Annotated in this window: 46 protein-coding genes, 1 pseudogene and 1 riboswitch (1 of these 48 running past the window's edge); of the genes and pseudogenes, 14 read left to right on the forward strand and 33 right to left on the reverse strand. The window is 62.1% G+C overall.

What is annotated here, in order from left to right:
• From KTJ78_RS10280 to KTJ78_RS10310, 7 genes are all read right to left on the reverse strand, one after another.
• Window positions 1-2891: immunoglobulin domain-containing protein (locus KTJ78_RS10280; protein WP_217135407.1), on the reverse strand; the 2891-nt coding region annotated here is incomplete at its 3' end.
• A 43-nt stretch (window positions 2892-2934) separates the two neighbouring features.
• Window positions 2935-4674, reverse strand: coding sequence for an ICP22 family protein (locus KTJ78_RS10285; RefSeq protein ID WP_217135409.1), 1740 nt, complete (start codon window positions 4672-4674; stop codon window positions 2935-2937).
• 4 nt (window positions 4675-4678) lie between these two features.
• Window positions 4679-6268: an HtaA domain-containing protein gene (locus KTJ78_RS10290; RefSeq protein WP_217135411.1), complete on the reverse strand. Its 1590-nt coding sequence runs from the start codon at window positions 6266-6268 to the stop codon at window positions 4679-4681.
• Complete coding sequence (locus tag KTJ78_RS10295) at window positions 6265-7236, reverse strand: hypothetical protein (protein WP_217135413.1); 972 nt, start codon at window positions 7234-7236, stop codon at window positions 6265-6267. Before KTJ78_RS10295 ends, KTJ78_RS10290 begins: the two co-directional genes overlap by 4 nt.
• Entirely contained in the window at window positions 7233-8090 is an 858-nt protein-coding gene (locus tag KTJ78_RS10300; RefSeq protein ID WP_217135414.1) for a heme ABC transporter ATP-binding protein, read from the reverse strand. The genes KTJ78_RS10295 and KTJ78_RS10300 overlap by 4 nt, the downstream gene beginning before the upstream one ends.
• A gap of 17 nt (window positions 8091-8107) precedes the next feature.
• The gene (locus tag KTJ78_RS10305; protein ID WP_254259605.1) at window positions 8108-9235 is read right to left on the reverse strand and encodes a FecCD family ABC transporter permease; all 1128 of its coding nucleotides are present in this window, start codon (window positions 9233-9235) and stop codon (window positions 8108-8110) included.
• Window positions 9232-10380, reverse strand: coding sequence for a heme/hemin ABC transporter substrate-binding protein (locus tag KTJ78_RS10310; protein WP_217135417.1), 1149 nt, complete (start codon window positions 10378-10380; stop codon window positions 9232-9234). The genes KTJ78_RS10305 and KTJ78_RS10310 overlap by 4 nt, the downstream gene beginning before the upstream one ends.
• Before the next feature lie 790 nt (window positions 10381-11170).
• Here KTJ78_RS10310 and KTJ78_RS13635 point away from each other — a divergent pair.
• The 4 genes and pseudogenes from KTJ78_RS13635 to KTJ78_RS10330 form a co-directional block, all read left to right on the forward strand.
• Window positions 11171-12611, forward strand: a pseudogene (locus KTJ78_RS13635) (S8 family peptidase); the annotation flags it as partial.
• A gap of 39 nt (window positions 12612-12650) precedes the next feature.
• Window positions 12651-14345, forward strand: a complete 1695-nt coding sequence (locus KTJ78_RS10320) for a carboxypeptidase regulatory-like domain-containing protein (RefSeq protein ID WP_369808069.1) — start codon at window positions 12651-12653, stop codon at window positions 14343-14345.
• Between the two features lie 4 nt (window positions 14346-14349).
• Window positions 14350-15054, forward strand: a complete 705-nt coding sequence (locus KTJ78_RS10325; protein ID WP_217135422.1) for a class F sortase — start codon at window positions 14350-14352, stop codon at window positions 15052-15054.
• 32 nt (window positions 15055-15086) lie between these two features.
• Complete coding sequence (locus KTJ78_RS10330) at window positions 15087-15818, forward strand: metal-dependent transcriptional regulator (protein ID WP_217135424.1); 732 nt, start codon at window positions 15087-15089, stop codon at window positions 15816-15818.
• Window positions 15819-15856: 38 nt separating this feature from the next.
• Here the strand turns inward: KTJ78_RS10330 and KTJ78_RS10335 are convergent, their stop codons facing one another.
• The 3 genes from KTJ78_RS10335 to KTJ78_RS10345 all read right to left on the reverse strand — a co-directional run bounded on the left by KTJ78_RS10335 (window position 15857) and on the right by KTJ78_RS10345 (window position 18243).
• Window positions 15857-16600 carry a phosphoglyceromutase gene (locus KTJ78_RS10335; RefSeq protein WP_217135427.1) on the reverse strand — a complete coding sequence of 248 codons (744 nt, stop codon included), beginning with the start codon at window positions 16598-16600 and terminating at the stop codon, window positions 15857-15859.
• A gap of 98 nt (window positions 16601-16698) precedes the next feature.
• Window positions 16699-17805, reverse strand: a complete 1107-nt coding sequence (ygfZ, locus tag KTJ78_RS10340) for a CAF17-like 4Fe-4S cluster assembly/insertion protein YgfZ (RefSeq protein WP_217135498.1) — start codon at window positions 17803-17805, stop codon at window positions 16699-16701.
• A gap of 141 nt (window positions 17806-17946) precedes the next feature.
• Complete coding sequence (locus KTJ78_RS10345; RefSeq protein WP_217135428.1) at window positions 17947-18243, reverse strand: hypothetical protein; 297 nt, start codon at window positions 18241-18243, stop codon at window positions 17947-17949.
• A gap of 46 nt (window positions 18244-18289) precedes the next feature.
• Between KTJ78_RS10345 and mshD the strand changes: the two genes are divergently transcribed.
• The 4 genes from mshD to KTJ78_RS10365 all read left to right on the forward strand — a co-directional run bounded on the left by mshD (window position 18290) and on the right by KTJ78_RS10365 (window position 23270).
• Entirely contained in the window at window positions 18290-19141 is an 852-nt protein-coding gene (gene mshD, locus KTJ78_RS10350) for a mycothiol synthase (RefSeq protein WP_217135430.1), read from the forward strand.
• A gap of 9 nt (window positions 19142-19150) precedes the next feature.
• Window positions 19151-21328 carry an RNA degradosome polyphosphate kinase gene (locus tag KTJ78_RS10355; protein ID WP_217135431.1) on the forward strand — a complete coding sequence of 726 codons (2178 nt, stop codon included), beginning with the start codon at window positions 19151-19153 and terminating at the stop codon, window positions 21326-21328.
• On the forward strand, window positions 21325-22290 hold the full coding sequence (locus KTJ78_RS10360; protein WP_217135433.1) for an NUDIX hydrolase: 966 nt from the start codon (window positions 21325-21327) through the stop codon (window positions 22288-22290). The genes KTJ78_RS10355 and KTJ78_RS10360 overlap by 4 nt, the downstream gene beginning before the upstream one ends.
• 65 nt (window positions 22291-22355) lie before the next feature.
• Window positions 22356-23270 carry a diacylglycerol/lipid kinase family protein gene (locus tag KTJ78_RS10365; RefSeq protein WP_217135435.1) on the forward strand — a complete coding sequence of 305 codons (915 nt, stop codon included), beginning with the start codon at window positions 22356-22358 and terminating at the stop codon, window positions 23268-23270.
• Here KTJ78_RS10365 and KTJ78_RS10370 read toward each other — a convergent pair.
• The 3 genes from KTJ78_RS10370 to KTJ78_RS10380 all read right to left on the reverse strand — a co-directional run bounded on the left by KTJ78_RS10370 (window position 23257) and on the right by KTJ78_RS10380 (window position 26361).
• A complete protein-coding gene (locus tag KTJ78_RS10370) occupies window positions 23257-24462 on the reverse strand; it encodes a CapA family protein (RefSeq protein WP_254259606.1) in 1206 nt (401 codons plus the stop codon). The genes KTJ78_RS10365 and KTJ78_RS10370 overlap by 14 nt on opposite strands.
• A gap of 110 nt (window positions 24463-24572) precedes the next feature.
• Window positions 24573-25202: a hypothetical protein gene (locus KTJ78_RS10375; RefSeq protein WP_369808066.1), complete on the reverse strand. Its 630-nt coding sequence runs from the start codon at window positions 25200-25202 to the stop codon at window positions 24573-24575.
• Window positions 25192-26361, reverse strand: a complete 1170-nt coding sequence (locus KTJ78_RS10380; protein WP_369808067.1) for a benzoate/H(+) symporter BenE family transporter — start codon at window positions 26359-26361, stop codon at window positions 25192-25194. The genes KTJ78_RS10375 and KTJ78_RS10380 overlap by 11 nt, the downstream gene beginning before the upstream one ends.
• Before the next feature lie 167 nt (window positions 26362-26528).
• Here KTJ78_RS10380 and pdxY point away from each other — a divergent pair, with 167 nt between their 5' ends.
• Window positions 26529-27380 carry a pyridoxal kinase PdxY gene (pdxY, locus tag KTJ78_RS10385; RefSeq protein ID WP_217135439.1) on the forward strand — a complete coding sequence of 284 codons (852 nt, stop codon included), beginning with the start codon at window positions 26529-26531 and terminating at the stop codon, window positions 27378-27380.
• Here the strand turns inward: pdxY and KTJ78_RS10390 are convergent.
• The 5 genes from KTJ78_RS10390 to KTJ78_RS10410 are packed head-to-tail and all read right to left on the reverse strand — an operon-like array spanning window position 27377 to window position 32959.
• Window positions 27377-28279 (reverse strand): hypothetical protein, encoded by a 903-nt coding sequence (locus KTJ78_RS10390; protein ID WP_217135441.1) that lies wholly within the window; start codon window positions 28277-28279, stop codon window positions 27377-27379. The two genes, pdxY and KTJ78_RS10390, sit on opposite strands and share 4 nt — an antisense overlap.
• 41 nt (window positions 28280-28320) lie before the next feature.
• The gene (locus KTJ78_RS13990; RefSeq protein ID WP_217135443.1) at window positions 28321-29622 is read right to left on the reverse strand and encodes an ABC transporter permease; all 1302 of its coding nucleotides are present in this window, start codon (window positions 29620-29622) and stop codon (window positions 28321-28323) included.
• Window positions 29619-30311, reverse strand: coding sequence for an ABC transporter ATP-binding protein (locus KTJ78_RS10400; RefSeq protein WP_217135445.1), 693 nt, complete (start codon window positions 30309-30311; stop codon window positions 29619-29621). The genes KTJ78_RS13990 and KTJ78_RS10400 overlap by 4 nt, the downstream gene beginning before the upstream one ends.
• Entirely contained in the window at window positions 30311-31924 is a 1614-nt protein-coding gene (locus KTJ78_RS10405; protein ID WP_369808068.1) for a hypothetical protein, read from the reverse strand. Before KTJ78_RS10405 ends, KTJ78_RS10400 begins: the two co-directional genes overlap by 1 nt.
• A 6-nt stretch (window positions 31925-31930) precedes the next feature.
• Entirely contained in the window at window positions 31931-32959 is a 1029-nt protein-coding gene (locus tag KTJ78_RS10410; protein ID WP_217135447.1) for a hypothetical protein, read from the reverse strand.
• A gap of 524 nt (window positions 32960-33483) precedes the next feature.
• Between KTJ78_RS10410 and KTJ78_RS10415 the strand changes: the two genes are divergently transcribed.
• The gene (locus tag KTJ78_RS10415; RefSeq protein ID WP_217135449.1) at window positions 33484-34929 is read left to right on the forward strand and encodes an MFS transporter; all 1446 of its coding nucleotides are present in this window, start codon (window positions 33484-33486) and stop codon (window positions 34927-34929) included.
• On the opposite strand, the gene KTJ78_RS10420 is transcribed toward KTJ78_RS10415, so the two are convergent.
• Genes KTJ78_RS10420 through KTJ78_RS10435 form a run of 4 tightly spaced genes read right to left on the reverse strand, consistent with a single transcriptional unit; the run spans window position 34914 to window position 41137 of the window.
• Window positions 34914-35717: a GNAT family N-acetyltransferase gene (locus KTJ78_RS10420; RefSeq protein WP_217135451.1), complete on the reverse strand. Its 804-nt coding sequence runs from the start codon at window positions 35715-35717 to the stop codon at window positions 34914-34916. The genes KTJ78_RS10415 and KTJ78_RS10420 overlap by 16 nt on opposite strands.
• Before the next feature lie 18 nt (window positions 35718-35735).
• Window positions 35736-37508, reverse strand: a complete 1773-nt coding sequence (locus tag KTJ78_RS10425) for an ABC transporter ATP-binding protein (protein ID WP_217135452.1) — start codon at window positions 37506-37508, stop codon at window positions 35736-35738.
• Window positions 37501-39282, reverse strand: coding sequence for an ABC transporter transmembrane domain-containing protein (locus KTJ78_RS10430; protein WP_217135454.1), 1782 nt, complete (start codon window positions 39280-39282; stop codon window positions 37501-37503). Before KTJ78_RS10430 ends, KTJ78_RS10425 begins: the two co-directional genes overlap by 8 nt.
• A gap of 4 nt (window positions 39283-39286) precedes the next feature.
• On the reverse strand, window positions 39287-41137 hold the full coding sequence (locus tag KTJ78_RS10435) for a siderophore-interacting protein (protein WP_217135456.1): 1851 nt from the start codon (window positions 41135-41137) through the stop codon (window positions 39287-39289).
• A 128-nt stretch (window positions 41138-41265) separates the two neighbouring features.
• On the opposite strand from KTJ78_RS10435, the gene KTJ78_RS13995 reads away from it, so the two are divergent.
• On the forward strand, window positions 41266-42075 hold the full coding sequence (locus KTJ78_RS13995) for a helix-turn-helix transcriptional regulator (protein WP_217135458.1): 810 nt from the start codon (window positions 41266-41268) through the stop codon (window positions 42073-42075).
• On the opposite strand, the gene KTJ78_RS10445 is transcribed toward KTJ78_RS13995, so the two are convergent.
• The 5 genes from KTJ78_RS10445 to KTJ78_RS10465 form a co-directional block, all read right to left on the reverse strand.
• A complete protein-coding gene (locus KTJ78_RS10445; RefSeq protein WP_217135460.1) occupies window positions 41979-42845 on the reverse strand; it encodes an ABC transporter ATP-binding protein in 867 nt (288 codons plus the stop codon). The genes KTJ78_RS13995 and KTJ78_RS10445 overlap by 97 nt on opposite strands.
• Before the next feature lie 26 nt (window positions 42846-42871).
• Window positions 42872-43978 carry a FecCD family ABC transporter permease gene (locus tag KTJ78_RS10450; RefSeq protein ID WP_217135462.1) on the reverse strand — a complete coding sequence of 369 codons (1107 nt, stop codon included), beginning with the start codon at window positions 43976-43978 and terminating at the stop codon, window positions 42872-42874.
• On the reverse strand, window positions 43975-45048 hold the full coding sequence (locus KTJ78_RS10455) for a FecCD family ABC transporter permease (RefSeq protein WP_217135464.1): 1074 nt from the start codon (window positions 45046-45048) through the stop codon (window positions 43975-43977). The genes KTJ78_RS10450 and KTJ78_RS10455 overlap by 4 nt, the downstream gene beginning before the upstream one ends.
• A gap of 92 nt (window positions 45049-45140) precedes the next feature.
• Complete coding sequence (locus KTJ78_RS10460) at window positions 45141-46190, reverse strand: ABC transporter substrate-binding protein (protein ID WP_217135466.1); 1050 nt, start codon at window positions 46188-46190, stop codon at window positions 45141-45143.
• Window positions 46191-46356: 166 nt separating this feature from the next.
• On the reverse strand, window positions 46357-47562 hold the full coding sequence (locus tag KTJ78_RS10465) for an MFS transporter (RefSeq protein ID WP_217135468.1): 1206 nt from the start codon (window positions 47560-47562) through the stop codon (window positions 46357-46359).
• A gap of 56 nt (window positions 47563-47618) precedes the next feature.
• On the opposite strand from KTJ78_RS10465, the gene KTJ78_RS10470 reads away from it, so the two are divergent.
• Window positions 47619-48305, forward strand: coding sequence for a FadR/GntR family transcriptional regulator (locus tag KTJ78_RS10470; RefSeq protein ID WP_217135470.1), 687 nt, complete (start codon window positions 47619-47621; stop codon window positions 48303-48305).
• A 57-nt stretch (window positions 48306-48362) separates the two neighbouring features.
• Window positions 48363-48530: riboswitch (M-box (ykoK) riboswitch) on the forward strand.
• 98 nt (window positions 48531-48628) lie between these two features.
• Window positions 48629-49870 carry a magnesium transporter gene (gene mgtE, locus KTJ78_RS10475; protein WP_217135472.1) on the forward strand — a complete coding sequence of 414 codons (1242 nt, stop codon included), beginning with the start codon at window positions 48629-48631 and terminating at the stop codon, window positions 49868-49870.
• A 234-nt stretch (window positions 49871-50104) separates the two neighbouring features.
• Here the strand turns inward: mgtE and KTJ78_RS10480 are convergent, their stop codons facing one another.
• The 6 genes from KTJ78_RS10480 to KTJ78_RS10505 all read right to left on the reverse strand — a co-directional run bounded on the left by KTJ78_RS10480 (window position 50105) and on the right by KTJ78_RS10505 (window position 56909).
• Complete coding sequence (locus KTJ78_RS10480) at window positions 50105-51505, reverse strand: purine-cytosine permease family protein (RefSeq protein ID WP_217135474.1); 1401 nt, start codon at window positions 51503-51505, stop codon at window positions 50105-50107.
• 170 nt (window positions 51506-51675) lie between these two features.
• Window positions 51676-53115, reverse strand: a complete 1440-nt coding sequence (locus tag KTJ78_RS10485) for an aspartate aminotransferase family protein (RefSeq protein WP_217135476.1) — start codon at window positions 53113-53115, stop codon at window positions 51676-51678.
• A 34-nt stretch (window positions 53116-53149) separates the two neighbouring features.
• Window positions 53150-54640: an aldehyde dehydrogenase family protein gene (locus tag KTJ78_RS10490; RefSeq protein WP_217135478.1), complete on the reverse strand. Its 1491-nt coding sequence runs from the start codon at window positions 54638-54640 to the stop codon at window positions 53150-53152.
• Between the two features lie 2 nt (window positions 54641-54642).
• A complete protein-coding gene (locus KTJ78_RS10495) occupies window positions 54643-55815 on the reverse strand; it encodes a M20 family metallopeptidase (protein ID WP_217135480.1) in 1173 nt (390 codons plus the stop codon).
• Complete coding sequence (locus KTJ78_RS10500) at window positions 55808-56488, reverse strand: DUF1028 domain-containing protein (RefSeq protein WP_217135481.1); 681 nt, start codon at window positions 56486-56488, stop codon at window positions 55808-55810. Before KTJ78_RS10500 ends, KTJ78_RS10495 begins: the two co-directional genes overlap by 8 nt.
• A gap of 4 nt (window positions 56489-56492) precedes the next feature.
• On the reverse strand, window positions 56493-56909 hold the full coding sequence (locus KTJ78_RS10505; RefSeq protein WP_217135490.1) for a RidA family protein: 417 nt from the start codon (window positions 56907-56909) through the stop codon (window positions 56493-56495).
• Between the two features lie 113 nt (window positions 56910-57022).
• Between KTJ78_RS10505 and KTJ78_RS10510 the strand changes: the two genes are divergently transcribed.
• Window positions 57023-57671, forward strand: the 5' portion of a protein-coding gene (locus KTJ78_RS10510) for a LysR substrate-binding domain-containing protein (RefSeq protein ID WP_254259608.1). It continues 287 nt past the right edge of the window; the window shows 649 of its 936 coding nt (coding positions 1-649); it begins with the start codon at window positions 57023-57025; its stop codon lies beyond the right edge, outside the window.

The following is a 57671-nucleotide window of genomic DNA, read 5'->3' on the forward strand; positions in this document are numbered from 1 at the left end:
GTACCAGGCTCCTCAGTACCAGGCTCCTCAGTACCAGGCTCCTCAGTACCAGGCTCCTCAGTACCAGGCTCCTCAGTACCAGGCTCCTCAGTACCAGGCTCCTCAGTACCAGGCTCCTCAGTACCAGGCTCCTCAGTACCAGGCTCCTCAGTACCAGGCTCCTCAGTCGAGCGCTTGGTCACGAGCAACTCAACAGCCTCTGAGGCAACGGCCTCACCGAATCCGTTCGAAGCGATTGCACGAACCTTCGTACCGTTCATCTCTTCGGTGACGGCTTCAAGAGTGAAGGTCTTAGCGGTTGCGCCTTCAACATCAACCCAGTTCTCCTCAGCATCTGCAGCACGAGCTTCGTCACCGGTTGCCGGTGCGAGTGTCTGCCACTGCAGTTCAGGTTCTGGGTCGCCAGCAATCGTTGCGTTGAACACCGCATCATCGCCCACGGTCACCTTAGCGGGGCCCGCAACCGAAACGGTCGGTGCTACGCCAGAGGTGTAGGTAACGGTCAACGGCTTCGCAACCTTGGTAGGGTCAGCTGATCCGCCAGACTGGTAGAAGTACGACCGCACACCGATGTTCACAAAACGAAGGAACTGGTTCGTGAGGGTCGCGCCAGAGAAGTCGCCTGACCAAGTTCCTGGAGCAACCTGGCCTTCGAAGAGCGGAGCAACCGTAAATGAGGTTTCGGTCGCTTCGGTGACTGGCTCGGCACCCTTGAATGTCTGTACAACAATGCGCTCAGGGCCGTACTCAAGGTCTTCGCCGCCCATCATGCTCCCCAGGAAGTGGCCGTCGGCGACGACCGAGAGGTAGCCGTCTCCCGCTGCGTTCATGAACAGCTGAGGCTGGCGGAAGTTCCACTCGGGCATCGTTCCCGAAGTGAGGCGGATCTCGCCATCATATTCGATGAAAACGTTGCCCTCGGCATCAACGTGACCGGTTCCCTTCGAGAAGATGAACTCACGATCGGCCAAAGCCTGGGTGCTGTCGTCTTCAGCTGTTGCAAGCTCGACGTTACCGCCGAGAACGGCTTTACCCGGGCCTGAGTGGAAGCTTACGAAGTTTGCAACGCCCCACCGAAGCTCGGCGTCAGTAATCTCGCGTGCAGCTGCACCAACCTCGATCGTGCCAACCGCGGGGGTCAGGTCTACGATACGGAACGTCGTTTCGTTTGATTCTGATGCTTCAAACTGCTCGGCGTTTTCAGGGGTGAATACGGCACGAACCTTGTGTGCGCCCCCTTCGAAGAGAGTCGTCTCAATCGTTGCAGAGCCTTCAGCTACTGCTGCCTCGCCAAGCTTCGTTTCTCCTGTAAAGAATGCAACGCTGCCGGCCGCGTCTGCCGGCTGAACCGAAGCCGAAACCTTAACCGTTTCACCGGCGAAGTCTGTCGGGTATTCAACGTACGGCTGGCTATTGACGGTGACCGAGGTCTCGACAGCTGCAGGCGCCGCTGGCTCAGCAAACTGAACAGGGGTAAAGACTTCAACGCCCTTGCTCAGCTGCCCGTGAGCGCCGATGGTGATAAAGCCACACTGCACGCCCTCAGCGAGACAGTTGATCTCAGCGCCTCCCTGGCTCGTGAAGGTTGCGCCTGGAACGGGGTGCTCTTCGATGACCCAGTTGCCCTGGTCATCCATGTAAGCCATGTCTGGCTCAGTCGTGTTATCGGGGTAGTTCACCATGAGCTGGTAGAGCCCAGCTTCACCGACATAGTCGTAGTTCACACCGCTCACCCCTCGTTTGGTGGGTGCCCAGCTGCCCTCATCAGCTTCATCCTTGAGCTTGATGACGCCGAAGAGTGTGTAGGCCCCACCGAAGTTCGTACCGAAGTCAGAGAGGAGCGCGTAGTTCTGGCCCTCAAGCCGCGCAACGCTTGGCTCATCAGCGGGGAATCCGCCCTCAGGCCAGGTGACTTTCAGGCTCGGCTGGCCCTGCTTATTGGGGTCATGGTTATGGCCAAGTCCTGTCGCAGAGTTCTTGTCGTCTTCTGGCTCAGTCGCCTTCGGAGCCACCGCGAGGCTTACCGCCTCAGAAGTAACGGCGCCGGCCTCGTTGGTTACGACGACACGTAGCTTCGCGCCGTCGTCAGCGAGTGACGCTGCAGCAAGAGTGAATTCTGCGCTTGTTGCTCCCGTAATCGGGGCAAAGGTATCGCTGCCCTTCTCGGCGCGTTGCCAAGCATAGGTTGGTTCTGGGTCACCGGTCGCAGTGACAGAAAACACCGCGTCTTCGCCCTCGTTCACCGAAACAGATTGAGGTTGCTGTGAGATTTCAGGGGCTACCGTAACGACGGGCTCTGCGAACGAGATGCCCACGTAAGCCTCATTATGAGCTGAAACTTTACCGTGTGCGCCGAACGAGAAGAACCCGCAACCGGCCACAGCCTCGAGACAATCAATCTCTCCGCCGAAGAAGCTCGTAAGGGTTGCTCCTGCCACCTGAATATCAAACTTCCAGTTGCCGTTCGCGTCCATCGCAGCATCAGCTACTCCAGTGTCTTCACTGTTTCCATACGCGATGACAAGCCGGGGCGAACCGTAGTCGTAGTCACCGTCGGGGCCGCTGAGACCACCATCGCTGCGTCGCCACAGCTCGGGATCTTCTGGAGCAAGATTCGTTCCCAGCCCGACGTAGACCGGGACTTTCTCGTCGTAGTTGAACCCGCGAACGGTAACCGTCGTCGTACCATCAGGGTTGAGGTTCGTTCCTGGCGTCACGGTCATATACGCGTCAGTATTGCTGTACGGGGTTCCCGTCGAGGTTTCATCCTCAGCAGCGAACGAGGGGGTGGCAACGGCGCCCGACAGCAAAAGAGCTGCCGCGACCCCGAAGGCCCCCGGGGCTGCCAGGGAACGCCGAGAACGGCTCCCCTGCTGTGCAGTGATTTTCATGATTTCTTTTCCTTTTGTTGTGTGTATCTGAGAACGAGTTGGGCTATCGGCGCGCCCTTGAGCGGCCGTGAACGAGAGCGATCCCGAAAACGCCTGCGCTCATGAGAAGAACGCCCGCGAAGAGTGCAGTGCGCGCTGCCTCTGCGTCACCGCCGGTCGCGGCTAGACCGCCGTTAATACCAAGCCCGCCATTGTTTACTGGCGCCTGAGGCAGCGGCGATCCGTTTGCCTTAGGCTTCTGCGATGCCTGAGGGGTCTGCGGTTTGGGCACATCGGTGTCAGGAACCGATGGGGTCTTGCCATCTGTTCCTGATCCGGGAGGTGTTGTTCCACCAGTGCCGGGTTCAGTGGGCTTTGGCTTGGGTTTATCACCCTCGTCCTGCGAGCCGAAGAACACGGGTGTATATGCCTCGTTTTCGGCTGCAATATTGCCGTGTGCACCGAAAGCAAAGAATCCGCAGAAATCGGTTTCGCAATCGATATTGCCCTGGAAGAAGCTGTCAAATTTCGAACCTGGAATCTGAACGTCGAGGCTCCAATCGCCCGTCTCGCTCATCTCGGCCGAGGCAACATCAGCATCGTCAGAATTATGAGCCACAACAAGCTGTGGCAGACCGTAATCGAAATCTTCACCCGGACCGCTGAAGCCACCAAGGCTACGACGCCACGAGGTCTTGTCTTCGTGATCGATGAGCGAGCCGAGCCCCACATAGATAGGTTTCTCGGAGTTGAATCCGCTACCAGTCAGTGTGACCGTCGTCACGTCGTCACACGAGAGGTAGCGACCCGGCTTCACCGACATCGTTGCCTTCGTATCGCTCCCGAGCGGTGTTCCGGTAACCGTAAGGTCGGCGTCTTCAGGAATGACTACGTCAGTACAGAAGTCTTTACCAGCATCTGGCTTCGTGCCACCGGGCTCCTCACCGGTTCCAGGCTCCTCGCCAGTCCCGGGCTCCTCACCAGTTCCAGGCTCCTCACCAGTTCCGGGCTCCTCACCGGTTCCAGGCTCCTCACCAGTCCCGGGCTCCTCACCAGTTCCAGGCTCCTCACCAGTCCCGGGCTCCTCACCAGTTCCAGGCTCCTCGCCGGTTCCAGGCTCCTCGCCAGTCCCGGGCTCCTCGCCGGTTCCAGGCTCCTCAGCCTCTTCTGCAAACCTCACGGGCGTGAACACCTCAACGCCACCACTGCGCTGCCCGTGGGCACCAATGGTCAGGAATCCACACTGCACGCCCTCGGCAAGACAGTTAATCTCGGCACCACTTTGCGCGGTGAAGGTTGCACCAGGAACGGGGTGCTCATCGATCGTCCAGTTGCCGTTCCGATCCATGTACTCCATGCCGGGTTCGGTTTGGTTGCCCGGGTAATTAACCATGAGCTGGTACACCCCAGCCTCACTCATGTAGTCGTAGTTGACGCCGCTCACGCCGCGTTTCGTCGGCGCCCAGCTCCCTAGATCATTATTGTTTTTCAGCGAGACCACGCCGAAGAGTGTGTATGCCCCGCCAAAGCCTTTACCTCTATCGTTCGCCGTTGCGTAGTTCGTGCCACTGAGCTTCACGGTGCTCGGCTTGCTGGCTGGAATACCGTCGCCCTTCCAGGTGACGGTGAGCGTTGGCTGCTTCTGCAGGTCGGCGTTGTAATTCACCCCGACCGCGGTTGATGAAGTCGTTTCTTCTTCAGCCGCCATGGCTGTCGAGGTGCCTCCGGCAAACGTGAGCGCTGCGAGGCCGACGAGCAGCGCTGCGGCGGCGGCACCGCGTTTCTGATGCGAGGTTCTCTGCATCTCGTTACTCCTTGCTTTCGATGGTCGTTGGAATACTCAGAGAGGTCTTTCGGGTCAAGCTGTTTCGTCTCCGATGCATGAGCACGGCTGCACTGAGGGCAGCGCCGCTCAAGAGCAAGATGCCCGCAAAGAACGCGGTGCGTGGTGAGGTGCCGTCGTCTCCGAACACAAGGCCACCGTTAACCCCAAGGCCCGTATTCTGGCCCGCAGCTCCTCCCACCACTGCCCCGCCTGAAACCATGTTGGGGTTGGCGGTAACCGGAGCGCTCACCGGAACATCTGGTACCTCGCTACCGGTAGCGTCTTGCGTATCGGTGAAGTACACCGGAACGAAAATCTCGCCCTTTGCCTGTTTTTGGCCGTGAGCACCGATGAGCATGACGCCGCACTGCATGCGGTAGCAGTCAATATCGATGCCATGCTGGCTCTCAAAACGAGAAGCGATGAGCGGTAGGTCCATCTCGAAGTTGCCGGCCGAATCCATCATCGGAAACCCTGGCACGGTCGTATTGCCGGGGTAACTCACCATGCTCTGGAACGTTCCAGCTGGTTCGATATCTTTCGAGTAGGTAAACGTCTTTCCCGACACCCCTCGATGACCGGGACCCCAGGTGTCGCCCGATGCAGGGTCGATCCACCCAAAGAGCACGTAGAGGCCACCGAAATTGCTGCCATTTTCAGCGGTGGTCGGGAAACCGGTTCCTTTGAGGTGCACGGTCTGCTCAGTATCTGCCAGAGAATACGCGGGACTCACAGTCAGCGATGCACCGTACTGGTTTTGAGCAGTGCTTTCACCGTAAGCGTCAGGTTTAGCAACAGCCGTAGGCTCGGGAGTGGCTATTTCAGGCTTCGGAGTCTCTGGAACCTTGCCCTGATTCTCTTCGGAATTGTCTTCTTCGTCTTCGTCACTGTCACCGTCGTGAGGAGCAGTGACGCCCTCCGGCCACAGTGTGAACGAGAAACCATCGGTGTAGTTATTGTCGCCACCGTAGGTCGCATCGCCGTCCTGGCGGGGAAGATGCTCGTTGCCGATCGCTGGAGGGAACTCACCCTCGTCAGACTCGATGACAATAGAACCGTTCTTCTGCTCCCGCATGGGGGTCTCGGCGAGGTCAAATACCGCGAGCTCAAGATCTGGGGTTTGAGTTTTCGTACCAAAACTCTCGATCATGTCGACCGTGATCGTTGCTTTCCCGCCGTCGATACTCAATCGAACCCCGTCGAAGTGCAGCCAGGGGGTGCCAAAACCGTACAGTTTCATGCGGCCACCAAATTCGAGTTCTGCCTGCCCTCGCTCGACGTTGACCCAGCCGCCTTGCACCGGGAACAGTGCCCCCTCGTTCCCTTTACGGTAGGTCGCGCCGTCGAACGCAGCCACGTACCCCTCGGTGTGGCCGAAGTTTTCGAGGTAGTTGCGAATCGAGTATCTAACACCCCAGTCGAGGCTGCCTTCGACGATCTCAACCCGTGAACCCTCACCGTTTCCCTGCGCTTCGGCAGCGCTGGCGGGAGCAGCCCAGCCGAGCGAGAGCATCAGAGCTACGCCAAGAACGCCAATCTTCCGCCCCAGTCGTACTGTTTTCGTGCGCCTCATTCTGCTGCTCCTTCGCCCTCGGTGGTCGGTTCTTCTGAAGTGGCGGCTGCAAGTTTCTTCGATTTCGAACGCTTCACCATCACGACAGAGGTTGCAGTGATGAGTGCGAGTACGGCGAAACCAAGCACACCGATCACCACCCAGGTCAGGGTCTCGTTCTCTGCCCGTGGTGCCTCTGGTGCGGCCTCTACCGTTTGCTGTTCTGTCTGCGCCTCAGTTTTCTCTTTCTCGTCAGCCTTTTCGTTCTTTTCCTCTTCCTCAGGAACCTTGAGCGTCGTTGCTTCGTCGGTGTTACTAGGGGCCTCGCCTGCGCTGAACTGCTGCACGGCACCCGTGCCCGTTTGCACCTCACCACCTGAAGTCGTGAAGCTAATGGGGGTGAATGACTCGTTGTTGGCGTTCTGCAATCCATGGGCGCCAATCGTGATGATGCCGCACTGTACCTGCAGGCAATCGATCTCTTGGCCGCCCTGCTGGTTGCCACTGTGCGGGTCACCGAACGTTGCGGTAAAAGTCGACCCCGGAATGGTCATCTCTGTGGTCCAGTTACCGTTTGGGTCAATCATGCTGTTGGCAGCCTCGGCTGACGATCCGCCTTGGAACGCAACGAGCAGCTGTGCTCCAGGAGTTGCCGCGTAGGCATAGGTTTGGCCCGAGAGACCTCCCTGGCTCGGCGCCCATGCATTGGTGGTCGGGTCGCTCACCGCGCCAAAGAAGACGTATACCCCGCCAGGGGCATTCGGCTGGTACTGAAAACCGCTTCCGCTCAGGGTAACCTTTGTTGGTCCCTCGGCACTCGGGGTCGGTGAAACGTCAACGCGTGAGGCCGCATGCGCGGGTTCAGCTGCGGCGATCGCGCCGTAGCCGGCAAAGAGCGAAGTAACGAGTGCGAGGGCCGCAATGCCCCGAACTCTCTTACGCTGAGGCCGCGCTCGTGCCCACATGGGTGTGGCTGCCTGGGTGGTCATTCCTTCTCCTTCTTCAGTGCATCGGCTCCCGCGCTGGCAGGAGCCTCGTCGGGAAATCGAACCGGGGTAATGAGCAGCTCACCGTTTTCGTCGGTGCGCACCCGAACCGGGTGCCGATAAACCTCGCTCACGAGCTCAGAGGTGAGCACCTTTTCAGGTTCGCCCCACTCGCGCATACCGCCCTCTGCGATCATGAGCACTCGATCGCTGTAGGCTGCCGCTGCCGCGAGGTCGTGCAGCACAACGATCACTGCGCCGCCCTGTCGGGCATACCGCCTCGCGAGGGCGAGAACCTGCTCCTGGTAGTTGATGTCGAGTGCCGCCGTGGGCTCGTCGAGCAGCAGTACCTGGGTGCGCTGCGCCATCGCACGAGCGAGGGCCACGCGGGCTCGCTCACCGCCCGAAAGCGACGTAAACGTGCGCTCAGCAAACTGGTAGGTGTCGCTGCGCAAGAGCTCCTGCGCGATGATGCGATCGTCGTTTTCGACGGTGCTCAAAAGCCGCCAGGGCGCGCGCCCCATTTTGACGACGTCGACGACGTTGAACGGAAAACTGATGGCGTTACTCTGTCGAAGCACGGCACGGCGAAGGGCAAGGTCTGGGTTGTTCCAGTCGCTCACCTCGGTCCCGTCAATGGTGATCGAGCCACGGTAGCCGTAGTCGCCGGCGAGGGCTCCCAGCAGGGTCGACTTGCCCGCGCCGTTCGGTCCAATAATCGAGAGCACCTCGCCTGCTTTGACGTCGAATGAGATGCCCGAGATAATCTCGGTGCCGCCGAGCGAAACTGCGACGTCACGTGCTTCAAGCACGGTGCTCCCGATCGCAGCGGGCGACGGCTCCTGCGGCGGTTTCATGCCGGGTAGCGTGATGCTCACAGCCAGCCCCCGTTCTTTTTGCTGGTGGCGCGAATGAGGTAGAAGAAGAAGGGACCGCCAATGAGCGCGGTGAGCATGCCGAGTGGCAGCTCGGCGTAGCTCACGGCAGTGCGTGCAAAGGTGTCGGCCGCGACGAGCAGTAGCGCGCCGCCGAGGGCACTCGCGGGTACGAGCACACGGTGGCCGGGCCCGATAATCATGCGGATCACGTGGGGCACGACGAGCCCCACGAAACCGACGATGCCCGCGAACGCGACCGCCGCCGCGGTCAACACCGCGACGATCATGATGGCGCCGATGCGGAGCCGTTCGATATTGAGGCCGAGGTGCCTCGCCGCATCATCACCGAGGCTAAGAAGGTCGAGCTTGCCTGAGATCATGAAAGCGAGGGCGAGCCCGATGATGACAAGTGGCAACACGGTGCCAACCGATGCCCACATCGAGCCTGCCAGGCTACCCATTTGCCAGAACACGATCTGCTCGCGCTGGTTCATGTCGGCTGCGAACGTCATGAGGGCGAGGGCCGCGCCGCCAAAAGCGTTGACGGCGACGCCAACAAGAATGAGGGTGATGACCCTCGTGCGGCCGCCCGAACGTGAAATCGAGTAGATCAGTAACGCAGTAAGCACTCCGGTCACGAAGGCACCCGCGGGAATGCTGAAGGTGCTGCCAGCAGCGAGCCCGGTGATGATCATGAGGCTCGCGCCAACGGCAGCGCCAGATGAGACACCGATAATGCCAGGGTCTGCGAGCGGGTTTCCGAAAACGCCCTGCATGATGGCACCGGCCGATGACAGCGCAGCACCGACGAGCACAGCGAGGGCGACGCGGGGAAAGCGCACCTCCCACAGCGCGGCATCGGCATTGGGGTGCGTCGGTTCAATACCGCAGGTAAGCCCAGCCTTGCGGCAGAGCGACCCCACAACCTCGAAGATAGGAATTTGCATCTGGCCGAGGGCTGCCGAAAGCAGGGTCACAGCGACGAGGCCGACGCTCAAGATGATGAAGAGCAGGGCAACCTTACCCTTTTGCGGCTTGGGCAGTTCGGTTGCTTCGACGTCGAAGTCGAGCACCCGTGGCAACTCCATGTGTGGCTCTGCCGGAGCCCCGGGTGCGGCCGTCATGAACGCCCCGCCTTCGCTTGCCTCTCATCGAGCTCAACGGTATCGAGATCGACGTGATAGATCGCTTCGGCGAGCGCCGAGAGCACCTCGGGCGTGCGCGGCCCCCAGGTGAACATCTCGTAGTCGCTCATATCGACGACGCGCTTGCGCTCGCCCGCTGGGGTTTGCGCGGTCCCGGGAACCTCCAGCAGACCCTCGACACCGCCGACCGACTCAAGCCCGAGCGTGAGCATGAGGTAGAGGTCTGGTTCGAGGTTCATGAGTCCCTCGGCGGTGAGGTTGCCACTCGTCCAATTTTCTTCACCCGCAACATCGACACCGCCGAGCTGTTCGATGAGAATGCCCGCGATGCCGGTGCTGCCGTCGGGGTTATTTCCGTACATGTAGTACACCCCGGCCCTGCCGCGCATGTAGAGGAAGACCATGCGTACTTTGTCTTCTTCCTTCTGCGGAGCAATCGAGTGGATCTTTGCGATCGTCTCGTCGAGTGTCTTTTGAAACTCGGTCACGTATTCGTCGCCGAGCTCTGGAACGCCGAGCGCGGTCGCAACGTCACCAATGAGGCGCGAGATGTCGTCGATGTCTTCGGCGCCGTCGAAGAAGATGACGGGAATACCGGCGTTGCGCATTTGCAACTGCACGTCATAGGGACCGACGCTGTAGTCGGTGAGCACCACGGTGGGGTTGAGTTCGAGAATCGACTCAGCATTGAGCGTGTGATTGTCCATTACCAGTGGCAGATCTTTTGCCGATTCCCACCCAGTTGTGAGGTCGCGGCCTACGACGTTCGGGCCAAAGCCAAGCGCCCAAACGACCGAGGCGAGGCTGCCGGTCCCGTCGAGGGCAAGGATGCGACTGGTATCGGTGATTTCGACCTCTACGTCATCCATGCCCATGAAGGTCACGGGAAGTTTGGGTTCGGGGTTGTCGGTAATGGGTTCAATGTCAGCACTCTTCAAGAGCGCGGTGTCGGGCCCTTCAAAAAAGCGGGGGCTCTCTTGGCTCGCGAGTGACCGGTCGGCAACGTTCGGCCCCTCGCCTACAAACAGAGCGCAACTCGTGAGCACGAGAGCAAGAACTGCTGCAAGAGGAACCGAGACGAAGCGCGGCATTCGCGTGGAATTTTTCACTTTGACGTCTGGCACGCGACTTAGGCTAGCATTACTTAGGTCGGATGTTCAATTGTTCGTCATACCTAAGTAAGGTTAGCCTTAGTCAGATATGACCTTGGGGTCTTTACGCCCCAAATCCGAACAGGCATACCCCGCTCTCACCCGAGTGCGCACCGAATTACAGCGTGAAGGAGCAACGATCTTGGCTCGACTAGGCAGCTTTCGCATCACCCGCCACAGGCGTGTTTTTGAAACGGTGGCGAGCGGAGCCCTCGCAATCGCAGTGTTTCTTGGAGCTGCCGCGACACTCTCGCTCCCTGGAGTTCAGGCGGCGCTGCCCGCGCCCTCGCAGGAAAGCGACTCAGTGCCGCATGCCGCCGAGAAAGTCGTCATCGCTCAAGACCTGCTCGACCTAGGCCGCAAGAAGACCACGGGCCTGCCGCAAGACGCAGAGCATAACGGCCCGGTCTCGGGTGACAGCGACCCCCACGTTTCGTCGCCTGCCGAGCCTCCGCTTAACGCGAGCTTCAATCGTTCCGAGCCCGCTCCCGCCGACCCCGCAGCCCCCGAGCCAGGCGGAGCAAGCGAGTACAGTGATCCAGAAACTACAAGTTGGTTCAATGAAGAGAGCGGTCGTGCGCAAATTCTTGTGCGATTTGCTGGCGAGGAAGTTCCTGCCGAAGCCGAGGGCGATCCTGCTGCAGCCGCAGCAGCGCTGCAGCAGTCAACCGAAACGGCTTTTGAACAGGCAGAGCATGGCATTGCCGCGCTCGAACGTGGCGGCAGTATCAAGGTGCTCAACACGTCCTGGCTCGCTTCCACCATGCTCATCGAAGCCGAACCAAGCGAAGAAAATATCGCTGCGCTAGCAACGCTGCCCGGGGTGACCGACCTCACACCAAACTATGCAGTGCACGGCCTCGAGACCGAAGACCCCATCGAAATCGAGGAGCCAACCGAAGTCACCGAAACCCCCGACGAAGAGACCTACGTCGACAACGACGGCAACCCGATTACCTACGGCCTCAAACACATCGACGCACCGAATGCATGGGATCTTTACGGCGCCTACGGGCAGGGGGTTCGAGTCGCTGTGCTTGACACTGGCATCGACCCCAGCCATCCCGACCTCGCACCCCGCCTCGCAACCGATGACCCGAGCGACCCACTGTACCCAGGAGGGTGGATCCACCTCGATCATGAGGGCAACCCCCGAGCGAAGCGGCCCGCCGACCCAGCCACCCACGGAACCCACGTTGCTGGAACGATTCTCGGTGGCGATGCCTTTGGCGTTCAGATCGGTGTCGCGCCCCAGGCTGAACTCATGGCCGTGAACGCGATTAGTGACGGAAGCAGCAGCTTCAAAATTCTCAAAGCTCTCGAGTGGACCATGGATCCGTACGATGCCGAAGGCAACGCAGCAGGCCGACCTGCCGACGTCATCAACATGTCACTTGGCAATGCCGACAAGAACTTCACCGACACGTTTCTCTTCAGCGCTCTGAAGAACCTTCGCGCGGCAGGAATTTTCCCTGCCGTCGCGACTGGAAACGATATGAAAGAGGGCTCAGAGTGCATCTCAAACCCGAGCTCTTCGTACGACGCTTTCGCCGTTGGCATGAGCACCGAAGACCGATCCATCAATGCTCGCTCGTGCGGCGGCACGACGCACTGGTCTGAGAGCGTCGTCAAGCGCCTCGGCTGGCCCTCTGGCGAGTTCATTCGCCCCAACGCCTCAGCCCCCGGCACCGACATCATCTCATCGGTACCCGGCGGGGGGGTGGGGCAAATCGACCGGAACATCGATGGCAACCCCGCATGTCGCCGGTGCCGTTGCCGCTCTGCGATCGGCCCAGCCAGGCCTCACCGTTGACGAGATCGCAACAGCGTTCGAACAAACTGCCTGGCACCCCGACAAAGCTGGGGAGGCCGGTTTCACCCCTGACATTCGGTTTGGCCACGGCATCATCAACCTGCACGATGCGATTGCACTGGTACGCGGAGAGAGCGGCTTCTCACTCACGGTTACCGACGCCAGCACCGGCAACTCCGTTTCGGGTGCTCAGGTGAGCTGGGCCACAGGCAATGAGCTCATCGATAGTCGTGAGAGCTTTGAATACGGCGAGACCTGGAAGAGTGACGGAGACGGTAAGGTGACGTCGTACCTGCCGCCAGGATCATACACGCTCACAATCGAACGTTTTGGTTACGAACGCCAGGAGGTGCCTGCTTCAGTCGCCGAAGGAGCCTTCGTAACGGTCAACGCGAAGCTCACCCCCAAGGTCACCGGCAGTGTGGCAGGTGTGGCTACCAACGCTTCAACCGGCAAACCCCTTTCGGGTGTGACCGTTGCGCTCGCCGGCCATGATCTCAGCACGCTCACGAACAAACAGGGCCAGTACACTCTCGAGGGCGTTCCAGTGGGCGATGAACATCGTTTGCGCGCCTCACTCAGTGGCATGCACACCGAAAGCATCAACAATGTCATCGTCACAAACCACAGCAAGGCTACAAAACTCGACTTCGCCCTTGACCCTCTCCCCAGAGTCCTGGTCTTGGGCGATGCAACAGGTCGCTCGACCGAATTGCTCAAAACGCAGGAACTCGTGGTTGAAGCGCTCGACTCGCTGCCAGAAAGCAATCTCGAGATGCTTGCCGACTATGACTCGGTGATCTGGGACGATCCCGGCGAAGTCTCTCGGGAAACGCTCACGAAGGCGATCGAGATCACTGACAAGGCAGGTACCGGCATTGTTTGGCTCGACCTCGGGTCAAGCAACACGAGTGGTATTGCGCTCTTGCACAGCACGTTTGCCTCACCTCAGACGCGAACGACACAAGACACTCCCACCGCCCCCGGAGAAAAACAGCTGCCCATCACCTCGACGGGCTACCGCATCACTGACACAACGAATCACCCGCTCTTCGCTTCCGGTTCGCTGTTCACGGGCTCGCTCATCGAGGGATCTTTTATTACGCAAGATGCGAAATCAACGAACGATGTGTTTTGGGCATCAGTCTCTGACATTCAGAGCGAAACCGCCATTTCGCTCGCCGAAACCGTAACCACCGTGGTGAGTGGCGACGTCATGTCGCCGAAGCCGCGCGGTACGGGTATCGCTGTCGATGAGCGCGCCGGAAACCGGTACGTGTACCTTGCATTGCATGGCTCACACCCGGCGACCGACGCTCGGGCTTGGTCGGCCGAAGGCAAGCAGGTTTTCGTGAACGCGGCCACCTGGGCTGCGTCTTCTGAGCACAACGAAGAACCCAGCAAACCGAAACCAGTGGTTCCTGAGCCTCCAGTAACCACGCCAGGAGAAGGCGGATCGCGGGTACCGACCGCTCCTGCACCGAAGCCAACTGCGAAGGCCCCGGGGGCAGCATCAAACGATACAGTCGACCTCCCTGCCATCGTGAACCAGCAGCAAGCAGGCCAGCAGACCAACCAGAAAACTACCGCTTCTGGCACGCTCCGTGCTCCCTCTGCTCAGGCCACCCCACGACCAGAGAAGACGCCTGAGCCGCCGGTTGCAGCCGGGAACCTTCTCACCGCAGCAAATGCCGGCGGCGTCACCCTGCGCCTCGAAGACGGCATCGCACACGTGACCATTCCAGATTCGAGGCCCGGCGACTGGTTCTTCTTGCACGTTTACCCCAGTAAAACCCCGGTCGATTGGATTCGGGTAAACGACGAGGGCGAGCTGAGGGTCGATATTTCTTCCTTGAGCGACGGTGAGTACCAATTTGCTTTCACCGGCAGCGATGAGTCGTTTGTCGGCTGGGTCACCCTGAAACTGGGCAACCCTACCGCTGAAGAGCCAGAGCGAGATACGCTCACTGACGCCGCAACGGTCGTGCCCGCGACGATACCTCCGGCGGGGTTCTCACTCTCAACGACCGAGCTGCTCATGCTTCTCGGTGCCGCTGTTCTGTTGCTCGGTGCGGCTGGAATCGTGCTCTTCGGCTTGCGCAAGCCAGCAGTTGCCGAACAGTAGCACCGTGCTCAAGCAGTGGAAACAACGAAAGGTGGGGCCGTTTACGGCTATCCTGATCGGCCTCACCGCCCTGTTCGTGACAACAGGGCTCGGTCTCGTCATCGTGGGCGCGCTCAACTTCTTCGCGCCGGAGCCCGCACCATCGACCGGTGCCGAACGTATCGGTCCAGTGCCACAGGAACCAGAGGCAGCAACCCCTGATGCCGCTGCACCCAAGCAACTAAGCATTGCGTCCATAGGGTTTACGGCTCCTATCGAATCGATGTCGGTTGGCACCGAGCATGACCTCTTTCCGCCTGACTTCACACAGGCGTTCTGGCTCGATGATTACGGCTCGCCAGGAGCCGGCAGCGACAACACGGTCTACCTGATTGGGCACACTTCTTCGAATGCGAGCGCTGTCTTTGATCCGCTCGTCAACCGTGTCGAACAACGGTCAACGGTGCTCGTCGGTGACGAGATTGTCGTGACCACTGAGAAAGGCGATGTTGTCTATGAGGTCACGGCAAGCGAACGGCACCCACGCAGCAGTCTTGGCACACTCGAAAAAGTGTGGCAGAGCAAACCTGATCGGCTTGTCTTGGTGACCTGTCTCTTCGAGGCCGACCAAAACATCGTTTCTGACAACATTGTGCTCTTTGCAACCGAGCGCAACGCTCTCACAAAGGACAAGAACTCGCCGAGTTCCAGTATGCCGCGAGTAGAATGAATGCCGACCCAGTAGCTTGAAAGAAGGCAGCCGTGGCAGAACTCATCAATGCACACGAGATGTATCTGAAAGCTGTTCTCGAACTCGAAGAAATCGGCGTCGGCGCCCTGCGCACACAACTTGGCAAAAGGCTCAACCAAGCTCCCTCGACCGTTTCACAAACCGTCACCAAAATGCTGCGCGACGGCCTCTTTGTTGCGGTTCCTGGCGATCGGCAAATATACCTCAGCGGCGATGGACGCCGTGCGGCACTCGACATCATGCGCAAACACCGGCTCGCCGAGTGCTTCCTTGAGCAGGTTGTCGGGCTTGAGTGGCCTTTCCTCAACCGTGAGGCCTGTCTCATCGAGCACGCCATGAGCGGTCGGGTGACCGAGCTTATGGCTGCAAAGCTCGGCAATCCCGAATTCTCGCCCTACGGTAACCGGATTCCAACCAGGGAAGAAATCGAGCGTGGCTTCTCGCGCTCCCCCGGTACCCGCGGCTTACTCAACGCTCTGCGGTTTACTTTCGAAACATCACCGCAGTCGGTCGCTGTGTTGCGCTACATCGGCGAGGCAGTGCAGCTCGACACTCGCCTCCTCGCAACCATGGAGCGGTCAGGGCTCAAGCCAGGCGCGACAATGTTCATCAAGCGCCACGGCCCCGCGGTGCGTCTCTGCGCCGCGGGCTTTCACCGCACCGTCGAGTTCGACCATGAGCTCGCCGCGAGTCTGTTCGTCGAGGCCTCTGACTACGAATACACGTCTGGCCCGGAAGCCTAAGTCTCCGGGCCAGACGTGATGATTGAACGAGTCGCTCGTTAGTGCTTGCCCTGCGCGGCAACCGCCGCCGCGCCAGCAGCCGCGGCCTCGGGGTCAAGGTAACGTCCCTCGCCCACCGGCTTAAAGTTTTCGTCGAGCTCGTACACAAGCGGCATGCCCGTCGGAATATTCAGTGAGGCAATATCTTCATCGCTGATGCCTTCGAGATGCTTCACAAGCGCGCGCAACGAGTTACCGTGGGCGGTCACGAGCACGATCTTATTGTCACGCAGGTCGGGAATGATCGACTCTTCCCAGTACGGCACGAGACGTGCAATCACGTCTTTCAAGCACTCGGTCTGCGGGCGCTCACCGTCGATGCCCTCGTAACGGGCGTCGTTCGACTGTGACCACTCGCTCGCGTCGTCGAGCGCCGGTGGTGGCGTATCGAACGAGCGACGCCACTGCATGAACTGCTCTTCGCCGTACTTCTCGAGAGTCTCGGCCTTGTCAAGCCCCTGCAGTGCGCCGTAGTGGCGCTCGTTAAGGCGCCAGCTGCGACGAACCGGAACCCACAGGCGATCAGCGGTGTCAAGCGCAATGTTCGAGGTCTGAATCGCGCGCGAGAGCACCGACGTGTGCAGCACGTCGGGCAGAAGGCCAGATTCGCGCAGCAGCTCGCCAGCGCGTGCGGCCTCGCCCTTGCCCTGCTCAGTGAGCCGCACATCGACCCAGCCGGTGAAGAGGTTCTTTTGGTTCCATTCGCTCTGCCCGTGACGCAGCAGTATGAGGGTGTAGGTCATGCCCCCAGTCTAGCGAAGAACCCCGCGTTCGGCTGGTCTCGACTGCTCGCTCGTCGCTTGCCTTCGACCAGCCCACTCTCATCGCCGAGTGAGAACGGCTAGAGGCGGCGCAGCTTCGGGATATCTCGGGTCGCGCCCGCGTCGCCAGGGACGATGAGCTCTTGCGTGCAGACAGCGGTGCCGCCTGAAGGAAGCGGAACCTCGAGCGTTGCGTCGGCGGGGGTCGAGCGCTTCAGGAGCGCGAGGGCAATGACCCCCCAATCGTGGTGCACCGCAGAACGGCTCACGCGACCAACCGGTCGTTCCTGGCCCGCGACGGTGAGCAGCGCGCCGGGTTCTGGCGTTTCCCCATCGCTGCCATCGATGTGCAACATTACGACGCGGCGCGGTGGGTGGCCGAGGTTGTGCACCTTGGCGACGGTTTCTTGGCCGCGGTAGCAGCCCTTGTTGAGGTGCACCGCGGTGCGGAGCCAATCAAGTTCGTGCGGAATCGACCGGTCGTCGGTGTCGGCAACACCAACCCGCCAGGCGGCGATCTCAAGCGCTGAGAGGGCATCGAGCCCTGCGACGCGCACCGCTCCCGATGCGGCCGCTGCGGCGATGCCCGTGAGCTGCTCGCGGGCGACGAGGGCGATCTCGAAGTTCCAGTCAATGTCACGCTGGGCAGCGTACTGGTGGCCGCCGCGCTGCACTTCAGCCCAGGGGTCACGCCAGGTGATCAGTGGAGTTGTGGTGCGCCTGACGAACCCACGGGCGAGCCCAGTGCTGTCAGCCGAACCCGCCGGCACGAAGGTCGCGACCTGGGCGTATTCGGCCGAGACGTCGGCAACCTCCACGCGCAGGGCGAAGCGCATGCGCGTGAGAAAAGCGACGGTGTCGTCGGCGCGGCCCTCGTCGAGCAACAGCCAGGTGGTCTCGCCGTCATCAACGACGCGCAAATATTGTTCGACACGGCCCTGCGCCGTGAGCAAGAGGGACTCGGTGCTCTCACCCGGCGGCAGACCGCGCAGCAGCTGACTCGTCATCGAGTCGAGCCAGTTCAGCCGGTCGGGGCCGGTGACCGTGACGACCCCGCGATGCGAAAGGTCGACGAGAGCGGCGCCCTCTTCAAGAAGGCGTGTTTCAGCGATGGGTTGCCCATAGTGCCGGGCAACGCCCATCTCGCCCTCGCAAACCGCACCGGGCAGTTCGCCGAGGGCGCTCATCACAGTGACTACTTCTGGCCCTTAAAGAGCTTGTAAATCACGGTGCCCGATACCCAGGCAATCGTGACTGAGGCAAGACCAAGGAGGCCGAGGAAGAAGAGTTCAAGCGCAAACAATGAATCCATAACACCCAGTCTACCGCTACTCGACGAGGAATGCGACGAGCTCGACCAGGGCGATCAAGATTGATCCGCCGACAATGCTGTATGACAGACGTGAGATGAAGCCATCACGCTGGGCCGTGCCGAGTTGCAGCATGAACGCGCACAGAATCGTTCCACCGATCGCGAGGGTGAGCCATTCGAAGCGCTGACCCGCTGGAGCCCAGACGACAACGGCGACCGCGCTGAGTGTGGCCCAGAGCCACGCGATGATCGTTCGCGCGATATGGCGGTCGGTCTCAGAGACCGCCTGCGCGGGCACACTGGTTTCAGTCATACCTCTAACAGTAGCCGAGCAGGGCCCGGTCAGTAGACTGGCAATTATGAACGAGGCGATGAAAGAGCTGCTTCGCGTTGCCGAAGCCCACGACGGTTTTCCTGCCATCTCTGACCAGGCACAGCGTGAAGCTGCGTCTGGAGCCCGCGAGATCGTCACCCGCGAGGTGGGTGACCTCACTGCGGTCGGCATCGTAGGCTCAGGCGAAGTTGACCTCGTCGTTCACCCAGATGCGCGCGGGAGGGGGCTCGGCTCTGCCCTGCTCGACGAACTACTCGGCCACGCCGAGGGCCAGGCGGTGCTCGCCTGGGCGCACGGCGAAAACCCGGTGGCGAGCCACATGCTCGCATCGCGCGGCTTCGCGCCCGTTCGCACGCTGCTGCGCCTTGAACTCCCCGGCGAAAAACTCGCCGACGTGAGCGTGAGGCCACTCCCCGAGGGGCTCACGCTCGAAACCTACGACTCAGCAAACGCTCAACACGGGCGCGACCTCATCGGGGTCAACGCGCGCGCGTTCGCGTCGCACCCTGAGCAGGGGCAGCTCACGCTCGCCGAGTTCGAGCAGACCACGCGCGAAGCGTGGTTTGACCCGAAAGACCTCTTTCTGGTGTACGAGGGCGAGACCCTGCTCGCATTCTCGTGGATCAAAACCACCCGTTCGGTTTCGGGCGCGGTCGAGACCGAGCTCTACGTCATCGGCGTCGATCCCGAGGCCGCTGGCCGTGGGCTCGGCACGACACTGCTCGGCATCACGATGGCACGCATGGCAGAGCACCGGCCCGAGCGCGTGACGCTCTATGTGGAGGGCGACAACGAACCGGCGTTGGCACTGTACCGTCATGCACTGTTCACCACAGCGTTACGCAGCACACAATGGCTTCGCGCACGCCCTGAATAGAATGGGGTCATGACGAACGACGCCACCGCAGCCACCGACCTTCCTGAGACTGGAGTCATCGAGGTTGTCGACGCAGCCTCGCTGCCGCTCGAGAGGTACATTGACCGCGAGCTCAGCTGGCTTGCCTTCAACCAGCGCGTGCTTGAGCTTGCCGAAGACCCAGCCGTGCCGCTCCTTGAGAGGGCGCAGTTTCTCGCGATCTTTGCTTCGAACCTCGACGAGTTCTTCATGGTTCGAGTAGCCGGCCTCAAGCGTCGCATCGTCACGGGACTCGCGGTGCCCACGAACACGGGCCGCGCGCCAGGCGAGCTGCTCGCCGAGATCATGGAGCGCGCCCGCGAGCTGCAGGAACGGCACGCGGCCTGCTACCTCTCAGAGGTAAAGCCCGGGCTCGCGAATGCCGGCATCAGGCTCGCCTCATGGGCCGACCTCGACGACGCCGACAGGGCCGTCTTGACCGACTACTACGAGCAGCGCATCTACCCCGTGCTCATGCCACTCGCCGTCGACACCGCTCACCCCTTCCCCTACATCTCCGGCCGTGCCCTCAACATGTCGATTCGGGTGCGCAACCCGAAGACCGACAAGATCGAGTTCGCCCGCCTCAAGGTGCCGCAAATGATTCCGCGGTACGTGCGGGTCGACCGTCGCGAGACGAGCGACGACATTCGGTACATCGCGCTTGAAGACCTCATTGACGAGCAGCTCGGCGGGCTCTTCCCCGGCATGGAGGTCGTTGACACGCACGTGTTTCGCGTGACCCGAAACGAAGACGTCGAGATCGAAGAAGACGAGACCGAGAACCTCATTCAGGCGCTCGAGAAAGAGCTGCTGCGCCGCCGTTTTGGCCCACCAATTCGCCTCGAGGTCTCTGATGACATGGACGACGATACGCTCGCGCTCCTCGTGCGCGAGTTCGAGATCACCGACGACCAGGTCTTCGTGCTGCCCGAACCACTCGATCTGAGTGGGCTTTTCTCGGTCTCAAGCATCGATCGTCCAGACCTCAAGTACCGCCCGCACCTGCCCGTCACCCACCCCCGACTGCAGCCGCCGTCGCCGGGTGACCAGGTCGATATCTTCGCCGCGATCCGCCGCAATGAATTGCTCGTGCACCACCCGTACGAGTCGTTTGCGACGAGCGTGCAGGCGTTTCTCGAGCAGGCCGCGGCCGACCCGAACGTGCTCGCGATCAAGCAGACCCTCTACCGCACCTCGGGCGACAGCCCCATCGTTGAGGCGCTCATCAAGGCTGCAGAGGCTGGCAAGCAGGTGCTCGCGCTCGTCGAGGTTAAGGCTCGCTTTGACGAAGAGGCGAACATTACGTGGGCCAAGAAACTGGAGCGCGCCGGCGTGCACGTCGTGTACGGGCTCGTGGGGCTCAAGACCCACTGCAAGCTCATCCAGATCATTCGCGAAGAGGGCGGCAGGCTCGTGACCTACTGCCACATCGGCACGGGCAACTACAACCCCAAGACGAGCCGTGTGTACGAAGACTTCGGCCTCTTCACGAGCGCCGACGACGTGGGCCGCGATGTGACGAAGCTCTTCAACGTACTCTCGGGCTACGCGCTTGAAAAGAAGTACTCGCGCCTGCTGGTCGCCCCACTCAAGCTGCGATCTGGGCTGCTCAAGCGCATCTACCGCGAGGCCGAGAACGCCCGCGAGGGTCGCCCGAGTGGCATCATCATCAAGGCGAACTCAATGGTCGACGAAGAGGTCATCGACGCACTCTACCTCGCGAGCCAGGCGGGCGTACCGATCGACGTGTGGGTGCGTGGCATCTGCTCGATCCGCGCTGGTGTCGCGGGCCTCAGCGACAACATTCGTGTGCGTTCGACGCTCGGCCGCTACCTCGAGCACTCGCGCATTTACGGGTTCTTGAACGATGGCGGTGAGCGTGACGTGCTCATCGGCAGTGCCGACCTCATGCACCGCAACCTCGACCGCCGCATCGAGGTGCTCGTGCGCCTCAATGACCCCGACCATATTGCCCGCATCGACAAGCTCTTCGGCTGGGCTTTCAGCGACGATGTTGCATCGTGGCACTTGCAAAGCGACGATACGTGGAAGCGCCGTAACGAGAACGCCGAGGGCGAGCAGTTGCCCGATGTGCAAGACCTCGTCATGAACTTCAGAACGCTCGCGAGGGCGAGGCGCAACCGTTCGGTTCAGGTGACTGAATGAGTGCCGCAGCCCAGGCCGCGCCACAGAAGACCGTGCTCGCGGCGGGAACCGTGCCGTGGCGGTACACCAAGTCGGGTGGCATTAAGGTGCTGCTCATTCGGCGCCGCAAGCACAACGACTGGAGCTTCCCGAAGGGCAAGCTCGACAAGGGCGAGAGCCTCCCCGCGGCCGCCGTGCGCGAGACCGAAGAAGAGACGGGGCTCGACCTCGCCCTCGGTACGACCCTCGGCACGATCAACTACACGGTCGGCGACGCTATCGCCAAGACCGTGCAGTACTGGGCGGCCCACGTGAGCGCCGAGCACTTCGGCGACTACGAGTTTGAGCCGAACGATGAGGTCAAACGCGTGAAGTGGGTGCGCGTAGAGAAGGTGCGCGACCGCCTCACCTACCCCGCAGACCAAGAGCTCTTTGGCGTGTTCGAGCAGCTTGTCGTGGCCGGGGCGCAAGACACCTTTGGAGTGATTCTCCTGCGCCACGCCAAAGCGGAGCCGCGAGGCGAGGCCTTCACCCAAGACGCGCTGCGACCGCTGCGCGCCTCGGGCGTTAAGCAGGCCCAAACGATTGCCCCGGTGCTCGCCGCGTTCAGCCCCGAGACGATCGTCACCTCGCCCGCGACGCGTTGCGCAGAAACGGTGGATCCGGTGGCCAAGCTACTCGAGATCACCCCTCGACTTGCCCCTGAAGTGAGCCAGGATACCTGGGATGAGGGTGACGTCTCGGGGCTCCGCGAGCTCGTGAACGAGGTGCTCGCCACTGAGACGAACGCCATCATTTGCTCACACCGCCCCGTGCTTCCCGACCTTGCGCGCGAGATCGCCGCGGTGAACCGAACACGGCCAGGCCGCTATCTCACCGAGGCGACCGAGTTGCCGCCTGCCGCGTTCTCGGTGTTTCACATCAGCAAGGCACCCTCTGAGCAGGGTATTGTCTCGGTCGAGACCTACCCGATCAAGGCTTAACGCGACGACTCCGTTGACCCCGGGCGCATGCCGCTGCCAGAGCCATTGTCGGGTACGATGCTACCGTGACCGCTCATTCGCCCACGCTCGGCGTCGTTATCAACCCCGCCTCTGGGCGCGGTCGAGCGCGTGCAGCCGGGCGCTCCCTGGTCACGGCGCTTACCTCGCTTGGGCTTCACTGCGAGGTGGTCGAGAACCCGAGCCGCGAGGGGTGCGAGCTTCGCGTCGCCGAGATCGCCGAACGGGTCGATGGCTTCGTGCTCGTTGGCGGCGACGGCCTCGTCGCGAGCATGGTGCAGCTCAGCGCGTTTCGGGCAAAACCCTTCGCGGTGTTTCCCGCCGGCACCGGCAACGACTTTGCCTCGGCTTTCGGCTTCGCTTCGTCGCCACGGGTGTTTAGCGAGCAGCTCATCGCTTCGCTCCCCCACCCGGTCGCGGTCGACGCCGGGACGATCGGTCACGCAAGTCTCGAACGGCCACTCTGGTTCGCAGCACACGTGTGCTTTGGCCTCGTTGCGAGAGTGAACGCAAGGGCGAACGCTTACCGGCTTTCGGTGGGATCACTCGGTTACAAGGTCGCCCTCGTGCGCGAGCTACTGCGTGGCAGGTTCGATCGGTACCGCTTCACCCGCGGCGGCCGGGTGCGCGACACCAGCGAGCTTCTCATGACCGTCATGAACACACCCATGCTTGGAGGGGGTATTCGCCTCGTGCCACAGGCAAGCCCTCACGACGGTTTGCTCGATGTCATCACCGTTGCGCGAGCAACCAGGAGACGCATCTTCAGCGTACTGCCGTTGCTCGCGACGGCCCGCCACGAGCACCTTCCAGAGGTTCAGATCGAGCGACACGGTGCTATGACCATCGGCGGTGACGACCTCGAGGTTTATGCCGACGGCGACGTGCTCGGGGTTGGCCCCGTTGACATCGTCGTGCAACCCGCAGCGCTCATGCTCTGGCGCCCCACTACTCGTCGGTAATTCGCCACTCACGCACGAGGGGCGCTTCGAAGCGGGTCATCGTCGCTTCAGTGCGCGTGCGCACGTCAGCGTCAAAGGCCTCACCCTGGCAGACTCCCTGAGGCGCGTCAGAGGCAACCGAGCACCAATGGTAGTCACCGTTCTGGCGATTCGTTGCCGCTGCCCAGGCAATGTCGTTCGTGGCCCAGGAGCCATCGTCCTGCTGAGCGAACTGCACCCGGGTGAACACGAACTCATTGTTCAGATGCCGCTCCTCTGGGGCCGACTCGCTGATCGCATTGCCGGTGCCGTACAACACCCAGGTGTCATTGATGACGTCGAAGGGCTGGGGAGCATGCGAGTGGTGATTCACGATGAAGTCGAAGGCACCGCTCTCGGCAAGCGCCGTCGCGTTATCGACCTGCTCCCAGTTCGGCTCAGTCGTGTACTCTGTGCCAACGTGCTGCGCTCCAATAACGATCTCGGCGCCCAGTTCACGGGCCTTCTGCGCCCGTTCGATCGCGAGCTCTGGCATGAGCGGGTAGTCGACCTGCCAATCGTGTTCGGCATAGAGCCCGTTCAACGAGAAGGTGGCTGCAACGATACCGATCTTCACGCCGTTGGCTTCAACGATCAGCACCTCATCGTCTTCTTCAGGGGTGCGCGCCGTGCCGGTGTGTTGAATGCCAGCCGCGTCGAGCATATCGAGGGTTCGCACGAGCCCCTCGGTGCCCTGATCGACAGCGTGGTTTGTCGCGGTGGTACACACGTCGTATCCAACGTCTGCCGCCGCAAAAGCCACCTCCGGTGGCACAGAGAACATTGGGAAGGCGCTGTACGGGCCGCCGAAATCAGCGAGCGGCGTCTCCATGTTGCAGATGTTGAGGTCGGCTCGGTCGAGGTATGGTTTCATGCCCTCCATGAGTGACGAGAAGTCATAATTGTGCCCCTCGGCCGTGGTGGGCACGGCGAAGCCGCTCCAGAGACCTTCATGAAACAGCAGGTCGCCTGAAACGGTCACCGAAACGCAGTGATCGGTGGGACACTCAGGCCCCTTGCCCGGCTGCTCGACCGGTTCTGGTTCGGGTTCTGGCTCAGGGGCGGGTGCCTCTTCGACCGGTTGAGGAGCCTCTGGCTCGGGTTCGGGGGCACAGCCCGTGAGTGCAAGCAGTACTGTGCCGACAATGGCACAGCTCGTCAACATGAGTCGCATAGGCTTCAGTGTAAAGCAAAAGAAAAGACCGAGCCACAGAACGCCTCTCGGCGAAGGTCCGCTCGAAGCGGCAAAAGATGGAGCCCGGGGTTACTGTGGCCCGGCGCTTTCTAGTGTACTAGACCGGTGCGCCATGCCCTGGCCCCAGACCGAAAATCTTCAGCAATCTCTGAAAAACGGAGTGCCTGCCTGGTGAGCCTCGTCGCCTGTTGCTCGTCGGTTACTTCTCGGCGATCAGCGAGATCGGCAGCGCCGACGGCAAAGACCTCGCTCGCACTCGCAGCTCGCTCTAGGGCAATCGCAAAGTCACCGGTAAAGGCTCCCCGCAGAATCTCGTCACACATAAATCGCACCGTCTCTGGAGTGATCGGCACCTGGGCCCCCGCAACAATGGGGTCAATGGTCGAGATCGCGAGATTCCCGTGGTCGAACATGACGCTTGCCTGCTCAGGGTCGCCAGAGACGACCGTTTGCAAAAGGTACAGTCGCCACAGCAAGCCCGGCAGCGAGGCCTCGTGGGCGTTCGACCAGAGACGCGCAATGTCGTCGATACCCTCTGCCTCGACAAGGCGCAGCACTCGCTGCACGAGGTCAGGGTCGGCCATACTGTGCACGCGGTCGAGCAGAGCCCACGCGGTGTCGTGGGCAGCGGCGACTTTCACCGCGGGATCTTCGTCACCAATAAAACGGTCAAACATCTCGCCCGGCTTCACGACAGGCCTCACAAATTCACGCTGCACGACGACCACCGTACCTGAAAAGGCTCCACGTCAGCAGACCGAAGACCATGCCCCAAAACGCCGAGCCAATACCGAAGATCACGACCGGGCTCGCAGCGACAAGAAACGTTACGCCCGTCGCAATGCGCATCTGCGGATCGGCGAACGCCGCGGCGAGCGATGACACGAGGGTGCCTATGAGCGCGAGACCAGCGACCGTCTCAATGATGCCCGCGGGCGCAACCGCGACCGCTGCGGTGAGCAGGGGTGTCAGCGCCGCAAGCACGAGGTAGGTGTACCCGGCGGTGTGGGCGGCGATCCACCGCTTTTCGGGGTTCGGGTGTGCCTCTGCTGACGACGGCAGCGCCGCGGTGATCGCGGCGAGGTTAATCATGTGACCACCAGCGGGAGCACCGGCGACCGTGCCGACGCCCGTAACGAGCAGCGATTCACGCCACGGAACCTCGTAGCCCTGGGCCTTCATGATGGCGACACCGGGAACGTTCTGCGAGGCCATCGTGACGATGTAGAGCGGCACAGCAATACCGATAATGGCTGAAGCCTCAAAGGTTGGCATCACAAAGACTGGTTCAACGGCAGGAACGCTAAAGCCCTGCCCGCCGGCAATCACGGCGCTCGCAATGAGCACGAGCGCGAGCCCAAAAGCTGCAGGGGTGGCCCAGCGAGGCAAGAAACGTGAGAGCACGAGCCACACGACGAGAATGGGAGCAACCCAGAGCGGGTTATCGGCGAGAGCGATGACCGGTTGCAAACAGATCATCATGAGCACACCGGCAAGCATCGCCTGCGCCACGCTCGCAGGAATCGCCTGAATGAGCCGCCCCAGCATGGGCCAGGCAGCGGTAAGCACCACGAGCAAACCACCCACGACGAAAGCCCCGATCGCTGCGCTCCATCCGCCTGCCACCCCAGCTGTCGCGATGAGAATCGCAGCCCCCGGCGTCGACCATGCGGTGAGGAGCGGAGCCTTATGGCGCCAGCTCAACCAGATTGTCGCGAGGCCCTGGGTGACATTGAGAGCGATAAGGCCGAGCGTTGCCTGTGCAGGTGTGGCGCCGACGGCGGCGAGACCCGCGAGTACGACGGCAAATGAACTCGTGAACCCCACCAATGCGGTCACGATGCCAACGCTGACTGGCTGTGCGAGTGAATCTTTCACAGAGCCATTATTGCAGTGCTCAGACATGTTGGCGCACTCGGCGCTGTTGCACACGCTCCTCGAGCGAGAGGGCCAAGCTCTCTTCTCACGCAATCGAAGCCGCTGGTTTCGTCACTTTTGAGCCACTTGGTCTATTTCGCCCCTGAGAAATGTGGAATGATCGAGAGGTGAAAGCTCTCTCAATCCAATCATCAGTTTCGTACGGCCACGTCGGCAACTCGGCAGCCGTGTTTCCTCTGCAGCGCATCGGCATCGATGTCATGCCCGTCGCAACCGTCGCGTTCTCGAACCACACCGGTTACGGCGCGTGGCGTGGCCCACTCATGAGCGGCGAAACCGTGCGCGAAATTGTCACCGGCATTGACGAGCGCGACGGGCTCGCTGATGTCGAGTTTGTACTCTCGGGTTACCAGGGCGGCAACGATATCGGCGATGCCATTCTCGACGCGGTTGCCCTCGTCAAGGAGCGCAACCCCAAAGCGATCTACGCGTGCGACCCCGTGCTCGGCAACGCCTCATCAGGTTGCTTCGTTGCTACCGAGGTACAGGAGCTCATTCGTGACCGAGTGATCCCGAAGGCCGACCTCATCACCCCAAACCAGTTCGAGCTCGGCTTCTTGACGAACACGAACCCGCAGACCCTCGATGAGACCCTCGCTTCGGTCGATCTCGTGCGCGAACTTGGGCCAAAGCACGTGCTCGTCACGAGCGTTGCACGCCCCGACCGTCCTGAGAACACGATCGAGATGCTCGCCGTGACCGATGAGGGCGCGTGGATCGTGCAGACCCCTCACCTGCCGATGAAAGCGAACGGTTCGGGCGACGTGACCGCCGCCCTCTTCACTGCTCACTTTGTAAAGACCAATGATGCGGCCCTCGCCCTAGCGAAGACCGTGTCGAGCGTGTTTGCTCTGCTCGAGAACACCCTGGCTTCGGGCGAACGCGAGCTGCAGCTCATCGAGTCGCAGGAGGCCTACGCTCACCCAGAGATGCAGTTTGAGGTGCGCAAGATTCGCTAGAGCCCATAGCGGTCAACGACCGCTTCGAGATCGTCGAGGTGCTCTTCGACGAAGCGAGCCTCATACTCGTCACGCACCTCGGCGATCCTCTCGCTCCAGCCGATCGACTTCGCGCACGTCGCGTCAGCGGTCGCAATCGCAACTTCTAACTCACGGAATTCGGCAAGTTCTGCTTCGCTCGGGTCGCCGAGTTCCTGCAGATTCTCACGCACCTCTTCGGAAACGTCTGCTCGTTCGGTGCTCCGAATCGGTCGCTCCTCACGCATGCACGCGGCCCACTCGACGTTGAGAGCGACGCTGCGAGCGTCGGTTGAAATAGTTTCGGGCAGCGCTCCGAGTGCTGTGACCAGGTCACGAAAATCGTCATCCTGGTAAATGCGTGCCGGGTCATGATCCATCGTAAAAAGCTGAGCCTCGCTACGGCAGCCCTCAAAACCATTTTCTTGGGTGCCGTCAAGAGCATCGAGATATGCCTTCTGCTTCGTTGTACTGAGCTTCTCAAAGTACTCAGCGTTGGCGCCCGTCACCTCTTGCAGGTTTTCACCGAGTTGGGTGACATAGTCATCGGTCACCCCGTAGCCGCTCTTCTCAGCGGCCTCGAGCACCTCGTCATCGCTCATATCGCGTTCGGCCTTTTTTGCAGCCACCTCAGGCTTGTAGTCGAAGCCGTTAAAGGCCATGCAACCAGCGATAATGCTCTCGGCGCCGGCCGCGCGCTCTTGTTCGTTCCACACCTGGTCGATATACCAGCTGAGCGGGTGCTCTTCAGGCTCGACTTCTTCGGTCTCGCTTGGCGGGAGAACCGGGGGCATCGGCAGTTCGGGCGCGCAGGCGGTGAGCGCCAGCGTACCCACCATGAGGGTCAGGGCAGCCCAACCTACCGAACGTCGTTTCTGCAAAAGCGCTTTCCCCCGACTCAAAACTGTGATGGTGAGTGCCGCTAGCGAGCGTCGCGCAAGGCGTCGACGGGCTCGATGCGAGCAGCCTTTAACGCCGGGTAGGTGCCCGCCGCTAAACCTACAATAGCGCCAACCACGACTCCGGCGGGCGCAGCCCACCACGAAACAACCGGGGTCCACTCTTGAATGACCGAGATAATGAGCAAGCCAATGAGCCCCACCGAGACACCGATAAGCCCGCCGAGAACACCCGTAATGAGCGACTCGAGCATGAACTGCTGCGCGATGTGTTTCGTGCGAGCACCGAGTGCCCTGCGCAACCCGATCTCTGAGCGTCGTTCAGCGACCGACAGCAGCGTCACGTTGGCAATGCCGATGCCACCGCCCAGCAGCGCAACCGCGCCAATCGCGATGAAGAGCACATTGAAGTCAGCCTCCATGCTGCCCTGCAGTTCGCTCATGCTCGCGGGGGCACCAATCTTGAAGCCCTCAGGACTGTTCGGGTTCAAGGCGATGGGAGCTTGCTTAGCCACGACTGGGCCCGCACCAATCTGAATACGAATGTCCAGGTTTTGCGGCTTCGTGAGACCAAGCTGTTGCCGAGCCGTGGTGATGGGAACAATGGCCGAGTCGAGCAGCGTTTCGCGCACCCCCACCTCGTCGAGAATACCGATCACGGTGTAGGCACGATCGTCGATAAAAATGGCCGGTTGCCCGGTCACTCGGTTGATGCCGAGCTTCTCGGCGGCTTTCTTGCCGAGCACCACGACACGATCACCGCGTTCAGCGTGACCTTCGTCGAAAAAGCGGCCGGTCGACAGCGATCCGCTCACCACATCCATGAGACCGGCAGAAGCTGCAATCACCTTTGGCGGCGCCTCAGGGACGGCTCCTGGGTCTTGCACCTGCACAGCGTCAACGCTGAGCCCCTGAGAAAGCTCAGCAATGAGCGTTGAGCCTTCAACACCAGCGATCTGCGAGACTCGCTCGACCGCGTCCCAGGGCAGCCGCTGTGTGACCCGCTCTGTATTCCCTGGGCCATCAGCCTTGCCCGGTTCAACCGTCACACGTGTCGCAGTGACCGAGTCAAATTTTTGCGAGATCTGGCCTGCGGCGGTTTGGGCGAGACCGATTGTCAGCACGAGTGAGGCGATGCCGAGCACGGTGCCCACGAGCGTAATGATGAGTCGTGAGGGCCTTGCCGCGACCCCTTCGAGCGCCTCGTGCACGAGGTCTTGGGTGGTGAAGCCTGTTTTGACTCGTGAACGACGGGGCCGCCAGGAGAAGCCTGCGAGCCGTGACCGGCGCGATGGCTCCTCTGTTTCGGTTTGTAATTCGTTCACTCGATCTCCAACAATTCTCCGTCGCTAATACGCACGCGACGCCCAGCAGCCTCGGCAACAGCCTGGTCGTGGGTAATCATAATGATGGTGAGTCCATCGGCCCCAAGCTCATCAAAAAGCCTCATGACTCGCCTCGAGTTCTCTTTATCGAGGTTGCCCGTTGGCTCGTCGGCAAGAAGCAACTTCGGTGAGGTACTCACGGCGCGGGCGACAGCCACTCGCTGCCGCTCACCACCAGAGAGTGTGCTCGGCGAGAAGTGCACGCGGTGGCTCAGGCCAACCCGCTCGAGTGCGGCGAGGGCGAGCTCTTTGCGCTCGGCCTTGGGCACTTGTGCGTACGCCGTGGCAAGCATGACGTTGTCGAGCACCGTGCGATGCGGCAACAAGTGGAATGACTGGAACACAAACCCGATCTGACCACCGCGCAGCTCGGCCCGCTCATCTTCTGAAAGCGTAGAAGTGTCAATGCCCTCAAGCAGGTAGCGTCCTGTGCTCGGCCTGTCGAGCAGACCGAGCGTGTTGAGCATGGTCGATTTACCCGAGCCAGAGGGACCGACAATCGCCAGGTAATCGCCGCGCTCAACCGTCAGGTTAACGCCACGCAACGCGTGCACTGCGGGAGGCCCAGGAAAAATGCGCGTGATGTCGTCGAGCACCACGAGCGGGCCATCGAGTTTCGCTGGCTCCACTAGCGACCCACAACGATCTTGGCGCCCGACTCAATACGCTTGTCACTCGCACTGATCTCGACAAATCCGTCGGCAGCAAGCCCAACCTTCACCTCGATGATCTCGGTTGCGTAGGGGTCTTTCTTTGTCGGCGTGAGCAGCTCAATACGGTTGTCGCCAGCCGAACCGGCCGACAGAGCCGCGATCGGCACCGCGAGCACCTCACCGTCAGTTGCTTCAACCGGAACTCGCACGCGCACGTTCGTTCCGCGAAGCGCCTCGATCTGTTCTGACGTAAGCTCACCCGGCGCAAAGGTCACGGTATAGCGGCCACCCGAGTCACCGCCCTGAGATCCTTGCTGCTCGCCGCCACCTTCATCATTCTTTTTACCAGCCTTGGGCTCGGTGATTGCCGAAACCTTGGCTTCAAGCTCATCACCGTCGGGTCCCGGGAAGAAACCAACAGTATCTTTTTTGAGCAGTTCAGCGTCTTGCTTCGCAACGGTTCCAGAAATGGTGAGCGTCGCACCTGAAACGCTCATGGCATTGTTTTGCAGCACGTCGCCGCGCTTCACGTAAACACTGTCGACGCGCCTTGGCAAGGAGGCAACAAAGACAACCTCGCTCGAAGGGAGCGATGGTAAGACCGCGATCTGCGCCTCGCCGAGCTCACGCTGAGCGTCGCCAAGGGTCTCGTTCGCAGTTTGCAACTGCGCGAGTGCAACTGATTCGTCTTGTTGTTCCTCACGAGCAGCACGAAGATCGGCTTGCGCCTGCGAAACGCCGACGTTCGCGTCGCGCACTGCCCGCTCGGCGCCACGTAAGGCATCGCGCGCCTCTTCTCCTCCGGTGGGAGCGTCGTAGCCTGCACGCTCGTAGAGTGCCTGCACGCCCCAAGCAGTATCGTTTTCAAACACGTCGCTTGACTGGTCGCCAGCCCAAATATCGAGCGCCGCAAGGGCCGCTTTGAGCTGCGCAACGTCGGGGCCGCGCAGGCCAACGCTGAGGTTGCGGTATGCCGGCAGCTCGCCGGGAAGAACGAGCACCGGGCGACCAGCAACTTCGAGAGCAATATTGCCGCTCTCAAAAATCGCACCCTCGTCGGGCACGTGGCCGGTTACAACGGCACGCTCTGCGAGCCCCGCAGTATCGATCTCAAGCTCAACCGGGTCAGCATAGGTGACCTCGCCGCGCATCACGACGGTGTTTTCAATTGCGCGCTTCTCGACCGGCGCCGTGATGGGGCCGGCCTCGGGTGCCTCGGTTCTCGCGGCGAGTTCAGCCGGCGAGACGATGAACTGCATGACAAGAATACCAGCGAGCAGTGATACCACCGCGACACCGGCGATGAGCGCGACGAGTCTCGGCCCCGCCCATGCTTTCTTTGAGGGAGCCCCTGCTTCATCACCGTCTTGGGCGTTTGCCTGCTTACGCTTCACTGCTTCAGCTTTGCGTTCTGCACGCTCCTGAGCGCGTGCGGCTTTTACCTCACCCTGCTCACGTTTTTTCTCAGCACGCACCGAGTCCCTGGCTTCGCGGGCCGCGACCTTGTCAGCTCTGGCCTGTTCCTGCGCGGCGGCTTTTGCCGCAGCCTTCTCGTCTTTGCTGAGGGGCTGCTGCGATTCTTCACTCACTGAGGCCTACTTCTTCTGCCCGTATTTTGCGACCATGGCATCAAGCTGAGCCTTGTTCTTGTCAACGAAGGCCTGCGAGAGGTCGATGTCGACATCACTGTTGATCTTGTCCCACTTCAGCTTGTCAGCGCAGGTGAAGTCGGCAACAGCAACCTCGATCTCGCGTTTCTGAAACTCGTCTTTGACGTCCTGTGACGGTTCTTTCCACTCGTCATTCTCACCGTTGTTCGCATTGAGCTCTTCGGTCTTCTCGTTCCACTCTTCCTGGAGAGATTCCTGTGCGAGGTTACGATCGCTGTAGTCGCTTAGCCCTTCTTTGGCCATGCACTCAGCCCAATCACCGTTGAGCTTCTTGATACGCTCGTCGTCCTGCATATCGTTGTACAGGTTTTCAATGTCTTGCATCAAATCAGTGAATTCTGGATCTTCGTAAAGATCCATGGCGGGGTTGTTTTGGGTCTCTTTTTGCGCTTCACCGTAGCAGCCCTGGTCGAGTGAATCCCAGTCAAAGTCTCCGCCCTCTTCGATCAGTTCCATCTGCTCATCGGTGGGCCCAGGGCCCGAAAGCGCTTCGTAGTAGGCCTGCTGCTCAGACTCGCTGAGCGACATGACGTAATCCTCATTGGGATCGAAGTATTCCTCTCCTTCATCTTCAGAAGGAGTAGGCATATCGTTCATGCCAGGCCAGTCGACAATGCCGTACCCGTACTCTTTAGCGAACTCGAGAGTGCCCCACTCAGGCCCCGAATCTTCTTCGGTGTCTTCTTCTTCGTAGACGATGACACCGCCATTGGTGTCGGGCTTATACTCGAACCCCTGCTTCACCATGCACTCAGCAATGAGGGCCTGCTCATCAGCGTGCTGCTTGTCATAATCTTCTTGAGTCATATCTTGGCCCGCGTAAATCGCGGTGAAGTATGGAGTGAGAGGATGATCTTCATCATTGGGCTCTGTGTTTGACGAGCAACCGCTCAGCACGAGAGTCGCAGCACCAACGGTGGCGAGTGTTGCAAAGATGAGTCTGTTCCGGCGCATGTTTGGCCTTTCAAATAACGCTTTGGCAAGGAATCTCCCGGCCCCAAAAGAGAGACATGCACCGGCGTACGCCAACCACATCTGCTGGGAATCCTACCCGAGAGCCCCCACCGGACTACCCGTAATTCGGCACTTTCCAAGGTAACCATATGGTCACGATGTGTGCCGCGTTCTTGGCCGCACGCCTCGTCAGTCGACCTGCAGCCTGCGCGCCCCGGGCCCTTCTCCGGCGAGCGTATCGCCGGGATTCAACACCCGACAGGTGTTGAGCGACAGGTGTTGAGCGACAGGCAACCGCACTCAATGCACTCGATGACTTCTGCTTCGAGAAGCTCAGTTGGCGTGTAATGCATCCTGTGCCTCACTCTCTGTTCGGGCCGAGGCACACCCATGAAGTTCACTTGGAGTAACCACGGAACTTCACCGGCCTGCGCTGATCGTCAGCTTGCAGAATTGCCCAACCGAAAGTCCCATATCTCACATCGCTTGACTTCAAGTGCACTTGAAGTTTTACCGTTAACCTCATGAGTCACCATCATCCAGATTCCACCACCCCAGACACTGCCCCAACGCCGCTGCCAGCTCACTCCGGAACTAATTGGAGTGCACTCTTCTCGCGACAGTACTTCTCAGCAGTTCTCGTCATGGCGAGCGGCGTCGCCCTCTACGCCATGAACCTCTACTTCACCGCGGCGCTCATGCCCTCGGTTGTTGCTGACCTCGGCGGCGAGCGCTATTACGCATGGGCCTCAACTGGCTACCTCATCACCGCGGTCATCGCGACCATGTTCGTGAGCAGACTCATCGGCACACGGGGCGCTCGTCGCTCCTATATCGGCGCCTACGTCTCGTTTGCTGCGGGAACGGCGCTCGGCGCCCTCAGCCCAACCATGGAGCTCTTCATCGCGGGCCGCGCGCTCCAGGGCATCGGCGCGGGCTTGCTCACGGGGCTTGGCTACGCGACGATCCGCTCGGTGTTGCCGGCACAGCTCTGGATTCGCGCGACGAGCCTCATCACGGCCATGTTCGGCGTCGGGGCTCTCGTAGGCCCGATAGTTGGCGGATCCTTCGCGCAGGCAGGCACCTGGCGTGCAGCCTTCGGGGTGCTTGCCGCCCTCGCCCTCGTGCTCGCCGTGGTCGCATTCAAGACGCTGCCCGCGAAGCGGCCTGATGCGCAGGCAGCCGCACCGCTTCCCATCGCGTCAATGACCACGCTCGCCCTCACGGCGGCCGCACTGAGCCTCAGTTCGATTCTTTCGGGAGCATTCGTGCTCGTGATGATCGGGGCGGGGCTGCTGCTGCTCACCGCTTTTCTTCTCATCGACTCACGGGACCAACACGGGGTGCTGCCCCGCCTCGCCTACCAGCGCGGCAGTTCGCTGAAGTGGATCTACCTCACCGTGGCCACGCTCTGTGCCGGGGTCATGACCGAGAATTTCATACCGCTGTTCGGGCAGCAGCTTGGCGGGCTCTCGCCGCTCGTCGCGGGCATGCTCGGGGCGACCCTGTCGATCGGCTGGGTCGGCGGGCAGCTCTTCAGCGCCAACGTGGGTGCAGCGACCGCGAGGGCGCTCGTATGCACGGGACCGGCACTTCTCACGGCGGGGCTCACGGGCTACGGCCTGCTGCTTGTCGCGGGGGCCAGCACCACCACGGTTATCGTCTGGGCGGTGTTGCTGCTCGTCGCGGGAGCGGGCATCGGCCTCGCGTTTCCGCACCTCACCGTCGCAGCGATGAGCAGTAGCGATGACCCCGGCGAGAGCGCGAAGGCCGCGGCCGCCGTGAGCACAACGCAACTCATCGCGTTCACGCTCACCTCAGCGCTCGCGGGAAACCTGCTCCTGCTCGGTGGCGCCGACCCTGCCGCCTCTGCGCGGTGGCTCGTGCTGGGCATCGCGGTGCTCACAGCGCTCGGTATCGGCACCGCGTTCGCGGTCACGAAAAAGCGCCCACATCACGCGAGGCCGTAGCTGCGCACCCGGCACACTTCAGTGAAGCCGAGCCTGCGGTACAGCCCCTCACCGTCGGGCGAAGCGGTGAGCACGCAAGCGTCGGCGCCGGCTTGCGAGGCAACATCGATCGCGGCACGCGTCAGCCGGGAACCGATGCCCCGCGACCGCCATTCAGCGTCGACGATGACGTGTTCGACCGCCGCCGAGGCTCCCACGACCACGGCGGCGGCGCAGCCAATCACCGCGTCGCCGCTCCTGGCAACGAGGTGGGTCACGGCCCTGTCGCCCACGGCACCGGCGAGACTCGTGAGACCCGCGAAGGGCGCAAGCGCCGCGACGATGCGCGGCACATCATCGGGCTGAGCGTCTTCGGCAGCCCAGAACGCCGCCCACTCGATGAGTTCTGCCTCGGTGCGGCACACCTCAAGACGCACCCCGTCGTCGCCCGCTTCGCCCGTGGCGGGCTCGGGTGCGAAGCTCTCGGCCGCGTTCACCCCGGTGAGGGGCAGCACCATGAGCGGCTCCTCCTCGATGAAGCTGAGACCGGCATCGCGAGCGGCAGCCTCAGTCTCGGCGTACCCCTCGGTCTCTGGCCAGAGCGCCCAGAGCGCCGGCACCCCGTGCATGCGTTCGAGTGACCGATCGATCTCGCCCGGCGTGACCCAGAGCACTCGGTTGAGCTCGGGGTGCGGTGCGCCGGTACGTGCCCAGGCGAGCGTGGGGCTCTCACCCCTGCGTACCCCTCGCACGAGGTGGGTCTCGAGAAAGTGATGGCGAGCCGCAATGGTCATTGCTTCGTCTTGCATGGTTTCGACCCTAGTCGATCACTCGCGCCCCGCACTTGCCGCCCACAAGCGTGCGTATGCCCCGCCAGCCCCAAGCAGTGTCTCGTGATCACCGAGCTCGATGAGCCGCCCCGATTCGAGCACCGCTATCTCATCGGCGATGAGCGCTTGGCTCAGCCTGTGAGCGATGATTACCGCGCTGCGGTTAGCGATCACCGTCGCGACGGCGTCGTCGAGACGGGCGCTGCTGGCACTTTCGGCGTCAGCAGTCGCTTCGTCGAGAATGACAAGTTCTGGGTCGGCGAGCAGCGCCCGTGCAAGCGCAACCTCCTGGGCCTGCGCCGCGGTGAGTTGAGCACCGCCAACGCCAAGCACGGTATCAAGCCCCTCGGCAAGCAACGTGGGAAGCTCTGCTGAACCCAGCCGCTCGAGCGCCGCGAGCAGTTCACGGTCTGTTGCGCCGGGGGCCGCAAGCGCGAGATTCTCGCGCAACGAGCCAGCAAACACGTGCGGCTCTTGGGCCAGCGTCACGACCCTGCGTTCGTCAACCGAACGCTCGAACCGGCCTCTCGTTGGCTCATGAACGCCGGCGATGACTGCCGCGAGCGTCGATTTTCCTGACCCCGTTGCCCCGACAACCGCCAGTACCCCGCCACGGGGAACCGCAAGCGAGATGTCGCTGAGCGCAGCACGCCGCCCGTCGTACGAAAAACTGACGCCGTTCAGCTTCACTGCCATCGTTTCACTCGTTGGCTGCGCTGTTACTTGTCGGCAAGGATTCACGGCTTCACCTGGCGGATCATCTCGAGCCGAGGCCGCGAGCGTGACCCCGATCACCCGCGCCAGCGAGGCAAGGGCCGACTGGACGTCGTCAAGCACCCCGAGCAACCCCTCGATGGGAACCACAATGCGCACGAAGAGGAGCGCCGCGGCGGTCACCTCGCCCGGGCTCACCTCGCCACGCATCGCCAGCATAAGGCCCACCGTGAGGCACGCGCAGAGCCCCACCGCCTCGGCGATGTTGAGCCTGCCGAAGAGCCGATTTTGCACGATTCTGGCACGCATTGCCCAGCGCACGGACTGCCACCCTGCAGCACCAATACGGTCAAGCTGCGTGCGGGCGAGGCCGTGCGCCCGCACCGCGCGAAGCTGGGTCAGCGTGTCGAGCACGGCCTCGGCGCGCAGCGATTGCTGCTCTCGCTCGGCGGCATATACCGCGGGGGCCGTTCGAAAGTACCAGCGAAGTGTCAGGAGGTAGAGCGGAACGGTGAGCGCGAAGATGATGAGAAAGCGCGGGTGAATCGTCGCGACGCCGCCTCCCGCAAGGAGCACCGTGAACGCCGAGACACACAACCGTGGAAGCGCTTCTGGCAGGCTTGCTGAGATGTGCGCGATATCGTCTGAAGCCCTCGTCACCGCGTCTCCCGGCCCCGCGAGCTCGATGGTCGCTCGGGGGAGCCTCAGCGCCGCCCCGACGTAATCTTCACGGAGTTGCGCGATGAGTGTCTCTGCAATGCGCGCGAGCAGCGTCGCCGTACATACCGTGAGTGCACCCGAGGCGAACGCGGCCACCACCATGAGCGAGGCAGCAGGCCACATCGCACTCCAGGCCCCGTTCACAAGCGGCGCAGTTTCGATCACGAGATCAACGAGCCTGCCCATAACGAGGGCGAACACGAGCGCCGCCGCGGCCTGAGCGATGCAGAGGCCGAGCACGCAGGCGAGCGCGAGCCGACGCCCGCGAAGTCTTCGCCAAAGGTCTCGCGTCACCTCGGCCCCACTGGCAATCGGCAACAGTACCTGGTCAGCCATCGTCTTTGCTCCGCTCGAGGCTCACCTCGCAGTGCCCACGCGGCGAATCGTCAAGCCCGGTGTGTGGGCTAATCACCCGATCGGCAATCTGGGCAAACGCCAGCGAATCGGTCACCACGAGGGTGCGCTGCCCCGCTCTCAGGTCGCGGATCGCACGCGCAATACGCACCTCGGTTACCGTGTCGACCGAACTCGTCGGGTCATTGAGCACGAGCACGTCGGGGTTGGCGGCGAGCGCCCGGGCTAAAGCGATGCGCTGGCGTTGGCCGCCCGAGAGCTCACGGCCGCCACCCCTCACCTGACATTCGTACCCACCGGGCAATTCGGCTTCGGCGAGCGCAGCCGCGGTCAGGGCCGTGTGCGCTTGGCTCGGCCAGGGGTGATCCGCCTGCAAGGCAACATTCTCGAGCACCGTGCCAGGAAACAGCGCCGGCGAGCGCGGGGCGACAAGCAGCCGCTCCCGCAGCGCTTCGGGGCGGTATTCGGTAATAGCGCGCGAGCCATATCTCGCCTCGCCCGTTGCGGGAAGACGTTCGAGCGAGAGCAATGCGCTCAACTCAGCCGCTTCGCGCTTGGTGAGGGAGCAGACAACGAACTCAGTGGCGCCGATCTCGGCAGAGAGGTACCGCCCCTCACTCACCTCAAGTGAGGTCAGGCTCAGCCCACTGCCCGATGCTCCCAGAGCCGCTTCACCCGACGAAGCAGGGTTTGCCCCGGTTGCGAGCAAGGCCGTAATGCGCCCGGCCGAGGCCTGCGACACGGCCCAGAAGGCGCCCACCGAGCTCGTGAGCGACTCAAGCGGCCCGATGAGTGCGACTGAGATACCCGCGACGGTGACGAGATCACTCACCGAGATGGTGCCACATAGCGAGAGCCAGGTCGCCGCGACCGCGATGACCGCCGCGCTCAGCTGGGTCAACGCGTCGGTGCTTCCTTCGAAAGCGGCACGAGCCTCGCGAGCGCGAAGCGTCGAGCCGAGGGCAGCACGACTCTTTGCGCGATAGCGACTCGTCGCTATCTGTTCGGCGTGCAAGCCTCGAATCACCCGGAAACCCGAGATGAGATCGGCAGCGCTCGCCGCAGCATCGGCGACCTCGGCCTGTTCGGCGATGCTGCGGCGCTGCAAGGGGCGCGCGATCAGGGCGCTAAACATCAGCACGAGCGGGAGGCCGACGAGAACCGCGATGCCGAGACCCAGGTGAATCGAGCAGAGCACCGCAACACCAACGCCGAGACCGATGAGTTGCGCGGGCGGGTACACAACGAGGTAGAGCACGAGGCATGCCCGATGCACGTCACCCGTGGCGACCGCAAGCAGGGCACCGGGGTGACACTCGTCGCCCGAGAGGCCCCGCTCATCGACGAGACGTTCGAGCACCCGCTGCGTTAGCTCGTACTTTGCCCGTTGTACTCCGAGCCAGCCCAGGCGGCTGCCGAAGCGGTTACCCAGGTTCATGAGCACAAAAAGTCCGATGAGTGAGCCGAACCCCATAATAATCGCTGGCCACAGCAAAGCGAGAGCTCTTCCAGATGCCGCCGGGGCGATCACTGTCTCGACAATCGTTCCGATGCTTACGGGCACGAGCATGCTCGCCACATCAAACAAGACGATGAGCCCCGCGGCAGCGACGACGGTGCCACGAACCGAGCGAAAGATGTCACGGCTCAGCTGCCCGGCTCCGATGCGCGACCGAGGTGAAAGGCGGGGCTCGGCGGGCGGGTGCTCGGGCGCTTCGAACTTACCCCAGGTCGCCTGACCCTTTCGCTGAGCCACTGGGCTAAGCGCGAGCCGTCAGAGCGTAGATCGTTCGACCCCACCCAACCGTGTCTTGCGCGCTCAGTTCGAGGCCTGCCTCGGCAAAGAGGCTCAGGTATTCCTCGTGAAAACGTGCGCTACCGCCGCTCAGAGAGAAGAGCAGGAGGTCCTCTTCAAAGTCGTGGTCGTGAGCCTGGTCGGGGTCGAGCACACTACCGAAGATGATGAGGCGGCCACCCTCGGTAAGGCTCGCTGCTGCCTGGCGCAGCATGAACACGGCATCGGCATCAGAGAGCGTCTCAACCCTCGCGCAGATGAGATAGCCATCGGTCGGCTCCTGTCTCACCTCAAGCAGACTTCCCGGCTCGAATACAATGCGCTCATGCTCAGGGTGCACCGTGCTCATCGCTGCGAGTTCGCTCGGCGCCGCGAGCACGCTCACGCGCAGTTCTGGGTGCACCGCGACCATGCGTTCAGCGAACGCACCGGCCGCTCGGCCAGCGACGCGCAACGATGCGAGCCCTTCGAAGAGCGGCGACGCTGCAACACTTCCGGTGACATAGACCGCACCCTCGGCCTCGTGCTCAACGCGCTTGAGAATCGCCACGGGGTCGCTCTGCACACTCTCTTCGAACCCGGCCCCAAACCAGGCCGCATGGTCTCCCTTGCCGGTTCGAATTGCCGCTGGCAAGGCGAGAAGGCCGTGGAGTTCGCGATGGCCCTCCGGGCCGTCAAGCGAAAGAATCTCACCGATGAACTCGTTTTCGAGTTCTTTGCCAGCCTGCGTGAGTGAGTAGCGCCCGTCATCGTGCAGCTCGGTCAGCTCAATAGACTCGAGATATCGCAGCATCTTGCCGAGGCCTACGGGGTCGGTCTCGGTCGCCGCAGCGAGTTCGGAGACGGTGCGTGGTGCACTGTTGAATGCGGCGGCGAGCCCGATGGTTGCCGCAATGCGAATGGTGACGGCCGGCATGATCTCGCTGAGCTGCAAAAACTTCTCTTGGGCGCTCTCACGTACAGCCTCGTCGGGAACCGCGTTGTCGCTCGTCGATGCCACGACCTCATGTCGGCGCCAATACCCCGTTACCTCGACCTGATCCTTGCCAAGGCCGCGCTCATTGCGCAACCAGCGGCGAATCGGGGTGAGGGTGTGCGTTTCACCCGCGACCCACGCGAAGGCCGTTCCTGGCCACCATTCGGCCCCGGTGATCGCATCGTAGAGAAGCGTCGTCGTGCCGGGTTCTGCGCCGTCTCGAAAAAGCCAGGTGACCTGAACGCCGGGAAGTACTGGCAGTTCTTGGCGGTGCGATTGCTCGGCGACTTCGATGAAGACCTGCCCTCGCGCACCCTCTGGCCACTCTTCGAGCCAGCGGCCAATGGCGGGCAGCGCGGTTTCGTCGCCGGCAATAAGCGTCCAGTCAGCGCTGGCGGGGTGGCCCGACGAGGCTTTGGGTCCGGCGATCTGCATAAGGTCGCCTGGCTGGGTGCGCCGCGCCCACGTGCTCGCTGCGCCGACGCCGTGCAACACAAAGTCGATATCAATCTCACCAGCCTCGGGGTTCCAGCGCCTCACCGAGTACGTGCGCATGACGAGATGTTCGTCGTGGCGTGGCCACACGAGCAGGCCATCAGCCTGGGTTGGTCCAAGCGCAACCTCGGCGTCGGGGTGCTTGAGCAAAATTTTGAATTCGTCGTCAACACCGTCAGAGCGAAACGCAGCGACGTGGTACCCGTTCTCGGCCGTGTGTGCGGCAAGTGACGGGCCGCCCAGGGTAACGCGGCGCATACCCGGGGTTACATCAACGACGCGAAGCACGCTCAGGGTGCGGGTCGTGAGCGGAAAAACGTCAATTGGGCGCAAACTCCGGGCCATGCTGGTTCCTTCGGTAACGTAACTCGGGCCGACAAACATCAGCCCTAAGATAGGTTAGGCTAACTTGGTTTTATGGCGCAGAGCAGAACTCGACAGCTACGGCGCCCAGCCCGACAGAAAGGAGCACGGTGACCCCGAGCACACCCACCGCAGGAGGCCCAGCGCTCAAGATCCCGCTACACATTCCCGCGGTCTCGGTTCCTGAAATTTGCCACGACGACCAGCACATGGCGTTCTGGCAGGTGCGCGGCTCAACCCTCTTTCGGCACGCCGGCCGCAGCACCGTGCTGCACGAGGGCGAAGTTCTCTGGTTACCGGTCGAGACGCCCCACGCACTCGAGGTGAGGCCTGATTCGGTCGTGTTCCCGTACTGGTTTCCCATCGACCATACGGCGACCGTACTGCGTGAACCAACGGTGGTGCGCATTCTCGAGAGGGAACAAGACATGTTCCTAGCGCTCTACCAGAGCCGCAGCACGATCATTCAGCCCGGCGCCAACATTCAGCGCCAGGTACTCTCAATTCTCGAGCGGGGAGCGTCGATGCCAGAAGACCTTCCCTTGCCCACAACGCCAACCGCAGCAGCGGTTGCGGCTGCCCTCCTGCTCAACCCCGGCGACGAGCGCAGAGCCGTCGACTGGGCGCTCGAGGTACACACGAGCTGCCGCAGCCTAGAGCGTGCCTTTGTCGCAGAAACCGGGCTCACCTTTCGCGAGTGGCGCCTTCGCTGCCGTATGCATCTCGCAGCAAAACTCTTGCGCTCTGACGCCTCGGTCACCTCGGTCGCCTTTCGCGTTGGCTACCAGCACCCGAACAGCTTCGCGAGAACATTTCGCGGCTTTTACGGGGTAAGCCCCACCTCGTTTGCCGCTGAACCAGCGGGGCCCGAAACGGTTCTCGGGTCGAGTGGAACAACCGTTGGCGTTCCCGTCACCTGATCGGGTAACACGAGGCAACGCAGACCAAACACCCGCTCGATAAGTTCGGGCGTGATGACCTCGGCTGGCGGCCCCGTCGTCACGACCTGACCGTCTCGCATCACAATGAGGTGGTCGGCATAGCGTGCCGCCTGGCCGAGATCGTGCAGCACCGCAACGAGCGTTTTACCGCCCTCATGCAGCGTGCGAAAAAGTTCAAGCAGTTCGTACTGGTGTGCAATGTCGAGAAACGTCGTGGGCTCATCAAGCAACATAATCGACGTTTGCTGCGCGAGAAGCATCGCAACCCACACGCGCTGCCGCTGACCACCAGAGAGCTCGTCAACGAGCCTGCCAGAAAGGTCGCTGAGGTTTGTGGCGGCGAGTGCGGCTGTCACGGCATCTTCGTCGGCCTGCTGCCATTGCTGCAGAAGTGACTGGTGAGGGGCCCTGCCCCTGGCTACGAGATCAGCAACTCTGATGCCGTCGGGAGCAAACGAGGTCTGGGCGAGCAGCCCGAGCTCACGCGCGACCTCTTTTGCGCGCATCGACGAGATGGCACGACCGTCGAGCAGTACACGCCCCTCGGCCGGGGTGAGCACGCGAGCGAAGGCTCTCAAGAGCGTCGATTTTCCGCACCCATTCGGTCCGATGATGGCGGTGAACGACCCCGCAGGAATCGCGGTCGTGAGGTCACGTGAAATCACGCGACGGTCGTAACCGATGGTTGCGTGTTCAATACGCAGCCTGCTCGAGGGGTCACGGTCAAAGGGTTCTTGATGGTCGTGCATGGGGTACTTTCTTCGAAGGGCTACGGTCAGGTCGAGCTCGCCGCACCAACACGGCGCGACTCCCGAATGAGCAACCAGATGAGGTAGAGGCCGCCGAGACACACGGTGATGAGGCCCACCGGAATGGCGCGGTACGCCTGAGCGATGAGAAGCGAGACGAGGTGCGCGGTCGCCAGCAGCGCCGCACCCATTGCAGCCGCCGAGAGCAGGCTTGTCCCGGCCGACTTGGCGATGCGCTTCGCTAGCTGCGGGGCTACGAGCGCGATAAACCCGATAGGGCCCGCAGCAGCGGTGACGAGCGCGGTCGTTGCAACGCCGAGCACGAGTAACGCAAAGCGGGCCGGCCCAATGCGTAGCCCCTGGGCGACCGCAACGTCGTCGCCGAGCTCAAGCCTGCGCAGGCTCGGCCCGAGACCGACCGACGCGAGCACGAGCACCGCGGCGATCATGAGCGAGGGGGTAAGCGTTGCCCACGAAACGCGGGTAATCGAACCGGCGCCCCAGAAGCCCACGGCAATCGCGTCGGTCGAGTCAGACCGGGTGATCAGGAAGGAGTTGATCGAGCCCAGGATCGCCGAAATGCCAATCCCGACAATGATGAGCCTGAAGCCTTGAAACCCATTGCGATACGCCAGCGAAGCCACGAGTATCGCGGTGGCGAGGCCCCCAACGAGCGCCGCACCGGCGAGGGCCCAGGCGCTCGCGTTACCGAAAACGAGAATCATGACAACAACGGCCGTGTACGACCCTGCATCAAAGCCAATGACGTCGGGAGAGCCGAGTGGGTTGCGCGTGAGCGACTGGAAGATGGCGCCGCCGATACCGAGTAACGCGCCAAAGACCGCTGCGGCGATCGCAACCGGCAAGCGCCACTCGAGCACGATCATTCGGTGAAACTCATCGCCAGCGCCCCCGAGCACCGCGAGCACTTCACGCACCGTGAGCGGAAAATCTCCGAATCGAATGGCGACAATCGCCACGCCAACGGCGACCACGAACAGGAGCGCCGAGACACCGAGCACACGGGTCGAGAAACGGTGCGAGGTGAACCGGGTGCGCACGACCCGTACCCGGGAACCAAAGTCGACGGGTCGCGCTCCCCCGCGCTGAGCTGCCGTACCTCTCACATTCATAACCCGCTCGACTTTCTTCCACGCACGAGTGCGATGAGCACGGGGGCTCCGATGATGGCGGTCAGCACGCCCACCTCAATCTCGCCGGGTCGCGCAATCACGCGCCCTAGCACGTCGGCTGCGAGCACGAGCACCGGTGCCGCGAAGGCAGAGGTCGCGAGAATCCAGCGTTGGTCTGGACCGAAGATCCACCGCATAATGTGTGGAACCATGAGCCCAACAAAGCCGATGCCGCCTGTGAGCGCGGTGCCGCCTCCGGCGAGAAGGGTCACCGCAATGATGACGAGCACGCGGGTGCGGGCGACCCTCGCGCCCAGCGTCGCCGCAAGCTCGTCACCGAGCGCGATCGAGTTCAGCGGGCCTGACACGAGTAAGGCGATGACGAGCCCCACGACGATGAGTGGTAACACCGCGAGTGTGTCGCTCAGCTCGGTTCGCTCGATCGACCCCAGGCCCCAGTTGCGCACCGCCCGAAACGTATCGGGGTCAATGAGCGAAAGAAAGGTCGAGAAACCGTTGAGCACGGCGCCGAGCGCGACGCCTGCGAGAACAAGCGTTACGGGCGACGCCGGACCGCGACCAGCAGAGCCGATGAGGGTCACGAGCAAGGTCGCGAGCGCTGCACCAGTGAATGCGTACCACACGTACTCGCTCGCGGTCGTCACCCCGGTGATGCCGATGCCGACGGTCACGGCAAAACCGGCCCCCGCGTTCACGCCGAGAATGCCCGGATCGGCGATCGGGTTGCGCGTGAGCGCCTGAATGAGCGCGCCTGCCACGCCAAACGCTGCGCCAACGACAATGCCTGCGAGCGTGCGGGGCGCCCGCAGGGTCCACACGATCGTGGCCGCTTCTGATCCGTCTGGATGCCAGAAGGCTGCCCAGGTCTCTTCAACGCTCAGTATCTTGGCGCCGAAGGCGAGACTCGCGGTCGCGGCGAGCACGAGGGCACCGACGATCACGAGCATTCCTACCGTACGTCGCCGAGCAAGGCTACGCACGGCGACTGCGCCGGGCAGGGCCGTCGGTGGACCGCCCTGGTTCGTAGCATTGACGCTGAGAGGGGTCATAGTGCTGAAGCTTTCTCGTGTGCATGACGACGGCAGGGCGTGCACCGCCCCGCAGCGGGGAAGGCGCACGCCCGCATGATTTCAGGGAGTTGCTAGCCCAGTGCTTCTGACCCCATCTCGGCGAGTCGCTCGATGAGCCAGGGAATACTGAGCACGCTCTGCTGGTTCAGGCCCCACGCGAAGTTGTTCGTCGTCGTGCCCTCTTCGGCTGGGTCGATGACCGCACGCCCCTCGGCAACTGCAGGGACGCTCTTCAAGAGTGGTGAGTCAAGGAAGAACTCGGGCTCAGTGATCGTACTAATAAGCAAGAAATCAGCGTCGATCATACCCATGAGTTCGTCACTGATCTTCGTGCCGGGGGCAACCGACTGAGCTGCCTCGGGCAGCACGAAACCGAGCTCGTTGAAGAGCTGCTCGGTGTTTGAGCCCGGGGTGCTCGCGTAGAAGGCGCCGGCCTTCTCTGAGTGTGCAATCACGTGGGTCGCGGTCTTGCCTTCGAACTCGGGGTGCGCCTCGCGGGTGCGCTCAATGACCTTCTCGGTGTCGGCAACAGCCTCGGCAGCACGGTCTCCAAGGTCGATGGTGTCACCAAGGGTTTGTGTGAGGTCTTGCCAGCTCAGCGAGTCAACCTCGGCATAAAGAACTGGTGCGATCGCGCTCAGCTGGTCAAACGCCTTCTGATCGAAGGTATCGAGCGCCTGGAGCGTGACGATGAGGTCGGGTTTGCTCGCGGCAACCGCCTCGGCCGGAAGCTCAACGTCGGGGCTCGCATCCCAAATCGTCTCGATGGGGTCGGTGAAGCTCGCGTCGAGCCACGAGTTACGCTCGATCGTCGAGGGCGCAAAAACGGGAGTGCCGCCCAAAGCGAGCAGAGCGTCGGTGTCAGGAGTCGCCGAAGTGACGATCGCGATGCGGTCAGGGCGTTCATCGAGCGTAGTGTCGCCGAATGGCGTCTCGAGAGTGAGCGGGTAGTCAGTCTTGCCCTCGGCCTCGGGCAGGAGCGCTGAGGTCGACGATTCCCCTGCCGTGTCGGGTTTGGCATCGCCCTCGGGCGTCGACGAGCAGCCGCTGAGCACGAGCAGGGCCGCAACCGCGCCAGAAATGAGCGCGGCAGGTTTGAGTGTTGGCATCACGAATGTCATGGTTTCTTTCGGGTCAAAAGAACGATCTCCCCTGCGGGAACCCCCGGGGATCGAGCACAAGAAAGGCTCTTCTCTTGAGGTTAGCCTTGCCTAACCATGCCGTCTGCGCAGAACGCGTCACCCACCGAGCCGTTTACGACATCCTGCGATACGCGACCCATGCTCCCTAAGCGGATCGACGCGCTTCGCGCCGATTCTTCGCGAGCACGCGCGTCACCAGAATGCCGATGGTTCCCTGCACCACTGCGAGCACCGCAAGGCCCACGAGCACCGCGTCCCACGACCCCAGAAGCTGGCTGACGGCCCCCGCCCCCAGTGGCCCGAGCGTCGCAACGGAGTACCCCACCGACTGCACAACGCTCGACACCCGCGCAGACTCAGTCGCGTCAGCACCGAAGCCGGCAATGAGCGCGAGCAAGAGCGGGAAAGCACTCATGCCAACGCCGATGAGCGCGGCCCAGAGCTCGGGCATGGCTTGCGGCGCAAAGAGCAGGCCGAACATTGCACTGAGCGTCGACAGGGCAATGAGCACGAAGCCGACTCGCATACGTTTAATGCCACTCGCGAGCGAGACCACGACGACCGTCGTCGGCACGCCGACCGCCATGGCGATGCCGAGCAGCACACCAGAACGCTCGGGGGCGATGCCAGCATCAGAGGTGATGGTGGGCAGCCAGCCCATCATGACGTAGCTGAGCAGCGACTGGAGCGCGAAATAAGCGGCGAGGAGCCAAGTTCCGGCTGGGAGCTTACGTTTCTGGCCGGATTCGAGCGGCAGTCGAGTCTCTGGGGCGGTGCGGGGCATGAGCAGCGCCCAGGCGATGACGCCGACGAGGGCCGGAAGCGCCCACAGCGCAAGCCCGAGCGAGGGGCTCCCGATGCGCTCAGCGAACGGTACGGCGGCGGCAGCAGCAAAAGCGGCCCCGAGTGGCATGACGGTCGTGTAGGCCGTCGTGACGGGGCCGATCCGCGTACCAAAGTGGGCGCGAACGACCGCGGGTAGCAAAATATTCACGACGGCGAGGCCGCCGGTCGCGACGACGGTGCCGAGCACGATGATCCACGGCGAAGCGATGCCACGAATGGTGAGGCCGAGCGTGAGCGCGATCATGCCAAAGAGCACGGTGCGTTCCCTACCCCAACGCTCGGCGAGGCCGGCGGTCGCGATGCCCGCGACGGCGAACACGGCGGTGGGGAGTGCGGGAATGATGACGACGGTGACCGGAGTGAGCGCCCCCGTCTCTGTGAGCGCGGTGAGCAGGGCGCTCGCGCTCGTGATTGCGAGCCTGAGGTTTAGCGCAACAAGCAGTAACGCAACGATCATGAGCGCCGGGCGCCCAGTGTTCTGAGCGGTTGTGCCTCGTGCAGTCACCACTTCACCTCCAAAGGTCTAACGTCTAACCAAAACAAGGTACTATCATTGCATACATGAGCCTGACTCCGGTACCGCAGACCTCGCTGAGCGATCAGGTCGTCGAGCGACTGCGCGCAGAGATCGTCGAGGGGCGCTGGAAGGTCGACGAGAAGATTCCGCCCGAGTCTGAGCTCATGGCCTCCCTCGGTGTCGCACGCGGCACCCTGCGCGAGGCACTGCGCGCGCTGCAGTACACGGGCATGCTCGAGATTCGACGTGGCGACGGCACCTTCGTACGGGCCCGCAGCGAGGTGCCCGGTGCGCTCGCTCGCTCAGGAGCGTCACTCGACGACGTGCTCGAAGCGCGCATTACCCTCGAGCCACAACTCGCGAGGCTCGCAGCAGAGCGTGCAACCGACGACGATATCGAGTGCATCAGCAAAGCCCTCGGTGAGCGCGCGAGCGTGAGCGACGAGGGCTGGGTTGACGCTGATGTTGCCGTGCACGAGGCCATCGCCCGGGCCGCCCACAACCCCATTCTGTTCGAGGTATATACCGCGCTCTTGCCACGCCTGCACGAGTCAATGAGCACCGCGCAGAGCCGCGAGGGCTTTTGCCGAAATGAGCGTCGCGGTCACGACGAAGTACTCGATGCGATCGTTGCTCGTGACCCTGAAGGCGCCGCGACGAGCGCCCAAGCAAACCTCTCGGCCACTGCTGCGTGGAACCATCTCGACCAAGGCCAGTCAACGGGCGCATAAGCCAGTCAATCGCAACACGGGGTTTGACACCTGCCAAGTTTCTTGTACTGTAGACCCTGGTTGTCTCGTTAGGCGAGGCTCCTATGCAGACACAGGCCACTGATCTGACGACATCGAGAGATGCCCAAGATCAGGACAGGCAACATCGGCTTAAGGTGTTGCCCCAAGTGGCTTCTGAGTGTAGATACGCTGCATAGAGTCAAAGCTCTTACATGGATTCGACCAGCACGATCAGTGCAACTCTGTTCGAGCATTACATCCCGACGCTTCACGTTCGAGCGCCGGTGTCTTGCTGTGGCATTTTTACCCAGAAGAAGAAGATCATGTCGAAAAACATCTTTCATTCAAGCACGCGCAAAAACAACACGAAGCCCGTGAATCTCGCACCAATGACGGCCGTCGATGCCGCCCTCGCGCTCGAACGCTTACCCATAGCCGAGGCCGCTACGGCCGTCGGCAAGCTCGAACACCCTCGCGCCGCCGAGGTACTCGACCTCTCGCAGCCCGACCTGGCTGTCGCAATTCTGCGTGAGCTTCCCGCCGCTCCGACGATCATCGCGCAACTCTCACCCGACTCGCGCGAGCAGTTCGAGCAGCTCATGCAGTGGCCCGCCGAGAGTGCCGCCTCACGCATGACCCCGCGCTTTCTCACGGTCGAGGCCACGTCGAGCGTTGGCGACGCGATGCACCGTCTGCGCGACTTCCTCGAGCAGGCAGAAACCATCGCCTACGTCTACGTCACCGAACAGGGCAAATTTCACGGCGTCGTCAGCTTTCGCGACCTCGCGCTCGCCGAGAGCGAGATGAGCGTCGCTGAGCTCACGAACACCGACTTCGTCTCGGTTGACCCCTACGCCGACCAGGAAGAGGCGGCCCAGCTGCTGAGCAGCTACCGCCTCGTCGCAATTCCCGTGGTCGAGAACGGCACCGTCATCGGCATCATCACGGTCGACGACGTGGCTGACATCATCGAGGAAGAGGGCACCGAAGACGCCGAAAAGCAGGGCGCCTCAACCCCGCTCGGGGTTCCCTACCTCAAGGCGACCCCGTGGATGCTCTGGCGCAAACGCATCCTGTGGATCCTGGTGCTGTTCGTCGCCGAGTCGTACACGGGCACGGTGCTGCGGGCCTTCGAAGACCAGCTTGAGTCGGTCATCGCGCTCGCGTTCTTCATTCCACTCCTCATCGGCACTGGCGGTAACACGGGCACACAGATCACGACGACACTCGTGCGCGCCATGGCGGTCGGCGAGGTGACGATGAAAGATATCTGGCGCGTCCTGCGCAAAGAGATCTCAACCGGCGTGCTCATCGGCGCGTGCATGGCTGCAGCCGGCATCATTCGCGCAAGCATCCTTGGCGTCGGCTTCGAGATCTCGCTCGTGGTCGCCCTCACGGTAGCCGCGATTGTCATCTGGAGCTCGATCGTCGCGTCGATCTTGCCCATGGTGCTGCAAAAGTTCAAGAAAGACCCTGCCGTCATCTCTGGCCCCTTCATCACGACGCTGGTCGATGGAACCGGGCTCATTATCTACTTCGAGATCGCGAAGCTCATCCTCTTCTAGCCGTTGCCCAGTGGGGTTGTCCGGCAAGCCGCCGGGCAACCCCACTGAACGCATTCACGGGTGACTTGCGTTGTGCGGATCTTGGCGCGAGAGCAATCGCACCCGGGTTCCTCTCGCGCGATCCGCGTTGGTGGTCTCGCTCTGGCAACGGCTTTGCGAAGAGGTTCGCCAGATCGAGAAGCGACCGAGGGGCGGCGGGGCCGAGCCACGAGGGCCCGCCCCGCCCGTAGGGTGTTACGCGCTGACGCGTGTTGTGCTGCGAGATGTAGAGCGCACCAGCACGAGAAACACCACAGCGGTGACGGCAAAGCCAACAAGCCAGGCGATGTCAATGCCGTTGAGCGGCCCAGCCATCGGGCCGGTGTACAGATCGGTGATCATGAAGGGCACCTGGGCAGCGAGGCCAATGAAGTAACTGAGGAGGCCGACCCTGTTCCACTTACCGTAACGGCCACCGTCGCGTGCAAAGAGATCGGCGATCACGTAGTCGCCCTTCTTGACGATGAAGTAATCAACGAGGTTGATCGCCGACCACGGGATGAGCACGTAGAGCAGCAACGAGAGGAAGTTATCGAAGGTCGTCATGAAGTCGCCCTGGCCGAAGAGCGCGATGCCCATGCCGATAAGACCAACGACGAGGGTTGTCATCACTCGGGTGCGGGTCGTGATCACGACGTTCTTGAAGCTTGACTGCATGACCGTGAGGGCGTTCATGACGGCCGAGTACAGCTCGACGCCGTTGATGAGCGCCGAGGTGATCGCGAAGATGAGCAACACGAGAACACCGAAGCCGCCAAGGTGGTCAGAGAGCGCAGCGAGCGGGTTGTCTGGGCTCGCGGCGCCGAGCAGCACGCCGAGCGACATGACGAAGACTGAGCTGCCAACAAGGCCGAGGTACGTGCTCCAGAACGCTGACTTCGGGCCCGTGTCTTTGGGCAGGTACCGAGTGTAGTCAGAGACGTAGGGCGCGTATGCGAGCTGCCACACCACGCCAATCGCGAGCATCGCAAAGAAGCCTTCGAAGTTAAACGCGGCCTCGGCACGCTGCGAGGTAACGGCTGGGTTCATGGCGAGCATGATCATCGAGATGGCAACGGTCACGCCGATCAGGATCGAGATCCACGTCATGGTCTTGCGAAGCAGGTCGTAGCCGAAGATGCACAGGAGAATGCCGACGGCGGCGAACACGATAATCGCGAGGGTGCCGTTGACGCCGGGAAAGACGAGCTCGATCGCGTCTTTCGCGACGATAAGAATGCCGGCGAAGAAGCCGAGGAACATAATGAGCGCGATGATCGCGAAGAGACTGCCACCCAAGTACCCGAACTGGGCGCGTGCCTGCAGCATCTGTGGAATACCGAGGTGCGGGCCCTGCGATGCGTGGAGTGCGGCGCCGAATGCGCCGATGACATTGCCGATGAGAATGGCGGCAATGCTCCAGAAGATCGGCAGACCGTATGCGCCGCTCGCGATCGCGCCGGTGACCACGGCGAGTGGCATCATGTTGAGGCTCACCCAGATGGAGAGGTTCGAACGGTTCGTACCATTACGTTCGGTCTCGGGAATCGGCATGATGTGTTGCTGCTCGAACTGTACGAAGGTCTTTGTTACGACCGGGGGTTCTTTGGGCGACATGGTCACTCCTTCGGCTCCGTTGCCTGTTACGTGGCGGGCCCCGGTGAGGAGCAACCACAATCTATTTAGAAGATAAGAATGAGATGAAAAATCGATAGAAGCGATACAAGACGAGATGGGTCGGTAGCGCCCGTGAATCGTCACGGGCGCTACCTGCGAAGACGCGGTGGTTAGAGGCTCGCGTTCTTCTTTGCGATACCGAAGGCACTGTCGAGCAGGCTGACCAGCTCGTCAATATCGGCCTTCGTCATCACGAGCGGGGGCGAAACCTGCACGAGCGGGTTACCCTCGGCGTCAATGGCGACGCGGCACAGCAGGCCAACCTCACCGAGCGCGGGGTTCAGGTACTTGCCAACGAACTCGTCGGCCGGCAGGTTGGGCGCATCCCAGGCCTTCTTCTCGTGGTTCGTGACGAGCTCGAAGGTTCGGTGAAAGCCGTCGCCGCGGAAGTCGCCGACGATATCCTGGTGGCGATCTCGCACGCCGGCGAGCTGCTGCTCGAGGTACGGGGTGAGTTCGGCGACATTCTCGACGACGCCCTCTCGCTCCATGATCTCAAGGTTCTTGAGCGCTGCGGCGCAGGCCACAGGGTGCCCGCCGTAGGTGAGTGCGTGGTTGAACATGCCGAGTGGGCCGTCAAGCACGGTCTCGATGACGCGGTCACTCGCGATGACGCCGCCGAGGGGCATGTACGCCGAAGCGATGCCCTTGGCAAACGTGATCATGTCAGGCTGGAACCCGTAGTGAGTCGAACCGAACCACGAGCCGAGGCGACCGAAGCCGGTGATGACCTCGTCGGCGATGAGCAGAATGCCGTACTTGTCGCACAGCGCGCGAACGCCCTGGAAGTACTCAGGTGTCGGCGGCTTCAGGCTACCGCCAGCGTTCTGCAGCGGCTCCATGATGATCGCGGCAACGGTGTCGGCGCCCTCTTGCACGATGAGCGACTCGAGCTCCTGCAAGAGGAACTGCGTGAACTGCTCAGCCGTCTCGCCCTCTGGGCGGCGGTAGCGCTTCGTGTTGTGGGTGTGACGCACGCCGTTCATGAGGGGCTCAAACATCTTGCGCACGTCGGTCATGCCGTTGAGCGACATCGCGCCAAAGCTCGTGCCGTGGTAAGCCACGCGGCGGCCGAGGAACTTATAGCGGGTGCCCTCACCACGGGTGATGTGGTACTGACGAGCGAGCTTGATCGCCGACTCGTTTGACTCGCCACCGCCCGACGCAAAGAACACGCGGTTGAGGTCGCCAGGCGCGAGGTCGGCGAGCTTCTTCGCCAGCTTTGCCGCGGGTGGGTGAGCAACACTCCAGGTGGTCTGATACGGCAGGGCTGCTAGCTGCTCTCGCACTGCGTCGCCAACCTCGGCGCCGTGGGTGTAGCCGAGCTGCACGCAGAAAAGCCCCGCGAGCCCGTCAAAGAAGCGTCGGCCTTCGGCGTCGAAAACCGAACAGTGCTCGCCACGCACAAAGACCGGAAGATCGTCTTCACGGTATTTACTCGCGGGCGTAAAGTTCATCACGAGGTGGCGTTTGGCCATCTGCGAGAGATCTTCGCCACCGGCCTCGGCCTGCTGTGGCACGACAACTGTTTCAGCGACTTGCTGTGTCATGGTCGTTCCTTTCCTATTGACTGAGCACCGGGGCCTAGCCCCACTGCATCCAGGTTGTTTTGTAGTCTGTGTAGTTTTCGAGAGCGTGAATCGAGAGGTCGCGGCCAAAGCCCGACTGCTTGAACCCACCGAAGGGCGTTGTAAACCCGAGCGCGTCAACGGTGTTCACCGAGACGGTGCCAGCGACGAGCAGCTGCGAGACGCGGTGCGCCCTTGCCAGGCTGCCGGTCCACACCGAGGCTGCAAGGCCGTACGGGGTTTCGTTGGCCCGCGTGATCGCCTCTTCTTCGGTGTCGAAGGGCGTCACGACCGCAACGGGGCCAAAAATCTCGCGGGTGTGCACCTCGTGATCACTCGGCACGTCGGTCACGATCGTCGGCTCGATGAAGGCCTGTGAACCATTGATCTCGGGCCGATTACCGCCCGCAACAATCGTGCCGTCACGGCGCGCGTTCTCGATCGTCGCCCACACGCTATCGGCGTGTGATTGCGATACGAGCGAGCCGATTCCGCTGGCAGGATCAAGCGGATCGCCCGGCGCGTATGCCTTCGACGCCTCAATGTAGAGCCGCATAAATTCGTCATACACCGGGCGCTCAACAAAGATGCGAGAGTTCGCCGAGCAAATCTCGCCCTGATTATAGAAACTGCCAAACGCGGCCTTTGCCGCCGCTGCCTGCAGGTCGTCGGTGTCGGCAAAGATAATGTTCGAGCTCTTGCCACCGGCTTCAAGCGCGAGACGCTTCATGTTCGACTGCCCAGCGTACTGCTGCAGCTGCTTTGCGACCTCGGTCGATCCGGTGAAAGCGAGCATATCAACGTCTTCGTGCAAGGCGAGCGCCTTACCAACCGGCGATCCACGCCCCGGCACCACGTTAATAACGCCCGCCGGAATGCCAGCCTCGGCCGCGAGCTCTGCGAGACGCAGCGTCGAGTGCGAAGCCTCGATGGGCGGCTTGATAACCACCGAGTTGCCGGCGACGATGGCCGGCGCGATCTTCCAGGTTGCGATTTCGAGCGGGTAGTTCCAGGCAACGATGACGGCGACGACCCCGAGAGGTTCGCGGGTCACGAGCGCGGTCGATCCCGGCGCGGTAACGGGAATACGGTCTTCGAGCTTCTCGATCGCCTCACCATAAAATCGGTAGAGCGCAGCAGAGCCCGGTGCATCGATCGTCGACGACTCACGTACGGGCTTGCCCATGTCGATCGTGTCGTAGAGCGCGAGTTCATCGGCGTGTGCCTCAAGCACCTCGGCGAAGGCGAGCAGGCGCTCACGACGGTAACCGGCGCCAGCGCGCGACCACACCCCCGACTCGTAGGTAGCACGTGCCGAGGCAACCGCCGCATCAACGTCGGCCTCGTTGCCCGCGTGCAACTGCGAGACCACCTGGTTCGTCGCCGGGTTCTTTTTCTCGACGGTTGCGCCAGAGAGGGCATCGACGCGTTCACCGTGGATCACGGGGCGACCATCGAACACCAGTGCTTCGGCCTTCGCCCGCCACTCATCAAACGTGTGACTCATTCTCAGTTCTCCTCGGTCAGTTCTGCTTCGGTCTGTGTCATGCGCCGCTTCGCGACGTCAAACGCTGTCCACGCGAGGGCCGTTGCCCCGTCGCGTAGGGTCTGCTCGGCGATCTCGCCCACGCAGGCTTCGGCAAACGCCGGCTGGTGGTTGCTCGCTGTCGACCCGACCCCAATATAAGGGTGAATGGCGTTCACGAGCTGCGAGACATTGCCCATGTCGGTCGAGGCGCGGTTCATGGTCGCCTGCGCCGGGCTCACGTCAAAATTTCGGCCGAGCGCGAGCGCGTTGGTCTTGTAGTACGCAAGCGCCTCAGTGTCGGTGCGCATCTCGGCGTAGCGCTTACTCTCGGGCGTAATCGTGAGCTTCGCACCGGTTGCTACCGCACCAGCTTCGAAGCAGGCCTCGACCCTGCGCTCGAGGTCAAGGAGCTCTTCGGTGGTGGTGGCACGCACGTACCAGCGCCCCTCGGTGCGCTCGGGAATCGCGTTCGGCGCTTCGCCACCCCGCGTCTGCACGCCGTGTACCCGCACGGTCGACGGGAGCTGCTGACGCAGGAGCGCCATGGCAAGTTGCGCCACAAGAAAGGCATCATTCGCATTGACGCCCCGCTCGGGGTAGGCAGCGGCGTGCGCTGCGTGCCCCTCATACTGAACGTGCCAGTGAGTGACCGCGAAGGGCTCAGCCTCGGCCACGTCGACGGGAGCAGGGTGCGCCATGAGCGCAAAGTCGAGTTCGGTAAAAGCACCACGCTCAAGCAGCTCGATCTTGCCCCCGCCACCCTCTTCTGCGGGAGTGCCAACGACGGTCACGGTAATGCCCTGCTCTTCGGCGACCTCAGAGAGCGCAATCGCGCCCCCGGCCGACATCGTCGCAATGAGGTTGTGCCCGCACGCGTGGCCAAGGCCAGGCAGCGCATCGTACTCGACGAGAAAGCCAACGGTAAAGCGTGGCTTTGACGGGGTAAATACTGCTCGAAAGGCCGTTTCAAGCCCAAGATATGGTTGCTCAACCACAAACCCATGCGCACGAAGCAGGTCGGCGACCGCTCGCGAAGAGCGATGCTCCTGCCACCCGAGCTCTGGGTCTGCGTGCAACTGGTTCGAGAGCGCGATGAGCTCGTCGTCGATCGCTCGTTGCCGGTCGGCGATGCGCGCCTTCACGTCGTTACTCATCGCCCGGCACCCCGTACGAGGGTGCGGCGTGAGGGTTGATGCCGCGGTTAATGTAATCGTCACGCTCGACCATCCACCGGTCAAGAAGCATCTCAAGCTGCTCGATCGGATCTTCATCAGCCCAGTCGACCCGCAGGTCGGTGACCCTCCAGCCAGCATCGGTCACAACCGAGAGCCCGGCCGAGTGCAGTGGGCCTTCTTCGCCACCCGCCGCAACGGCAGCTTTGAGACCCGCCATGAGCCGGCGCTCGAGCGGCCCTTCTGCCGCGAGCGCCGCGTCGACGAGGGCATCGAGCACCCCGAGGTTTGCAAGCATGTTGCCACCGGCAACGCCGTTCTCGCGGGTCACCTCACCAAAGGTTCCGAGGGCTCGGTCGCCGGTAAACACTGCCGCCTTGCCCGAGGTATCAAGCACGAGCAGCTGACGGTACCCAATCGTCTCGGGGTCGGCACCGCGCACGACCGCTTCGAGGGCTGCTTCTGCGCCCGATCCGCTGCGAAGCTGCTCGATGAGCTGAAAACCGAGTCTCGGGTCGGTCACGTTTTGCGAATTTGCGCCGCCTACACCGGGAGCGAGGTTGATGCACCGAGCAGCAACGGCGGGCGATGATGAGCTGATCGCCGCACCGAAGTCGCCGGTCTCAGCGTCGCGCAGAATGAGTGAGAGTGTCATGGTGCTATGCCTCGCTCAGAACGGCGGTGGCGTCAATTTCGACGAGCCACTCGGGGCGAGCAAGCGCCTGCACGACGATTCCGGTCGAGACCGGGTACACGCCCTTGAGCCATTTGCCCACGGTGCGGTACACGTCTTCGCGGTAGCGGGGGTCGATGATGTAGATCGTGACCTTGACGATGTCTTCGAGCTTGCTGCCAGCTTCTTCGAGCAGCATCTGAATGTTTTTCATGGCCTGCTCGGTCTGGGCAGTGACATCGCCAATACCGACCGACTCACGCGTCTCAAGATCCTGACCGATCTGACCGCGCAGGTAGACCACACCGCCGGCGACGACGGCCTGGCAGAGGTCATTGTCGAGATTCTGTTCGGGGTACGTCTCTTTGGTATTGAATTTTCTCAGTCGCACATGAGTCGTCATCACGGTTCTCCTCGTTGAGCAGCACTAATGGATACTGGAACTATTCTCGGCCCTTCGATAGCATCTGTAAAATAGTTAAAAGTTAGCTATCAAATCTATTTAGGTGATTAAAGATGTCGATGAAGCGTTTTCCTATTACCCTCACCCAGCTGACCTATTTTTCTGAGTGTGCGCGCACCCTCAACATGACCGAGGCCAGCCAGCGCATGCTCGTCGCCCAGTCGGCCGTGTCGACCGCCATCACCCAGCTCGAGCAGGCGCTCGGCACGACGCTCTTCATCAGGCAACACTCGAAAGGGCTCATTCTCACCCCGCAGGGCCACCAGCTCGTCGCCGACACACAGGAGCTCTTCACGATGCTCTCAAACACCATCGAGGGGCTTCACGAGGGCCAGCAGGCGGTGCAGGGCAGCATTACGATCGCCTGCTTCAATACCCTCGCGCCGTTTCTCGTGCCGCAACTACTCTCACGGCTCAACTCAGAGTACCCAGAGCTCGAGGTCGAGGTGCTCGAGGGCAACGACGCGACCATTCTCGAAGCCCTCAGATACGGGCGTGCAGAGCTCGGCGTTCACTACGCTTTCGCCCAGGAAGAAGGGCTGCTGCGTGAAACGATCATCGACGTCGCACCCCACGTCATCGTCGACACGAAGCACCGCTTCGCCGGCCGCGGCAGCATCGCTCTCAAAGACCTCGCTGACGATCCGTACATCATGCTCAACCTCCCCTCAAGCTCGCAATACTTCCTCTCGGTGCTCAAAG

Source organism: Leucobacter chinensis (assembly GCF_019049105.1).
GTDB classification, from domain to species: Bacteria; Actinomycetota; Actinomycetes; order Actinomycetales; family Microbacteriaceae; genus Leucobacter_A; species Leucobacter_A chinensis.

Bases quoted from the DNA above. Each gene is read 5' to 3' on its own strand.
- KTJ78_RS10285 (WP_217135409.1), bottom strand. From the start codon at position 4,674: ATGCAGAGAACCTCGCATCAGAAACGCGGTGCCGCCGCCGCAGCGCTG.
- KTJ78_RS10290 (WP_217135411.1), bottom strand. From the start codon at position 6,268: ATGAGGCGCACGAAAACAGTACGACTGGGGCGGAAGATTGGCGTTCTT.
- KTJ78_RS10295 (WP_217135413.1), bottom strand. From the start codon at position 7,236: ATGACCACCCAGGCAGCCACACCCATGTGGGCACGAGCGCGGCCTCAG.
- KTJ78_RS10300 (WP_217135414.1), bottom strand. From the start codon at position 8,090: ATGAAACCGCCGCAGGAGCCGTCGCCCGCTGCGATCGGGAGCACCGTG.
- KTJ78_RS10305 (WP_254259605.1), bottom strand. From the start codon at position 9,235: ATGACGGCCGCACCCGGGGCTCCGGCAGAGCCACACATGGAGTTGCCA.
- KTJ78_RS10335 (WP_217135427.1), bottom strand. From the start codon at position 16,600: ATGACCTACACCCTCATACTGCTGCGTCACGGGCAGAGCGAATGGAAC.
- ygfZ (WP_217135498.1), bottom strand. From the start codon at position 17,805: ATGAGCGCCCTCGGCGAACTGCCCGGTGCGGTTTGCGAGGGCGAGATG.
- KTJ78_RS10345 (WP_217135428.1), bottom strand. From the start codon at position 18,243: ATGACTGAAACCAGTGTGCCCGCGCAGGCGGTCTCTGAGACCGACCGC.
- mshD (WP_217135430.1), top strand. From the start codon at position 18,290: ATGAACGAGGCGATGAAAGAGCTGCTTCGCGTTGCCGAAGCCCACGAC.
- KTJ78_RS10355 (WP_217135431.1), top strand. From the start codon at position 19,151: ATGACGAACGACGCCACCGCAGCCACCGACCTTCCTGAGACTGGAGTC.
- KTJ78_RS10360 (WP_217135433.1), top strand. From the start codon at position 21,325: ATGAGTGCCGCAGCCCAGGCCGCGCCACAGAAGACCGTGCTCGCGGCG.
- KTJ78_RS10370 (WP_254259606.1), bottom strand. From the start codon at position 24,462: ATGCGACTCATGTTGACGAGCTGTGCCATTGTCGGCACAGTACTGCTT.
- KTJ78_RS10410 (WP_217135447.1), bottom strand. From the start codon at position 32,959: ATGCGCCGGAACAGACTCATCTTTGCAACACTCGCCACCGTTGGTGCT.
- KTJ78_RS10415 (WP_217135449.1), top strand. From the start codon at position 33,484: ATGAGTCACCATCATCCAGATTCCACCACCCCAGACACTGCCCCAACG.
- KTJ78_RS10420 (WP_217135451.1), bottom strand. From the start codon at position 35,717: ATGCAAGACGAAGCAATGACCATTGCGGCTCGCCATCACTTTCTCGAG.
- KTJ78_RS10425 (WP_217135452.1), bottom strand. From the start codon at position 37,508: ATGGCTGACCAGGTACTGTTGCCGATTGCCAGTGGGGCCGAGGTGACG.
- KTJ78_RS10435 (WP_217135456.1), bottom strand. From the start codon at position 41,137: ATGGCCCGGAGTTTGCGCCCAATTGACGTTTTTCCGCTCACGACCCGC.
- KTJ78_RS10445 (WP_217135460.1), bottom strand. From the start codon at position 42,845: ATGCACGACCATCAAGAACCCTTTGACCGTGACCCCTCGAGCAGGCTG.
- KTJ78_RS10450 (WP_217135462.1), bottom strand. From the start codon at position 43,978: ATGAATGTGAGAGGTACGGCAGCTCAGCGCGGGGGAGCGCGACCCGTC.
- KTJ78_RS10455 (WP_217135464.1), bottom strand. From the start codon at position 45,048: ATGACCCCTCTCAGCGTCAATGCTACGAACCAGGGCGGTCCACCGACG.
- KTJ78_RS10460 (WP_217135466.1), bottom strand. From the start codon at position 46,190: ATGACATTCGTGATGCCAACACTCAAACCTGCCGCGCTCATTTCTGGC.
- KTJ78_RS10470 (WP_217135470.1), top strand. From the start codon at position 47,619: ATGAGCCTGACTCCGGTACCGCAGACCTCGCTGAGCGATCAGGTCGTC.
- mgtE (WP_217135472.1), top strand. From the start codon at position 48,629: ATGTCGAAAAACATCTTTCATTCAAGCACGCGCAAAAACAACACGAAG.
- KTJ78_RS10480 (WP_217135474.1), bottom strand. From the start codon at position 51,505: ATGTCGCCCAAAGAACCCCCGGTCGTAACAAAGACCTTCGTACAGTTC.
- KTJ78_RS10485 (WP_217135476.1), bottom strand. From the start codon at position 53,115: ATGACACAGCAAGTCGCTGAAACAGTTGTCGTGCCACAGCAGGCCGAG.
- KTJ78_RS10490 (WP_217135478.1), bottom strand. From the start codon at position 54,640: ATGAGTCACACGTTTGATGAGTGGCGGGCGAAGGCCGAAGCACTGGTG.
- KTJ78_RS10495 (WP_217135480.1), bottom strand. From the start codon at position 55,815: ATGAGTAACGACGTGAAGGCGCGCATCGCCGACCGGCAACGAGCGATC.
- KTJ78_RS10500 (WP_217135481.1), bottom strand. From the start codon at position 56,488: ATGACACTCTCACTCATTCTGCGCGACGCTGAGACCGGCGACTTCGGT.
- KTJ78_RS10505 (WP_217135490.1), bottom strand. From the start codon at position 56,909: ATGACGACTCATGTGCGACTGAGAAAATTCAATACCAAAGAGACGTAC.